At 38.4% G+C, this 57,671-nt stretch carries 57 protein-coding genes (1 of these 57 running past the window's edge); 51 read left to right on the top strand and 6 right to left on the bottom strand.

From position 1 onward, the window contains the following. Nucleotides 1–2,579, top strand: partial view of a DNA-directed RNA polymerase subunit beta gene (gene rpoB, locus F5ESL0263_RS06675; protein WP_122035770.1) — the 3' portion only. The gene continues 1,054 nt to the left of window position 1, outside the view; 2,579 of the gene's 3,633 nt are visible here — the last part of the coding sequence; its start codon lies beyond the left edge, outside the window; it ends in the stop codon at nucleotides 2,577–2,579. A 16-nt stretch (nucleotides 2,580–2,595) separates the two neighbouring features. Beyond that, nucleotides 2,596–6,255 carry a DNA-directed RNA polymerase subunit beta' gene (rpoC, locus tag F5ESL0263_RS06670; protein WP_122035768.1) on the top strand — a complete coding sequence of 1,220 codons (3,660 nt, stop codon included), beginning with the start codon at nucleotides 2,596–2,598 and terminating at the stop codon, nucleotides 6,253–6,255. Between the two features lie 68 nt (nucleotides 6,256–6,323). Here rpoC and F5ESL0263_RS06665 read toward each other — a convergent pair whose 3' ends face one another. Both F5ESL0263_RS06665 and F5ESL0263_RS06660 read right to left on the bottom strand, forming a co-directional pair. Next, on the bottom strand, nucleotides 6,324–6,695 hold the full coding sequence (locus F5ESL0263_RS06665; protein ID WP_233558464.1) for a DUF3021 family protein: 372 nt from the start codon (nucleotides 6,693–6,695) through the stop codon (nucleotides 6,324–6,326). Nucleotides 6,696–6,836: 141 nt separating this feature from the next. Further along, entirely contained in the window at nucleotides 6,837–7,526 is a 690-nt protein-coding gene (locus tag F5ESL0263_RS06660; protein WP_122035764.1) for an A24 family peptidase, read from the bottom strand. A 180-nt stretch (nucleotides 7,527–7,706) separates the two neighbouring features. Here F5ESL0263_RS06660 and rpsL point away from each other — a divergent pair, with 180 nt between their 5' ends. The 40 genes from rpsL to F5ESL0263_RS06460 all read left to right on the top strand — a co-directional run bounded on the left by rpsL (nucleotide 7,707) and on the right by F5ESL0263_RS06460 (nucleotide 35,555). Beyond that, the gene (gene rpsL, locus F5ESL0263_RS06655) at nucleotides 7,707–8,114 is read left to right on the top strand and encodes a 30S ribosomal protein S12 (protein ID WP_046307589.1); all 408 of its coding nucleotides are present in this window, start codon (nucleotides 7,707–7,709) and stop codon (nucleotides 8,112–8,114) included. 15 nt (nucleotides 8,115–8,129) lie between these two features. Continuing rightward, nucleotides 8,130–8,600 (top strand): 30S ribosomal protein S7, encoded by a 471-nt coding sequence (rpsG, locus tag F5ESL0263_RS06650; RefSeq protein ID WP_046307588.1) that lies wholly within the window; start codon nucleotides 8,130–8,132, stop codon nucleotides 8,598–8,600. A gap of 23 nt (nucleotides 8,601–8,623) precedes the next feature. After that, entirely contained in the window at nucleotides 8,624–10,726 is a 2,103-nt protein-coding gene (gene fusA / locus F5ESL0263_RS06645; RefSeq protein ID WP_074425752.1) for an elongation factor G, read from the top strand. A gap of 389 nt (nucleotides 10,727–11,115) precedes the next feature. Then, a complete protein-coding gene (gene rpsJ, locus F5ESL0263_RS06640) occupies nucleotides 11,116–11,424 on the top strand; it encodes a 30S ribosomal protein S10 (RefSeq protein WP_046307586.1) in 309 nt (102 codons plus the stop codon). 25 nt (nucleotides 11,425–11,449) lie between these two features. After that, nucleotides 11,450–12,079 (top strand): 50S ribosomal protein L3, encoded by a 630-nt coding sequence (gene rplC / locus F5ESL0263_RS06635; RefSeq protein WP_046307583.1) that lies wholly within the window; start codon nucleotides 11,450–11,452, stop codon nucleotides 12,077–12,079. Nucleotides 12,080–12,093: 14 nt separating this feature from the next. Beyond that, nucleotides 12,094–12,726: a 50S ribosomal protein L4 gene (gene rplD, locus F5ESL0263_RS06630; protein WP_046307581.1), complete on the top strand. Its 633-nt coding sequence runs from the start codon at nucleotides 12,094–12,096 to the stop codon at nucleotides 12,724–12,726. Further along, nucleotides 12,723–13,028: a 50S ribosomal protein L23 gene (gene rplW / locus F5ESL0263_RS06625; protein ID WP_046307577.1), complete on the top strand. Its 306-nt coding sequence runs from the start codon at nucleotides 12,723–12,725 to the stop codon at nucleotides 13,026–13,028. Before rplD ends, rplW begins: the two co-directional genes overlap by 4 nt. Nucleotides 13,029–13,043: 15 nt before the next feature. Next, entirely contained in the window at nucleotides 13,044–13,880 is an 837-nt protein-coding gene (gene rplB, locus F5ESL0263_RS06620; protein WP_122035762.1) for a 50S ribosomal protein L2, read from the top strand. A gap of 18 nt (nucleotides 13,881–13,898) precedes the next feature. Next, nucleotides 13,899–14,180 (top strand): 30S ribosomal protein S19, encoded by a 282-nt coding sequence (gene rpsS / locus F5ESL0263_RS06615; RefSeq protein ID WP_046307575.1) that lies wholly within the window; start codon nucleotides 13,899–13,901, stop codon nucleotides 14,178–14,180. Nucleotides 14,181–14,199: 19 nt separating this feature from the next. Further along, entirely contained in the window at nucleotides 14,200–14,553 is a 354-nt protein-coding gene (gene rplV, locus F5ESL0263_RS06610) for a 50S ribosomal protein L22 (protein WP_046307574.1), read from the top strand. 13 nt (nucleotides 14,554–14,566) lie between these two features. Continuing rightward, nucleotides 14,567–15,238, top strand: a complete 672-nt coding sequence (rpsC, locus tag F5ESL0263_RS06605; protein ID WP_046307570.1) for a 30S ribosomal protein S3 — start codon at nucleotides 14,567–14,569, stop codon at nucleotides 15,236–15,238. After that, entirely contained in the window at nucleotides 15,238–15,678 is a 441-nt protein-coding gene (rplP, locus tag F5ESL0263_RS06600; RefSeq protein WP_046307568.1) for a 50S ribosomal protein L16, read from the top strand. Before rpsC ends, rplP begins: the two co-directional genes overlap by 1 nt. Next, the gene (gene rpmC, locus F5ESL0263_RS06595; RefSeq protein WP_046307567.1) at nucleotides 15,668–15,865 is read left to right on the top strand and encodes a 50S ribosomal protein L29; all 198 of its coding nucleotides are present in this window, start codon (nucleotides 15,668–15,670) and stop codon (nucleotides 15,863–15,865) included. The genes rplP and rpmC overlap by 11 nt, the downstream gene beginning before the upstream one ends. Nucleotides 15,866–15,883: 18 nt before the next feature. Further along, the gene (gene rpsQ / locus F5ESL0263_RS06590; RefSeq protein ID WP_046307565.1) at nucleotides 15,884–16,150 is read left to right on the top strand and encodes a 30S ribosomal protein S17; all 267 of its coding nucleotides are present in this window, start codon (nucleotides 15,884–15,886) and stop codon (nucleotides 16,148–16,150) included. A 32-nt stretch (nucleotides 16,151–16,182) separates the two neighbouring features. Further along, on the top strand, nucleotides 16,183–16,551 hold the full coding sequence (gene rplN, locus F5ESL0263_RS06585; RefSeq protein ID WP_034980437.1) for a 50S ribosomal protein L14: 369 nt from the start codon (nucleotides 16,183–16,185) through the stop codon (nucleotides 16,549–16,551). 17 nt (nucleotides 16,552–16,568) lie between these two features. Next, a complete protein-coding gene (gene rplX, locus F5ESL0263_RS06580) occupies nucleotides 16,569–16,820 on the top strand; it encodes a 50S ribosomal protein L24 (protein ID WP_046307564.1) in 252 nt (83 codons plus the stop codon). A 14-nt stretch (nucleotides 16,821–16,834) separates the two neighbouring features. Then, a complete protein-coding gene (rplE, locus tag F5ESL0263_RS06575) occupies nucleotides 16,835–17,377 on the top strand; it encodes a 50S ribosomal protein L5 (RefSeq protein ID WP_046307563.1) in 543 nt (180 codons plus the stop codon). A 12-nt stretch (nucleotides 17,378–17,389) separates the two neighbouring features. Further along, entirely contained in the window at nucleotides 17,390–17,575 is a 186-nt protein-coding gene (locus tag F5ESL0263_RS06570) for a type Z 30S ribosomal protein S14 (protein WP_046307561.1), read from the top strand. A gap of 22 nt (nucleotides 17,576–17,597) precedes the next feature. After that, nucleotides 17,598–17,996 (top strand): 30S ribosomal protein S8, encoded by a 399-nt coding sequence (gene rpsH, locus F5ESL0263_RS06565; protein ID WP_046307559.1) that lies wholly within the window; start codon nucleotides 17,598–17,600, stop codon nucleotides 17,994–17,996. Nucleotides 17,997–18,020: 24 nt separating this feature from the next. Next, nucleotides 18,021–18,551 carry a 50S ribosomal protein L6 gene (rplF, locus tag F5ESL0263_RS06560; protein WP_046307557.1) on the top strand — a complete coding sequence of 177 codons (531 nt, stop codon included), beginning with the start codon at nucleotides 18,021–18,023 and terminating at the stop codon, nucleotides 18,549–18,551. A gap of 24 nt (nucleotides 18,552–18,575) precedes the next feature. Further along, entirely contained in the window at nucleotides 18,576–18,935 is a 360-nt protein-coding gene (rplR, locus tag F5ESL0263_RS06555) for a 50S ribosomal protein L18 (RefSeq protein WP_074425750.1), read from the top strand. A gap of 16 nt (nucleotides 18,936–18,951) precedes the next feature. Beyond that, nucleotides 18,952–19,458 (top strand): 30S ribosomal protein S5, encoded by a 507-nt coding sequence (rpsE, locus tag F5ESL0263_RS06550; protein ID WP_046307555.1) that lies wholly within the window; start codon nucleotides 18,952–18,954, stop codon nucleotides 19,456–19,458. A 13-nt stretch (nucleotides 19,459–19,471) separates the two neighbouring features. Beyond that, nucleotides 19,472–19,657: a 50S ribosomal protein L30 gene (gene rpmD, locus F5ESL0263_RS06545; RefSeq protein ID WP_046307554.1), complete on the top strand. Its 186-nt coding sequence runs from the start codon at nucleotides 19,472–19,474 to the stop codon at nucleotides 19,655–19,657. Nucleotides 19,658–19,680: 23 nt separating this feature from the next. Continuing rightward, on the top strand, nucleotides 19,681–20,121 hold the full coding sequence (gene rplO, locus F5ESL0263_RS06540) for a 50S ribosomal protein L15 (RefSeq protein WP_046307553.1): 441 nt from the start codon (nucleotides 19,681–19,683) through the stop codon (nucleotides 20,119–20,121). Further along, nucleotides 20,121–21,416, top strand: a complete 1,296-nt coding sequence (gene secY, locus F5ESL0263_RS06535) for a preprotein translocase subunit SecY (RefSeq protein ID WP_046307552.1) — start codon at nucleotides 20,121–20,123, stop codon at nucleotides 21,414–21,416. The genes rplO and secY overlap by 1 nt, the downstream gene beginning before the upstream one ends. 10 nt (nucleotides 21,417–21,426) lie before the next feature. Further along, nucleotides 21,427–22,077, top strand: a complete 651-nt coding sequence (locus tag F5ESL0263_RS06530) for an adenylate kinase (protein ID WP_122035760.1) — start codon at nucleotides 21,427–21,429, stop codon at nucleotides 22,075–22,077. A 71-nt stretch (nucleotides 22,078–22,148) separates the two neighbouring features. Further along, entirely contained in the window at nucleotides 22,149–22,370 is a 222-nt protein-coding gene (gene infA / locus F5ESL0263_RS06525) for a translation initiation factor IF-1 (RefSeq protein ID WP_046307550.1), read from the top strand. Nucleotides 22,371–22,384: 14 nt separating this feature from the next. After that, entirely contained in the window at nucleotides 22,385–22,501 is a 117-nt protein-coding gene (gene rpmJ, locus F5ESL0263_RS06520) for a 50S ribosomal protein L36 (protein ID WP_046307548.1), read from the top strand. A 23-nt stretch (nucleotides 22,502–22,524) separates the two neighbouring features. Further along, entirely contained in the window at nucleotides 22,525–22,872 is a 348-nt protein-coding gene (gene rpsM, locus F5ESL0263_RS06515) for a 30S ribosomal protein S13 (protein ID WP_046307546.1), read from the top strand. A gap of 24 nt (nucleotides 22,873–22,896) precedes the next feature. Further along, nucleotides 22,897–23,280 carry a 30S ribosomal protein S11 gene (rpsK, locus tag F5ESL0263_RS06510; protein WP_046307544.1) on the top strand — a complete coding sequence of 128 codons (384 nt, stop codon included), beginning with the start codon at nucleotides 22,897–22,899 and terminating at the stop codon, nucleotides 23,278–23,280. Nucleotides 23,281–23,325: 45 nt separating this feature from the next. Further along, nucleotides 23,326–24,264: a DNA-directed RNA polymerase subunit alpha gene (locus F5ESL0263_RS06505; RefSeq protein WP_046307542.1), complete on the top strand. Its 939-nt coding sequence runs from the start codon at nucleotides 23,326–23,328 to the stop codon at nucleotides 24,262–24,264. A 26-nt stretch (nucleotides 24,265–24,290) separates the two neighbouring features. Further along, the gene (gene rplQ, locus F5ESL0263_RS06500; RefSeq protein ID WP_122035758.1) at nucleotides 24,291–24,674 is read left to right on the top strand and encodes a 50S ribosomal protein L17; all 384 of its coding nucleotides are present in this window, start codon (nucleotides 24,291–24,293) and stop codon (nucleotides 24,672–24,674) included. Between the two features lie 462 nt (nucleotides 24,675–25,136). After that, nucleotides 25,137–25,988 carry an energy-coupling factor ABC transporter ATP-binding protein gene (locus tag F5ESL0263_RS06495; protein ID WP_046307538.1) on the top strand — a complete coding sequence of 284 codons (852 nt, stop codon included), beginning with the start codon at nucleotides 25,137–25,139 and terminating at the stop codon, nucleotides 25,986–25,988. Then, entirely contained in the window at nucleotides 25,964–26,809 is an 846-nt protein-coding gene (locus tag F5ESL0263_RS06490; RefSeq protein ID WP_122035756.1) for an energy-coupling factor transporter ATPase, read from the top strand. The genes F5ESL0263_RS06495 and F5ESL0263_RS06490 overlap by 25 nt, the downstream gene beginning before the upstream one ends. A 6-nt stretch (nucleotides 26,810–26,815) precedes the next feature. Next, nucleotides 26,816–27,613 carry an energy-coupling factor transporter transmembrane protein EcfT gene (locus F5ESL0263_RS06485; protein ID WP_122035754.1) on the top strand — a complete coding sequence of 266 codons (798 nt, stop codon included), beginning with the start codon at nucleotides 26,816–26,818 and terminating at the stop codon, nucleotides 27,611–27,613. Beyond that, nucleotides 27,613–28,398, top strand: coding sequence for a tRNA pseudouridine(38-40) synthase TruA (truA, locus tag F5ESL0263_RS06480; protein ID WP_122035752.1), 786 nt, complete (start codon nucleotides 27,613–27,615; stop codon nucleotides 28,396–28,398). The genes F5ESL0263_RS06485 and truA overlap by 1 nt, the downstream gene beginning before the upstream one ends. Before the next feature lie 106 nt (nucleotides 28,399–28,504). Continuing rightward, nucleotides 28,505–28,948, top strand: coding sequence for a 50S ribosomal protein L13 (gene rplM, locus F5ESL0263_RS06475; protein WP_103752399.1), 444 nt, complete (start codon nucleotides 28,505–28,507; stop codon nucleotides 28,946–28,948). Nucleotides 28,949–28,961: 13 nt separating this feature from the next. Next, nucleotides 28,962–29,357, top strand: coding sequence for a 30S ribosomal protein S9 (gene rpsI / locus F5ESL0263_RS06470; RefSeq protein ID WP_074425745.1), 396 nt, complete (start codon nucleotides 28,962–28,964; stop codon nucleotides 29,355–29,357). A 113-nt stretch (nucleotides 29,358–29,470) separates the two neighbouring features. Further along, nucleotides 29,471–29,818: a DUF6176 family protein gene (locus F5ESL0263_RS06465; protein WP_122035750.1), complete on the top strand. Its 348-nt coding sequence runs from the start codon at nucleotides 29,471–29,473 to the stop codon at nucleotides 29,816–29,818. Between the two features lie 472 nt (nucleotides 29,819–30,290). Then, nucleotides 30,291–35,555 carry a SpaA isopeptide-forming pilin-related protein gene (locus F5ESL0263_RS06460; protein WP_122035748.1) on the top strand — a complete coding sequence of 1,755 codons (5,265 nt, stop codon included), beginning with the start codon at nucleotides 30,291–30,293 and terminating at the stop codon, nucleotides 35,553–35,555. Nucleotides 35,556–35,695: 140 nt separating this feature from the next. Here the strand turns inward: F5ESL0263_RS06460 and F5ESL0263_RS06455 are convergent, their stop codons facing one another. Beyond that, a complete protein-coding gene (locus F5ESL0263_RS06455) occupies nucleotides 35,696–36,961 on the bottom strand; it encodes an ABC transporter permease (protein WP_122035746.1) in 1,266 nt (421 codons plus the stop codon). Continuing rightward, nucleotides 36,961–37,641 (bottom strand): ABC transporter ATP-binding protein, encoded by a 681-nt coding sequence (locus tag F5ESL0263_RS06450; protein ID WP_122035744.1) that lies wholly within the window; start codon nucleotides 37,639–37,641, stop codon nucleotides 36,961–36,963. The genes F5ESL0263_RS06455 and F5ESL0263_RS06450 overlap by 1 nt, the downstream gene beginning before the upstream one ends. 468 nt (nucleotides 37,642–38,109) lie before the next feature. Here F5ESL0263_RS06450 and F5ESL0263_RS06445 point away from each other — a divergent pair, with 468 nt between their 5' ends. Next, nucleotides 38,110–39,180, top strand: a complete 1,071-nt coding sequence (locus F5ESL0263_RS06445) for a S66 peptidase family protein (protein ID WP_370448859.1) — start codon at nucleotides 38,110–38,112, stop codon at nucleotides 39,178–39,180. Between the two features lie 63 nt (nucleotides 39,181–39,243). Here the strand turns inward: F5ESL0263_RS06445 and F5ESL0263_RS06440 are convergent, their stop codons facing one another. Continuing rightward, a complete protein-coding gene (locus F5ESL0263_RS06440) occupies nucleotides 39,244–40,527 on the bottom strand; it encodes a glycosyltransferase family 2 protein (RefSeq protein WP_122035741.1) in 1,284 nt (427 codons plus the stop codon). Next, the gene (locus F5ESL0263_RS06435; RefSeq protein ID WP_122035739.1) at nucleotides 40,524–41,018 is read right to left on the bottom strand and encodes a cell division protein; all 495 of its coding nucleotides are present in this window, start codon (nucleotides 41,016–41,018) and stop codon (nucleotides 40,524–40,526) included. The genes F5ESL0263_RS06440 and F5ESL0263_RS06435 overlap by 4 nt, the downstream gene beginning before the upstream one ends. A gap of 414 nt (nucleotides 41,019–41,432) precedes the next feature. Here F5ESL0263_RS06435 and F5ESL0263_RS06430 point away from each other — a divergent pair, with 414 nt between their 5' ends. From F5ESL0263_RS06430 to F5ESL0263_RS06395, 8 genes are all read left to right on the top strand, one after another. After that, nucleotides 41,433–41,882 carry a PTS sugar transporter subunit IIA gene (locus F5ESL0263_RS06430; RefSeq protein ID WP_046307504.1) on the top strand — a complete coding sequence of 150 codons (450 nt, stop codon included), beginning with the start codon at nucleotides 41,433–41,435 and terminating at the stop codon, nucleotides 41,880–41,882. Between the two features lie 2 nt (nucleotides 41,883–41,884). Next, a complete protein-coding gene (locus F5ESL0263_RS06425) occupies nucleotides 41,885–42,202 on the top strand; it encodes a PTS fructose transporter subunit IIB (RefSeq protein WP_046307502.1) in 318 nt (105 codons plus the stop codon). 2 nt (nucleotides 42,203–42,204) lie between these two features. After that, complete coding sequence (locus F5ESL0263_RS06420) at nucleotides 42,205–43,305, top strand: PTS fructose transporter subunit IIC (RefSeq protein WP_046307501.1); 1,101 nt, start codon at nucleotides 42,205–42,207, stop codon at nucleotides 43,303–43,305. 76 nt (nucleotides 43,306–43,381) lie between these two features. Then, nucleotides 43,382–46,051, top strand: a complete 2,670-nt coding sequence (locus F5ESL0263_RS06415; protein ID WP_122035737.1) for a glycoside hydrolase family 38 C-terminal domain-containing protein — start codon at nucleotides 43,382–43,384, stop codon at nucleotides 46,049–46,051. An 8-nt stretch (nucleotides 46,052–46,059) separates the two neighbouring features. After that, nucleotides 46,060–48,681, top strand: coding sequence for an alpha-mannosidase (locus F5ESL0263_RS06410; protein ID WP_122035735.1), 2,622 nt, complete (start codon nucleotides 46,060–46,062; stop codon nucleotides 48,679–48,681). 41 nt (nucleotides 48,682–48,722) lie between these two features. Beyond that, nucleotides 48,723–50,654: a BglG family transcription antiterminator gene (locus F5ESL0263_RS06405; RefSeq protein ID WP_158593023.1), complete on the top strand. Its 1,932-nt coding sequence runs from the start codon at nucleotides 48,723–48,725 to the stop codon at nucleotides 50,652–50,654. A 230-nt stretch (nucleotides 50,655–50,884) separates the two neighbouring features. Beyond that, on the top strand, nucleotides 50,885–51,145 hold the full coding sequence (locus tag F5ESL0263_RS06400; protein ID WP_074425732.1) for a SemiSWEET family transporter: 261 nt from the start codon (nucleotides 50,885–50,887) through the stop codon (nucleotides 51,143–51,145). A 792-nt stretch (nucleotides 51,146–51,937) separates the two neighbouring features. Next, nucleotides 51,938–57,671 (top strand): DUF1542 domain-containing protein (locus tag F5ESL0263_RS06395; RefSeq protein WP_122035731.1); only part of this gene is annotated, 5,734 nt, incomplete at its 3' end.

Genomic DNA, 57,671 nt, shown 5'->3' with positions numbered 1-57,671 from the left:
TTCAAGAAGTTAAGGTATATTCAAAGGCTAACCCTGAACGTGTTGTTAAGTTGATTTCTAATGGGCACATCGATAAGGACGTTAAATACTTAACTCCAGCAGATATTTTGGCATCAATTAACTACTTCTTCTTATTACAAGATGGTATTGGTGACACTGATGACATCGATCACTTAGGTAACCGTCGTATTCGTCGTGTTGGTGAATTGTTACAAAATCAATTTAGAATTGGTTTGGCAAGAATGGAACGTGTTGTTCGTGAAAGAATGTCAATTCAGGATCCTTCAACTGTTACACCGCAACAATTAATCAACATTAGACCTATTGTTGCCAGCATCAAAGAATTCTTTGGTTCATCACAACTTTCACAGTTCATGGACCAACATAACCCGCTTGGCGAATTAACGCACAAACGTCGTATGTCTGCTTTAGGGCCTGGTGGTTTGACTCGTGACCGTGCTGGATATGAAGTTCGTGACGTTCACTATACCCAATATGGTCGTCTTTGCCCGATTGAAACTCCTGAAGGGCCAAACATCGGATTAATTAACTCTCTTGCATCATACGCAGTTATTAACAAATACGGTTTCATTGAAACACCATATCGTCGCGTTTCATGGAAGACTCATAAAGTTACGGATCGAATTGATTATCTAACAGCTGATGTAGAAGATAACTTCATTATTGCCGGAGCAAACACCAAGTTAAATCCAGATGGTTCTTTCAAGGACGATTTGATTTTAGCTCGTCATAAGGAAGATAACGTCGAAGTTAGTCCTGATAAGATTGACTACATGGATGTTATTCCTAAGCAAGTTGTTTCGGTTGCGTCTGCATGTATTCCTTTCCTTGAAAACGATGACTCTAACCGTGCATTGATGGGGGCTAACCAGCAACGTCAGGCTGCTCCATTGATTGATCCACATAGCTGTCTTGTTGGTACTGGTATGGAATACCGTGCTGCGCATGACTCTGGTGCTGCAATTGTTGCTAAGGCAGCAGGAACTGTTGAATACGTTGATGCTAATACAGTTAGAATTAGACGCGCTGATGGCACTTTAGATAAATATGTGCTTGAAAAATACCGTCGTTCTAACAACTCCAAGTCATATAACCAAACACCAAACGTTAGATTAGGTGATCAGGTTGAAGAAGGCGAAGTAATCGTTAATGGTCCAACAATGGATCATGGTGAACTTGCTTTGGGTCAAAACCCCGTAATTGCCTTCATGACATGGAACATGTACAACTATGAAGATGCCATCATGCTTTCAGAACGTTTAGTTAAGGATGATGTCTACACTTCAATTAGTATTGAAGACTATGAATCAGAAGCTCGTGATACTAAACTTGGTCCCGAGGAAATTACACGCGAATTACCTAATGTTGGTGAGGATGCACTTAAAGACCTCGATGGTCAAGGAATCGTTCGCATTGGTGCTGAGGTTCATGACGGTGACATTTTAGTAGGTAAGGTTACACCAAAGGGTGTGACTGAACTATCCGCTGAAGAACGTTTGCTTCACGCTATCTTTGGTGAAAAAGCACGTGAAGTACGTGATACATCATTACGTGTACCTCACGGTGGTGGCGGAATTGTTCGCGATGTTAAAGTATATACTCGTGAAAACGGCGATGAACTTTCCCCAGGTGTAAATACCTTAGTACGTGTTTACATTGCACAAAAGAGAAAGATTCAAGTCGGAGATAAGATGTCTGGTCGTCACGGTAACAAAGGTACTGTTGCTGCAGTTGTTCCTGAAGAAGATATGCCATACTTACCAGATGGTACTCCAGTTGATATTTGTTTGAACCCAATGGGTGTTCCTTCACGTATGAACATCGGACAGTTACTTGAATTGCACTTGGGCTGGGCTGCTAATAGTCTAGGTATCCATGTTGCAACTCCAGTATTTGATGGTGCGAGTGAAAATGATGTTTGGGATACTGTTCATAAAGCTGGTATCGACAAAGATGGTAAGACTGTTTTATATGATGGTCGTACTGGAGAACCGTTCCATAACCGTGTTTCTGTCGGAATTATGCACTATCTGAAATTAACCCACATGGTTGATGATAAGATTCATGCACGTTCCATTGGGCCTTACTCATTAGTAACCCAACAACCTCTTGGTGGTAAAGCACAATTTGGTGGACAGCGTTTTGGTGAAATGGAAGTTTGGGCACTTGAAGCTTATGGTGCTGCATACACATTACAAGAAATTTTGACTTACAAATCTGATGACGTTGTTGGTCGTGTAAAGGCATACGAAGCAATTGTTAAGGGTGACAGAATTCCTAAACCAGGTGTTCCTGAATCATTCCGTGTTCTTGTTAAAGAATTACAATCTCTAGGATTAGATATTCGTGTTCTTGACATGGATCACAATGAAATCGAACTTCGTGACATGGATGATGATTCAAATGAACATTTGAATATTGATACCTTGTCGAAGATGGCCGAAGAGCAACAAAAGAAGAAGTTAGCCGAAGAAACCGCAAAATCAGAAGATGAAGAATCAGCCGAGATTGAAGCTCCAGTTGATGAGTCTGACGATGATAACAAGATTTCTAAATAAGTAGGGGGTTAAACTTTTGATCGACGTAAATAAATTTGAAAGCATGCAAATTGGCCTTGCTTCTCCAAATAAAATTCGGAGCTGGTCGTATGGTGAAGTAAAAAAGCCTGAAACGATCAACTACCGTACTTTAAAACCGGAAAAAGATGGTCTGTTTGATGAAAGAATCTTTGGACCAACCAAGGATTGGGCATGTGCATGTGGCAAATATAAAGGTGTGAGATACCGCGGCATCGTTTGTGATCGTTGTGGTGTTGAAGTTACCTCTTCTAAAGTTAGAAGGGAACGGATGGGTCACATCGAATTAGCAGCCCCAGTAACCCACATTTGGTACTTCAAGGGAATTCCATCTCGAATGGGATTGATTCTTGATATGTCACCAAGATTATTGGAAGAAGTTATCTATTTTGCGGCATACATTGTCATTGATCCAGGTGACACTGAACTTGAATTCAAGCAGCTTTTAACTGAAGCAGAATACCGTGAAGAAAAAGCTAAGTACGGTAACCGTTTTGAAGCAAAAATGGGTGCCGAAGCAATTCGCGACTTGTTACGTAAGGTTGACCTAGAAAAAGAAGTTACTGATTTAAAGAAAGAATTGGAAACTGCTACTGGTCAAAAACGTACACGTGCAATCAGAAGATTAGATATTCTTGATGCATTCAAAGATTCTGGTAACAAGCCTGAATGGATGGTCATTGATGCGGTACCAGTTATTCCACCGGACTTGCGTCCAATGGTTCAATTAGAAGGTGGTCGTTTCGCTACTTCTGATTTGAATGACTTGTATCGTCGTGTAATTAACCGTAACAACCGGTTAAAGAGACTGCTCGACTTAAATGCACCAAATATCATTGTTCAAAATGAAAAGCGGATGTTACAAGAAGCCGTAGATGCACTAATTGATAATGGTCGTCGTGGTCGTTCTGTTGTTGGACCTGGTAACCGTCCACTTAAGTCACTTTCACACATGCTTAAGGGTAAGCAGGGTCGTTTCCGTCAGAACTTACTTGGTAAGCGTGTTGACTATTCCGGTCGTTCAGTTATCGATGTTTCACCAAAATTGAAATTCTATCAATGTGGTGTTCCTCGTCCAATGGCACTTGAATTATTCAAGCCATTTGTAATGCACGAATTAGTTAAGCGCAAGATTGCTTCTAACATTAAGAGTGCAAAACGTAAGATTGACCGTGAAGACGATGATGTATGGGATGTACTAGAAGATGTTATCAAGGAAAGAACTGTTTTACTAAACCGTGCACCAACTTTGCACCGTTTGAGTATTCAGGCCTTTGAACCAGTTTTGGTACCAGGTAAGTCAATTCGTTTGCATCCACTTGCATGTGAAGCCTACAATGCCGACTTTGATGGTGACCAGATGGCCATTCACGTTCCTTTATCTGACGAAGCTGTTGCAGAATCACGTTTGTTAATGCTTGCAGCTCACCATATTTTGGCACCTAAGGATGGTAAGCCAATTGTTACACCATCTCAGGATATCGTTTTAGGTAACTATTGGTTGACTCAAGCTGAAAAGGGTCGTGAAGGTGAAGGAATGATTTTCAATTCACCTGATGAAGCAACAGTTGCATATAATAATGGTGATATTCACTATCACACTATTATTGGCATGTCCGCTGATTCAATGCCTAAGAAGTCATGGCCTAAAGGCTACGAACATGGTATTTTCATTACCACTTACGGTAGAATCATTTTCAACCAAATTTTCCCAGAAGATTACTTCTACATTAATGAACCAACTGAAGAAAACTTGAACCACCCATTAAGCGCTAAGTACTTCTTAGAGCCTGGTGAGGATATTCATGAAAAGATTGATGATGTTGCTGGTGATTTAATCTCAACTCCATTTAAGAAATCTTTCTTATCCGATTCAATCGCAACTATTTACAAGTACTACAAGGTTCAAAGAACTTCTGAATACCTTGATGACTTAAAGACACTTGGTTACACTAGTTCAACTACTTCAGGTATTACAATCGGTATGACCGACGTTCCTGAAATTGATGATAAGGATGAAAAGGTTGCTAAGGCGCACAAGCAAGTTGATGTCGTATCTAAGCAATTTAGACGAGGTTTAATTACTGAACAAGAGCGTCACGATCGTGTTATCAGCATTTGGAATGATTGTAAGGATCAGGTACAGGACGAAATTGCTCAAATTTATGATCCTCGTAACCCAATTACAATCATGGCCGACTCTGGTGCTCGTGGTAACATTTCCAACTTTACTCAGTTAGCTGGTATGCGTGGATTGATGGCCACTCCTAACGGTGGATTATTCGAAATTCCTGTTACTTCAAACTTTAAGGAAGGTCTATCAGTTCTAGAACTATTCATGTCAACTCACGGTGCTCGTAAGGGAATGACTGATACAGCCTTGAAGACTGCCCAGTCAGGATACTTGACTCGTCGTCTAGTTGATGTTGCTCAAGATGTTATTATCCGTGAAGATGATTGTGGTACTGATCGTGGTATCAATGTTCATGCCATTATGGAAGGTGACGAATTAATTGAGCCATTATACGATCGTCTATTAGGACGCTTTACTGCTGAAACTGTTAAAGATCCTAAGACTGGCGAAGCTATTGTTGGACCAAATGTCATGCTTGATGAAGATTTATCACATAAAATTTGTGATGCTGGTGTGACAGATGTTAAGATTCGTTCTATTCTGACTTGTGATACTTCCCATGGTGTTTGCCGTAAGTGTTACGGCATGAACCTTGCTACTGGTGAAGAAGTTGAAGTTGGTGAAGCAGTTGGTACAGTTGCAGCTCAATCAATTGGTGAACCTGGTACTCAGCTTACTTTACGTACATTCCACAACGGTGGTGTTGCCGGTGCAGAAGATATTACTCAGGGTCTTCCTCGTGTTCAAGAATTGTTTGAAGCACGTAATCCAAAGGGACGTGCTATTATCTCTGAAGTAGATGGTATAATTGATTCAATTCAAGAAAACCCAGCAGAGCATACACGTGAGATTACTGTTAAAGGTAAGATTGATACTAGAAGCTACAGTGTGCCTTACACTGCATCAGTTGCAGTTAGTGAAGGTGATGAGGTTAGTCGTGGCTCCAAGTTAACTCTCGGATCAATCGATCCAAAGGAACTCATCCAAGTTACTGATACCTTAACAACTGAAGAATACATCCTGGTTGAAGTTCAAAAAGCATACCGGATGCAGGGTGTAGACATTTCTGATAAGCATGTCGAAGTTTTGACTAGACAAATGTTACAGAAAGTACGTGTACTTGATCCAGGTGAAACGAACTTACTTCCAGGTGAAATCATGGATATTGGTGAATTCAAGGAACGTAACACTTCAGTTATTATTTCTGGTGGTATTCCTGCCACTGCACAGAGTGTTATTCTTGGTATTACTAAGGCTGCTCTTGAAACTAACAGTTTCTTATCAGCTGCTTCATTCCAGGAAACTACCCGTGTATTAACTGATGCCTCAATCAGAGGTAAGAATGATCCATTACTCGGTTTGAAGGAAAATGTTATCATTGGTAAGATTATTCCTGCCGGAACCGGTCTTCCAATTTACCGTGATATGGAACCTGAAGCTGATGTTCAAAAACCTAAATCTGTTTATTCAATAGCTGATATTGAAAAGAAGATGAAGGAAGCTGACCAAGCTACAGAATCATAAAATAATGTAAATAAAAACTGTTCTGTTAGAAGTTACTAACGGAACAGTTTTTTGTTTGCTCGAAAATATTACTTTAAAATTTTACCAAATAGAATATATGATAGTGTCCATAAAATAATGCCAACAATCAGAAAGAAACCAAATATTTTTACTAAATCTAGTATTGATTTAGTCGGGAACCAGCCACTGAATACTAAACAAGGATATACGGTAACCAGCATGATTAGAAACTGAACGACAGTTTGTCTTGCTAATGTCCAACTTTTGACATCATAAATAACAGAGGTTGCTGCAACTGCAGTTATTATTAGTCCCGTAATAAATGTCGAGTTGACGCTATAATCATCGATATGTTGTAATTTCATAATTCCAGAAAGTGTACTCATAATGATAAATGGTATGGCGCCACGTATTCCTGCAGATAAAATATAGTGCATCATTTTTCCTCAATAAATTCTAAATGTTTTTATATAAAAGATTTTATCATAGGTTGAAACGCAAAAGAAAATAGGTGATAAAACTGGCTAAATAATAGTCTTTTGATTTTCATCTTTAATCGGAGATCCGACTTAAAAGGCTTTTTATTTGTACAAAAGTTGAGTGATTACACCAATATAAATAAATGGAATAAACGCAACAGAAGCTTTTCTATCTAGCTCATCAGTTTTAAAGAGAATAATTAAAATAATTGATGCGACTAAAAAAGCTAAATTAGCAAATTGAGGACTAAAGTATAGGGCTAGAATTAAATAAACAAGTAGATCCCCGAAACCCAATTTATTTTTGAAGATTTCATAGACAAAAAGAGCAAAAATAGGAAAAAAGTGAATGAGATCAACAGAACTGATTTTTTTGAAATTTACTAGTAAGTGTATGGTTGTAATAATGAAAGCCGGAACAATGAATGCAACATCAAATTCTTTACTTTGGTAGTCGCTAATAGCTGCAAGTAGTAGGCTAAATAGTACAAGTGCAGTATTCATGCCACTAATACTACTAAAGTCAATTTTACAAAAGGCAAAGCCACCCAAAAATTCTATTAAGAAATATTCACAGGGGATGTGCACTTTGCAATAGCGACAGCGACCTTTGAGCATTAAATAAGAAACTAAGGGAATTTCATCAAGTAAGCTTAGTTGCTGTTTGCAATTAGTACATTTGGAACGAGTAAAAATAAAGTCCTCTTTGCCAGCTCTTTCAGCAATTACACATGCGTGGGAAGCCAAACAAGTCCCAATTAAAAAATTAGTCAATTGATAAAGTAAATTCATTTTTCCACCTCACATATTTAAATACGCAGAAAACTAAATTTTGCTTTTTCAAAAAAGAAAATTGCATTTTGCTGAAAAGGTAGTACAATAGTCTTTGTGTATTTTGGAGATAACTCAGGTCTAAAAAAGAAACTCCTGGGTGTGTGAACAAGATAATCAAATTTTAGGAGGAAAAAGTTTATGCCAACCATAAACCAATTGGTAAGAAAAGGCCGTCACACTAAGACGACTAAATCAAAGTCACCAGCTTTAAGCTATGGCTACAACAGTATGAAGAAGGAATTAGTAAACAACCCTGCACCACAAATGCGTGGAGTTGCAACTCGTGTTGGTACTATGACACCAAAGAAGCCAAACTCAGCTTTACGTAAGTATGCTCGTGTTCGTCTTTCTAACTTAATCGAAGTTACTGCCTACATTCCAGGTGAAGGCCACAACTTGCAAGAACACTCGGTTGTTTTAATCCGTGGTGGACGTGTAAAGGACCTTCCTGGTGTACGTTACCATATTATCCGTGGTGCCCTTGATACTGCTGGTGTTGATGGCAGAAAACAAAGCCGTTCTAAATACGGTGCTAAGAAAGACTAAAGGAGGAGTTAAATAATGCCTAGAAAAGGACATATAGCTAAAAGAGATGTTTTGGCAGATCCAGTATACAACTCAAAGCTTGTTACTAAATTAATCAACCACTTAATGCTTGATGGTAAGAGAGCTAAGGCATCTTCAATCCTTTACGATGCTTTTGACATTATCAAAGATAAGACTGGTAAAGAACCACTTGAAGTATTTGAAGAAGCAATGAACAACATTATGCCAGTTTTGGAAGTTAAAGCTCGCCGTATCGGTGGTTCTAACTACCAAGTCCCAGTTGAAGTTCGTCCTGAAAGAAGAACAACTTTGGGCTTAAGATGGCTTGTTTCATACGCACGTTTACGTAATGAACACACAATGGATGAACGTCTAGCTAATGAAATCATTGATGCTTCAAACAACACTGGTTCAGCTGTTAAGAAACGTGAAGATGTACACCGTATGGCTGAAGCTAACCGTGCATTTGCACACTATCGTTTCTAATTTTATAAGGAGAGAATGAATTTATGGCTAATAAACGTGAGTTTCCATTAGAAAAAACACGTAATATTGGTATCATGGCCCACATTGATGCGGGTAAGACTACCACTACTGAGCGTATTCTTTATTACACTGGTAAGATTCATAAAATTGGTGAGACCCACGAAGGTGACTCACAAATGGACTGGATGGAAGAAGAAAAAGAACGTGGTATCACTATTACGTCTGCTGCTACTACAGCTCAATGGAATGACTACAGAATTAACATCATTGATACCCCAGGACACGTTGACTTCACTATCGAAGTTGAACGTTCCCTACGTGTTCTTGATGGTGCCGTAACTGTTCTTGATGGTCAAGCAGGTGTAGAACCACAAACCGAAAACGTTTGGCGTCAAGCTGAAACTTACGGTGTTCCTCGTATTGTTTTTGTTAACAAGATGGATAAAATTGGTGCAGATTTTGATAAGTCTGTTACTTCTTTACATGAACGTCTAAATGCTAACGCAATCGCTGTTCAAATGCCTATCGGTTCTGCTGATACTTTTGAAGGTGTCATCGACTTAATCAACATGGTTGCTGATGTTTATGATGAAGACAAACTTGGTTCTAAGTGGGACACTATTCCAGTTCCTGATGAATACAAGGAAGAAGCAGAAAGACGTCGTAACGAGTTAATTGAACAAGTTGCTGACGTTGACGATGCAGTTATGGAGAAATACCTTAACGGTGAAGAAATTTCCGTTGATGAAATAAAGGCTGCTCTTCGTAAAGCAACTTTGGAATTAAAGGCTTTCCCTGTCTTTGCAGGTTCAGCATTTAAGAACAAGGGTGTTCAAATGATGCTTGATGGTGTTGTTGATTACTTACCATCACCATTAGACGTTAAGCCTTATATCGCTCATGATCCTAAGACTGATGAAGAAGTTCAATTGATTGCTGGTGACGATAAGCCATTCTCAGCTTTAGCATTCAAGATTGCTACTGACCCATTTGTTGGTCGTTTAACTTACATTCGTGTTTACACTGGTTCACTTGAATCAGGTTCATACGTTTTAAACGCATCAAAGAACAGTCGTGAACGTGTTGGTCGTTTATTGCAAATGCACGCTAACTCAAGAAGTGAAATTTCTGAAGTCTTCTCAGGTGATATCGCTGGTGCTATCGGTTTGAAGAACACTACTACTGGTGACTCTTTAACTGACCCAGATCATCCATTGATTTTGGAAAGTTTGGAAGTTCCAGACCCAGTTATCCAAGTGTCAATCGAACCTGAATCAAAGGCTGACCGTGATAAACTTGATGTTGCTTTACAAAAGTTAACTGAAGAAGACCCAACTTTCAGAGCTGAAACTAACGCTGAAACTGGTCAAACTTTGATTTCAGGAATGGGTGAATTACACCTACAAATCATGGTTGAACGTATGAAGCGTGAATTCCACGTTGAAGCTAAGATTGGTGAACCACAAGTTGCCTACCGTGAAACCTTCACTAAAGAAGCTAAAGCACAAGGTAAGTTTGTTCGTCAATCTGGTGGTAAGGGTCAATACGGTGACGTTTGGATTGAATTTACTCCAAATGAAAGAGGTAAAGGCTACGAATTTGAAGATGCCATCGTCGGTGGTGTAGTTCCTCGTGAATTTATCCCATCAGTTGATGCTGGTTTGCAAGAATCAATGAAGAACGGTATCCTTGCAGGTTACCCACTGATCGATGTTAAGGCTAAGCTTTACGATGGTAGTTACCACGAAGTCGATTCATCAGAAGCTGCCTTCAAGGTTGCTGCATCTCTTGCTTTAAGAAATGCCGCTCCTAAGGCTGGTGCTGTAATTCTTGAACCAATTATGAAGGTACAAGTTATTACTCCTGAAGAATACTTGGGTGATGTAATGGGTTCAGTTACTGCTCGTCGTGGTACAATGGACAACATGGTAGACCGTGCTGGTGCCAAAGTATTGAATGCAATGGTTCCACTTGCTGAAATGTTTGGTTACGCAACTACTTTACGTTCATCAACTCAAGGTCGTGGTACATTTACTATGGTATTTGACCACTATGCTGCAACTCCTAAGTCAATTCAAGAAGAAATTATTAAGAGTCGTGGCGGTAACAACAATAACGCTGAATAATTTTAACTAAACAATTTGTTTAATCGAGCTATTGGTAAATCCAATAGCTCTTTTTTTGTTTAAAAATAAGCAATTTTCTTGCTATATCGAGCTATAGATAGTAAATTAGGCGCTGTTGAAAATTTTTAATCTTAATTTTTGAAAAAAAGTATATTAATTAATTGGTCAAAATCGAGAAAAATATCCTAAAACCCTTGATATCTAGCCATAAAATCAGTATACTAGTCTTTGTGCGCTTAGGGCATACTATGCTCTAATGCACATATTTGTTGTAAAGCGTTGATGCAAAAGGTTGCGGCACACCAGGCTGCATTGCCACAGAGGTGGTGCTGGGAATTTTTGCGGAAGCTAGTCATCTTTTAAAAAGAAGACGTTGAGGAGGTAATTCAATGGCAAGTCAATCAATTCGTATTAGACTTAAGTCTTACGAACATGGTATTCTCGATGAATCGGCTGCTAAAATTGTAGAAACAGCTAAGAGAACTGGTGCTGAGATCTCAGGTCCAGTTCCACTACCAACAGAAAGGGTTTTGTTTACTGTTCTTCGTTCACCACACAAGAACAAGGACTCACGTGAACAATTTGAAATGCGTACGCACAAGCGTTTAATCGATATTTTAAGTCCTACACCTAAAACTGTTGATTCTTTAATGAAGCTTGATCTACCAAGCGGCGTTGACATCGAAATCAAATTATAATTTTTAAAAAGAAAGAGGTGTAATCATGACCAAAGGAATCTTAGGAAGAAAAGTCGGTATGACTCAAGTCTTCACCAAAGATGGCATCCTTGTTCCTGTAACTGTTGTTGAAGCAACTCCTAACGTTGTTATGCAAGTTAAGACTGTTGAATCAGACGGTTACGAAGCAGTTCAATTGGGATACCAAGACAAGCGTGAAGTTTTGAGCAACAAACCAGAAAAAGGTCATGCTGAAAAAGCAAAGACTTCGCCTAAGCGCTTCATACGTGAAATCCGCGGAGTTGAGCTTAAGGACTACGAAGTCGGCTCAGAAATTACTGTGGACACATTTAAGGAAGGTGACGTCGTAGACGTTACTGGTACTACAAGAGGTCATGGATACCAAGGTAACATTAAGCGTTGGGGCCAATCACGTGGACCTGAAACTCACGGTTCAAGATACCACAGAGTTCCTGGTTCAATGGGTTCCATCATTAACCGTGTACCAAAGGGCAAGCGTTTGCCAGGTCACATGGGTATGAAGAAAGTTACCATTGAAAACTTAGTAATTGAAAAAGTTGTAGCAGATAAGAATGTTTTACTTATTAAAGGTAACGTTCCAGGCGCTAAGAACTCTTTAATTACTGTTAGATCTGCTGTTAAGAATAGTAAATAGGAAGGAGGACTAGAATGGCTAATTTAAAAGTTATCGATCAAAAAGGTAAAGATGCCGGTGAAGTTACTTTAAAAGATGAAGTATTTGGTATCGAACCAAACGAAAGCGTAGTTTTCGACGCAATCATCAGACAAAGAGCTGGCAAGCGTCAAGGTACCTCAAAAGTTAAGAATAGATCTGCTGTTCGCGGTGGTGGTAAAAAGCCATGGAAGCAAAAAGGTACTGGTCGTGCTCGTCAAGGTTCTATCCGTTCACCACAATGGCGTGGCGGTGGTGTAGTCTTCGGACCAACTCCACGTTCTTACGCATATTCAATGCCAAGAAAGCAACGTCGTTTGGCTATCAAGTCAGTTCTTTCCCAAAAGTTGATTGATAAGAATTTGATCGTTTTAGACCAGTTGACAATGTCTGCTCCTAAGACTAAAGAATTCAAGTCAATGTTAGACAGCTTAAATATTGAAGGTAAAGTACTTGTTGTTTCAGAAGACAAGAATGTACAACTTTCAGCTAGAAACTTACCAAAGGTTAAGGTTGTTCCTATCAACGGTTTAAACGTTGAAGACGTTGTCAACTATGACAAATTGATCTTGACTAAGGATGCTATTGAGAAGATTGAAGAGAATGTTGAGGGGGCTTCGAGAAAATGAGTGCACATGATATCATTTTAAGACCTATCATTACTGAAAAGTCAACGAACTTAATGGATGATAAGAAGTACACTTTCAACGTGCTTTTAACTGCAACCAAGACTCAAGTTCGTAATGCTGTCGAAGAAATCTTTGATGTCAAAGTTAAGAAAGTTAATATCATGAATGTTCGTGGTAAAGACAAGCGAGTTGGTCGTTACACTGGTAAGACTGCTCGTACGCGTAAAGCAATTGTCACATTAACTGATGATTCAAACGACATTAAGATTTTCAAAGACGAAAATCAAGAAGAAAATAAGTAATAGGAGGTCAGTCAATTGGCTATTAAAATTTATAAGCCAACCACAAATGGTCGCCGTAATATGACTTCTTCCGACTTTGCTGAGATTACTAAGACTACGCCAGAACGTACCTTACTTGAATCTCAATCACATACTGCAGGTCGTAACTCATATGGTCGTATTACAAGTAGACACCGTGGTGGTGGTCATAAACAAAAGTACCGTATCATCGATTTTAAGCGTAACAAGGACAATGCAAAGGCTGTTGTTAAGTCTATTGAATATGATCCAAACAGAAGTGCTAACATTGCGCTTTTACACTACACTGATGGTATCAAAGCTTACATTTTAGCTCCTAAAGGCTTAAAAGTTGGCGATGTTGTTGAATCTGGTCCAAATTCAGATATTAAACCAGGTAACGCTTTACCATTAGCAAACATTCCAACTGGTACTTCAATTCACAACATTGAATTAAGACCTGGCAAAGGTGGACAATTCGTAAGAAGTGCCGGCACCAGTGCTCAAGTTTTAGGTAATGACGGTAAGTACACTTTAGTTAGATTACAAAGTGGCGAAGTTCGTAAGATTTTGTCAGCTTGTCGTGCAACTATTGGTGTTGTTGGTAATGAACAACACTCATTGATTCAATTAGGTAAGGCTGGCCGTAGTCGCTGGTTAGGCAGACGTCCACAATCTCGTGGTTCTGTAATGAACCCTAACGATCACCCACATGGTGGTGGTGAAGGTAAGGCTCCAGTTGGTCGTCCACAACCTATGACTCCTTGGGGTAAGAAAGCTCGCGGTATTAAGACTAGAGATAGTAAGAAAGCTAGCGAGAAGTTAATTATTCGTCACCGTAAGGGTAGCAAGTAACAGAAGGAGGGTTAATTAATGAGCCGTAGTATTAAAAAAGGGCCTTTTGCTGATGCATCATTGCTGAAGAAAGTCGATGCACAAGCAGACACAGAGAAAAAACAGGTTATTAAAACCTGGTCGCGTCGTTCAACTATTTTCCCTTCCTTCGTTGGTTTGACTATAGCTGTTTACGATGGTAGAAAACATGTTCCAGTTTATATTACTGAAGACATGGTTGGTCACAAGTTAGGTGAATTTGTTCCAACGAGAACTTTCCATGGACACAAGACATCTGACGACAAGGCCACTGGAAAATAGAGGAAGGAGAAACACTTAAATGGCAGAACAAATTAGTTCAGCTAGGGCTGAAGCAAGAACTGTTCGTATTGCTCCAAGAAAAGCACGTTTGGTCGTTGATTTGATTCGCGGCAAAGATGTTGCTGAAGCATTGGCAATCTTGGAATTTACGCCTAGAGCTGCTTCCCCAATCGTTGAAAAAGTTTTACGTTCAGCAATCGCTAACGCAGAACATAACTACGATCTTGAAAGTGCTAACCTTTACGTATCAGAAGCATACGTAAATGAGGGTGCTACTTTAAAGAGATTTAGACCACGTGCCAAGGGTATGGCTTCTCCAATTAACAAGAGAACTAGTCATGTAGTTGTTGTAGTTTCAGAAAAGAACGATTAAGGGAGGTATATTAATGGGTCAGAAAATTAACCCAAATGGTTTTCGTCTCGGCGTAATTCGTGACTGGGAATCTAAATGGTATGCTGACAGAGGATATAAAGAAACCTTAAATGAAGACTTGAAGATTAGAAACTTCATCTCAAAGAAATTAAAGGATGCCTCTGTTTCTACTATTGAAATTGAACGTGCAGCAAATAGAATCAACGTATCAATTAATACCTCAAAGCCTGGTATGGTAATTGGTAAAGGTGGTTCTGAAGTTGAAGCTTTAAGAAAACAATTAAATGCATTAACTAAGAAGCAAGTTCACGTTAATATTGTTGAAATTAAGAAGCCAGATCTTGATGCTAAGTTAGTTGCTGACAGTATTGCAGCTCAACTTGAAGCTCGTGTTGCTTTCAGACGTGCTATGCGCCAAGCAACTCAAAGATCTATGCGTGCTGGTGCCAAAGGAATCAGAGTTCAAACTTCTGGTCGTTTAAACGGTGCTGACATGGCAAGAAGAGAATGGCACACTGAAGGTCGTGTTCCATTACAAACTTTAAGAGCTGACATTGATTACGCTTGGGTAAATGCCTTCACTACATACGGTGAAATTGGTGTTCAAGTATGGATCAACCGCGGAGAAGTTTTACCTTCAAAGAGTAAAAATCCTGCAAAAGCTGTGAAGGGAGGAAACAAATAATGCCTCTAGTACCTAAAAGAGTAAAGCACCGTCGTGAATTCCGTGGAAAGATGCGTGGTGCTGCTAAGGGTGGTAAGACCATCGCTTTCGGCGAATACGGTTTACAAGCTCTTGAATCTCACTGGATTACTAATCAACAAATCGAAGCTGCCCGTGTTGCGATGACTCGTTACATGAAGCGTGGTGGTAAAGTTTGGATTAGAATTTTCCCTCAAAAGTCATACACTGCCAAAGGTGTTGGTGTCCGGATGGGTTCCGGTAAAGGTGCACCAGCTGGTTGGGTAGCTGTAGTTAAGAGAGAAAAGATTATGTTTGAAATTGGCGGAGTTAGTGAAGAAGTTGCTCGTGAAGCTTTAAGACTTGCTTCAACAAAATTGCCAATTAAATGTAAGTTTGTGAAAAGAAGTTCGGAAGTAGGTGGCAATTCTAATGAAGGCTAAGGATATCAGAGCACTAACCACTGATCAGATGTTGGACAAGGAAAAGCAATACAAAGAAGAACTCTTCAACTTGCGTTTCCAACAAGCAACGGGTCAATTAGAAAATACCGCTCGTCTACGCAAAGTCCGTAAAAACATCGCTAGAATTAAAACAATTCTAAGTGAAGATGCATTGAAGAAAGATTAGTGGAAGGGAGTTATTAACTTGAGCGAAACAATCGAAAGAAATCGTCGTCACGTATATCAAGGTCGAGTAGTTTCAGATAAGAATGACAAGACTATTACAGTTGTTGTTGATACTTACAAGAATCACCCTGTTTACAAGAAGCGTATCAAGTACTCCAAGAAGTACTACGCACAAGACGAAAAAAATGAAGCTAAAGTTGGCGATACTGTTCGTATCATGGAAACCCGTCCATTATCTCGTACAAAGCGCTTCCGTTTAGTAAAAATTGTCAAGAAATCTGTATAGTTTTGCGGATTTAGTGAGGGGAGGATTAAATAGTGATTCAAAATGAATCCCGTTTGAAGGTTGCTGATAACTCTGGTGCCAGAGAACTATTAGTTATTAGAGTCTTAGGTGGATCAAGACGTAAGACCGGTAACATTGGTGATATCGTAGTAGCAACTGTTAAACAAGCAACACCAGGTGGCGTTGTCAAAAAAGGTGACGTTGTCAAAGCTGTCATTGTTAGAACAAAATCAGGCGCACGCCGTGAAGATGGTTCATACATCAAATTTGATGAAAATGCCGGCGTTGTAATTAATGCAGATAAGAGCCCACGCGGTACTCGTATCTTTGGGCCTGTTGCACGTGAGTTGCGTGAGCACGACTTTATGAAAATCGTCTCTCTTGCTCCTGAAGTCTTATAATTAAGTGAGGTGCACTGATGTTTGTTAAAACTGGTGACAAAGTAAAAGTTATTGCCGGAAAAGACAAAGGCAAAGAAGGTACTGTTCTTTCTGTTAACGTTAAGAAAAACCGTGTGGTTGTTAAAGGCGTTAATACAATTAAGAAACACCAAAAACCTTCTCAAACCAATGCTAATGGTGGTGTAGTTGAATCTGAAGGTTCAATCCACGCATCAAACGTTAAGGTTATTGCTAAGTCTGAAAGCAAAAAAGAAGAAACTAAGAAATAGGAAGGAGGACACAAATGGCAAATTATTTAGCAGAAGAATATAAAGAAAAAATTGTTCCTGCATTGCAAGAAAAGTTTGAATACAGCTCAGTTATGCAAGTACCTAAAATCGAAAAGATCGTTTTGAACATGGGTGTTGGTGACGCTGTTACTAATGCAAAGAACTTGGATGAAGCTGTCGAAGAATTAGCTTTAATCTCAGGTCAAAAGCCTTTAGTAACTAAGGCTAAGAAGTCAATCGCTAACTTCCGTTTACGTGAAGGTATGTCTATCGGTGCTAAGGTTACCCTTAGAGGAGATAGAATGTATGACTTCTTGTACAAGTTAATTAGTGTTTCACTTCCTCGTGTTCGTGACTTCCGCGGTGTTTCAAGCCGTTCATTCGATGGTCGTGGTAACTACACTTTAGGTATTAAGGAACAACTTATCTTCCCTGAAATTGACTTTGATAAAGTTAATCGTACAAGAGGTTTAGATGTTGTTATCGTTACTACTGCCAACACTGATGAAGAAGCTCGTGAGCTTTTAAGTCAATTTGGTATGCCGTTTGCAAAATAATGGAGGACACTAATGGCTAAAACATCACAAAAAATTAGAAATCATCGTCCTGCTAAGTTTTCTTCACGTGAATACACTCGTTGCGAGAGATGTGGTCGTCCACACTCCGTATATCGTAAATTTGGTTTATGCCGTATTTGCTTGAAGGATTTAGCACACAAAGGTCAAATCCCAGGTCTTAAAAAGGCTAGTTGGTAATACGGTTAGGAGGATAGCATAAATGGTCATGACAGATCCGATCGCAGATTACTTGACTAGAATTAGAAATGCCAACATGGCAAAGCATAGTTCAGTTGAAATTCCTGCATCAAACATTAAAAAATCTATTTCAGAAATTTTGAAACGCGAAGGCTTCATCCGTGATTACGAAGTTACTGATGACAACAAGCAAGGCATGATTAAGATTTTCTTGAAATATGGTCCAGACGGAGAACGTGTCATTTCAGGCTTAAAGCGTATTTCTAAGCCAGGTCTTAGAAACTACGTAAGTGCTGAAAACTTACCTAAAGTTCTTAACGGTTTAGGTATCGCCATCGTTTCAACTTCTGCCGGTGTAATTACCGATAAAGAAGCTAGACAAAAAGACGTTGGTGGCGAAGTTGTTGCTTACGTTTGGTAATTTTGACAGAAAGGAGAACAATCAATGAGCCGTATCGGTTTAAAAACAATTGAAGTCCCAGATAGTGTCACAGTTACCAAAGATGGTGACAACATCACCGTTAAGGGACCTAAGGGTGAATTAACTAGATACTTTGATCCAAAGATTACTTTCAAGCAAGAAGATGGCAAGATCAACTTTTCACGTTCAAGTGAAAGTGATAAGGCACTTCATGGTACTGAAAGAGCTAACTTAGCTTCAATGGTTGAAGGTGTAGTTAATGGTTATAAGAAGACTTTGAAGTTAATCGGTGTTGGTTACCGTGCAACTGCACAAGGCAACAAGTTAACTTTAAATGTTGGTTACTCACACCCAGTAGAAATGACTGCACCAGAAGGTGTTTCCGTAAAAGCTACTTCAGCAACTGAAATTGAAGTAGAAGGAATTTCAAAGCAAAATGTTGGACAATTTGCTGCTGAAATTCGCGATGTACGTCCACCAGAGCCTTACAAGGGTAAAGGTATTCGTTACACTGACGAATACGTACGTCGTAAGGAAGGTAAGACAGGTAAATAGTAAATAAATTTTTGAGGTGAAATTGTGATTTCAAAACCAGATAAAAACAAGTTACGCTTAAAGCGTCACAAACGTATTCGTGGCAAAATTTCTGGTACTGCTGAGCGCCCACGCTTAAGCGTTTTTCGTTCAAATAAAAACATCTACGCTCAATTAATTGATGACGTAGCGGGTGTAACGCTAGCAAGTGCCTCATCTTTAGATGATTCTGTTGCAAAGGATTCAGCTAAAGTAGAACAGGCTCAAGCTGTTGGTAAGGCAATTGCCGAAGCAGCAAAAGCTAAAAACATTTCAAATGTTGTGTTCGATAGAAGTGGTTACTTATACCACGGCCGTATTTCAGCTTTGGCAGATGCCGCTCGTGAAAACGGATTAGATTTCTAGGGAAGGAGATAAATACATGGCAAACCGCAACGATTCTCGTAATAATCGCAGAAATAAAGACGACATCGAAGATCAGTTAGTAGCAATTAATCGTGTCACCAAGGTTGTCAAGGGTGGTCAACGAATGAGATTTGCTGCCTTGGTAATCGTTGGCGACAAAAAAGGTCGTGTAGGCTTTGGTACTGGTAAAGCTCAAGAAGTTCCAGAAGCAATCCGTAAGGCCGTTGAAGCTGGTAAAAAGAACATGATTACTGTTCCTAAGGTTGGTACTACTATTCCTCATGAGGTAATTGGACACTATGGTTCAGGTAGTATTTTAATTAAACCTGCCCCAGCTGGTTCCGGAGTTGCTGCCGGTGGTGCCGTTCGTATCGTTATGGATATGGCTGGTATCGCAGATGTTACTTCTAAGTCACTCGGTTCAAACACTCCAATTAATGTTGTTCGTGCAACTATTGATGGTTTGAAGAAGCTTAGAACTAGTGAAGATGTTGAAAAGCTTCGTCACGCAGATTTAGATTAGGGAGACAATATAAATGACTGAATTAAAAGTTACTTTAATTAGAAGTGCTGCGCACCGTCTACCTAATCAACAAAAAATTGTTAAAGCTTTGGGCTTAGGTAGAATCAATAGTACAGCTACTCTACCAGACAACGCTGCTACTCGTGGTGCATTGATGAAAATTGCACACTTGATCTCAGTTGAAGAGATCAACAAATAAATTATTGAGGAGGTGCCGAATTAATGAAGCTTCATGAATTACATGCTGCTGAGGGTTCACGCAATACTAGAAAACGTGTTGGACGTGGTACTTCAAGTGGTTACGGTAAGACTTCAGGCCGTGGACAAAAGGGACAATTAGCCCGTCAAGGTGGACACACTCGTTTAGGTTTTGAAGGTGGACAAATGCCATTATTCAGAACTATGCCTAAGCGTGGTTTTAAGAATGTTAACCGTAAAGAATATGCAATTATTAATTTAGACGACTTAAACAAGTTTAAAGACAATGACGAAGTAACTATCGCAAGTCTTAAAGAAAACGGTTTGGTAAAGAAAGAATTATCAGGCGTTAAATTACTTGCCAATGGTGAGTTGAAAGTTAAGTTAAACGTAAAGGTTAACAAAGTTTCCGCCGCTGCCAAGAAAGCAGTTGAAGCTGCAGGCGGATCTGTTGAGGTGATCTAATGTTTTCGACTTTGAAGAACGCCTTTAAGGATAAAGAAATTAGAAATAAGATTTATTTTACCCTCTTTATTCTTTTGCTTTATCGCATTGGAGCTAACATTACTGTTCCAGGTGTCAATGCAAAAGCGATTACTCAAGTTGCACAAACTGGTTTGGTCCCAATGCTGGACACTGTGTCCGGTGGTGGACTAGATAACTACTCAATCTTTTCACTGGGTGTTTCCCCGTATATCACTGCTCAAATTGTTATTCAATTATTGCAAATGGATATAGTTCCTACATTAGTAGAATGGGGAAAGCAAGGTGAAGTAGGTCGTCGTAAGACAAACAATGTGACAAGATGGCTTGCATTGGTTGTTGCTTTCATTCAGAGTATCGGAATCACGCTTGGTTTCAACGCTTTGACTGAGATGGGATTAGTCAAATCACAGACTTGGCAATCCTATGTTGAGATTGCAATTGTGATGACTGCCGGAACAATGTTACTAACCTGGTTAGGTGATGAAATCACTGATAAAGGTTTAGGAAACGGAGTTTCAGTTATCATTTTTGCTGGTATTATTGCTCGACTTCCGCGCGGCCTATGGCAGCTTTATAAAGATGAAGTTATTAACAATAGTGCGAGTGACCGTTGGCAAGGAATTGTGTTCTTCATTGCGATTATCATTGCAATACTCATCGTAACTCAAATTGTTACTTGGGTTGAACAGGCAGATCGCCGAATTCCAATCCAATACACTAGACGAGCAACTACCAGTGGCTCAGAAAGTTTCTTACCATTAAAAGTTAATGTTTCAGGTGTTATTCCAGTAATTTTCGCTAGTTCGTTTATCGTAACACCAGCGACAATTTTAATGGCCTTTCAAAGAACCCAAGGCGATCAACAATGGTACAAGGTAATGACTACAATCTTTAGTCTGCAAACTACGCCTGGTGTAGTAATTTACACAGTGTTGATTGTACTGTTTACTTTCTTTTATGCTTTTGTTCAGGTTAATCCTGAGAAGCTTGCTAAGAACTTGCAAAAACAAGGTGCATACATTCCTAGTGTATGGCCAGGCAAGGATACTCAAAAATACGTTTCAAAAGTGTTGATTAGATTATCAACTGTTGGTTCAGTATTTTTAGGTTTGGTAGCATTGCTACCACAACTTGCAACTAATTTGTGGGGCTTACCAAGTTCAATCGGACTAGGTGGAACTAGTTTATTGATCGTAATTGGGGTTGTCTTGGAGTTATCTCGTCAAATTAACGGCTTGTTAATGAAGAGAGAATATGTAGGATTCATCAGATAGGAACGAATAAATGATTAATTTATTTCTTTTAGGTTTGCCAGGTGCTGGTAAAGGAACAGTATCAGAGCAAATTGTTGATAAGTATCATCTAACTCATATTTCAACTGGGGATATGTTTAGAGAAGCAATGGCTAATGAGACCAAGGTTGGTCTTGAAGCTAAGAGTTATATTGACAAAGGTGATTTGGTACCGGATGAGGTTACAGCTAGATTAGTTGAAGAACGTTTGGGCCAACCTGATATTAAGGAAGGCTACATTCTAGATGGTTTTCCAAGAACTTTAGTTCAAGCAGAACTTTTAGAAGAAATCACTAAAAAGCTAAATAAGCCTTTGACTAATGTTATCTCACTTGAAGTTAAAGAAGATACTTTAGTAAATCGTTTGTCAGCACGCTTCATGTGTAAAAAATGTGGTGCAACATATAATAAGATTACAAAGATGCCTAAAGTTGAGGGTACATGTGATCGTTGTGGTAGCCACGAATTTTACCAACGTGAAGATGACAAGCCAGAAGTAGTAAAGAATCGTTTACAAGTTAACGAAAAGATGAATACACCTTTAAAAGACTATTATCAAAAGAATGGAATTCTCAGCGTCGTTGACGGTGAGCAAACTCCAGAAAAAGTCTTTGAAAGTGTTGATGCGGTTTTAAGTAAATAGTAATAATTTGTATATTTACTTTTCCGTGTTATAATTTCAAAGTATGACTGTTTAAATGCGGAGGAACCACTTTGGCAAAAGATGATGTCATTGAAGTAAAGGGTAAAGTTATTGATACTTTACCTAATGCTATGTTTAAAGTTGAATTGGAAAATGGAGCTGAAATTTTAGCACATGTTTCTGGTAAAATCAGAATGCACTATATTCGTATTTTGCCTGGAGACCGTGTTACTGTTGAACTTTCTCCTTACGACTTAACAAAAGGTAGAATTACTTATCGGTATATAAAATAATAACGGAGGGAAACATGAAGGTTAGACCATCTGTTAAACCAATGTGTGAACATTGTAAGATTATTAAAAGACATGGTCGTGTAATGGTTATTTGCCCTGCAAACCCAAAGCACAAGCAGCGTCAAGGTTAAAAACAAAATAGGAGGTGCAATTTATGGCACGTATTGCTGGTGTTGACTTACCAAGAGATAAAAGAATCGTTGTTGCATTAACATATATTTACGGTATTGGTGAACCAACAGCTCAGAAAATTTGTGCGGATGCTGGTGTTTCTGAAGACATACGTTCAAAAGATTTGACTCCAGATGACCAAGAAAAGCTTCGCGCAGAAGTTGATAAATACCGTGTTGAAGGTGACTTACGTAGAGAAGTCAGCATGAATATCAAACGGTTAATTGATATTGGTTCTTACCGTGGTATGCGTCACCGCCGTGGACTTCCAGTTCGTGGACAAAATACCAAGAATAATGCCCGTACACGTAAGGGCAGTAAGAAGAGATAAATAAAATTATAAGGAGGTTTATTGATGCCTAAAACAGCACGTAAACGTCGTGTAAAGAAGCACGTTGAAAAAGGCGTTGCTCACATTCACTCTACGTTTAATAATACTTTAGTCATGATTACTGACGCTCAAGGCAATGCAATTGCCTGGTCTTCAGCTGGTGCATTGGGCTTTAAAGGTAGCCGTAAATCTACACCATTTGCTGCTCAAATGGCAGCAGAAGCTGCAGCTAAGAGTGCAATGGACCAAGGAATGAAACATGTAGAAGTTTCCGTTAAAGGTCCTGGTGCTGGACGTGAATCTGCTATCAGATCACTTCAAGCTACTGGTTTAGAAATCACTGCAATTCGTGATGTTACACCAGTTCCCCACAATGGTTCTAGACCACCAAAACGTCGTCGTGTTTAATTTTGTTCTTAATGAAGGACGTTGCGTTTTGAAAGGGGCCTAGTAATGATTGAATTTGAAAAACCAAATATTACCGTTGTGGACCAAGAGAAGTCTTATGGTAAATTTGTCATTGAACCACTAGAACGAGGCTTCGGTACTACTCTAGGTAACTCATTACGTAGAGTTTTACTTACATCTATTCCAGGTACTGGACTTGTTTATGTTCAAATTGATGATGTTTTACACGAATTCTCAACCGTTCCAGGTGTTAGAGAAGACGTTGCTAAAATAATCTTGAACCTAAAGAAGCTTCAATTGAAATCATTTTCTGATGAGCAAAAGACAATTGAAGTAGACGTTGAAGGTCCGGCTACTGTTACTGCAGATGACTTAAAAGTCGACTCAGATGTGCAGGTTCTTAATCCAGAGCAATATATTTGTACTATTGCTGAAGGTGGACACTTACACATGCAAATTGCAGTTAAAAATGGCCGTGGTTACGTTGCAGCAAGTGAAAATAAGAGTGAAGATATGCCAATTGGTGTTATTCCAGTTGATTCTCTCTTTTCACCAATTGAAAAAGTTAATTATCAAGTTGAATCAACTCGTGTTGGTAAAAGAGATGATTTTGACAAGCTCACTTTAGAGATTTGGACTGATGGTTCAATCAAACCTAATGACGCCCTTAGTTTTGCTGCTAAAATTTTGGTAGCACACTTTAAAGTGTTTGAAACTGCTGATGCAAATACCCAATTCAATGACGTGATGGTTGAAAAAGAGGACGACACTGCAGAGAAGAAGCTTGAAATGACAATTGAAGAGCTTGATTTGTCTGTTCGTTCATACAACTGCCTGAAGCGTGCTGGTATTAATACTCTGCAAGAACTGACTGATAAGACAGAAGCAGATATGATGCGTGTACGTAATTTGGGACGCAAGTCATTAGAAGAAGTTAAAAACAAATTAACTGATTTGGGACTTTCACTTCGTCAAGAAGATTAACCTAACAAATAAAAGGAGGTAAACTGATGGCATACCGTAAATTAGGTCGCGATAGTGCACAAAGAAAAGCAATGCTTAGAGAAATGACCACTCAATTGATCATGAACGAACGTATTGTTACTACTGAAACACGTGCTAAGGAAGTTCGCAAAACTGCCGAAAAGATGATTACTTTAGGCAAGCGTGGTGACTTAGCTGCAAGAAGAAGAGCTGCTCGTTACGTACGTAATGAAGTTGCTGATATTCAAGAAGAAAAAGATGCAGTTGTTGTAAAATCAGCATTGCAAAAGCTTTTCAGCGATATTGCACCTCGTTATAAAGACCGTAATGGTGGTTACACCAGAATTATGAAGTTGGCTAAACCTCGTAGAGGCGATGCAGCTCCAATGGTTATTCTAGAATTAGTTTAATTTAGATAACCAACTTAATAGCTATTAAGAATTACCCGTGAGAGTGAGAATAAGCGTTAAGATGATGACGAAAGTTTAGTCTAGCTTAGATAAGTAAATTATCCCTCCTCATGGGTGATTTTTTTTGCTCTTTTTTATTCTGCTGAGTCAGCTTGCTTAAGCTATCAGCAGGATTTTTATTTTTAGAAATCATCTTTTTGAATGTCTAGTTTTAACCTTAACCATAAGTTATTATAATAGATACAGTAATAGAAAATTTAACTCTTAAAGATAGAGTTATAAATCGAAAAGTTTACCAATAACATTATGCGGTGTGAAGCAGCTGAACTGATAATCATCTAACGAAATATGTGATTAATAGTCTTAAAGAGAAAAAATAAAAAAGTGTAAGAAAGCACGATCATCGAAGAATTTTAGTTATTTTTTGGTACAATTAAATCATACTGTGAGAAAGGTGAAATCATGACAACAGATAATATTATAAAAATCAAAAATATCAGCTTCACGTATCCTGAGTCTGATTCGCCTGCTATTGATCAACTTAGCTTTGAGATTCCGAGAGGATCTTGGACATCAATTATCGGTCATAACGGAAGTGGTAAATCGACAATCGTCCGTTTAATCAATGGCTTATTAGTTCCGAATGAAAATGAAGACTCATTTATCGAAGTTGATGGAACAAAACTAACTGATGATTCTGTCTGGGACATTAGAAATAAAGTTGGGGTAGTTTTTCAGAATCCCGATAATCAATTTGTAGGAGCAACAGTTGCTGATGATGTAGCCTTTGGATTGGAAAATCGAGGAGTACCCCGGTCGGAAATGGTAAAGCTTGTTCCAGAAGCAATTAAAGCTGTGGGAATGACGGATTATACACATACTGAGCCAGCTAACTTATCAGGCGGTCAAAAGCAGCGGGTAGCAATTGCCGGTATTATTGCAATTAGGCCAAAAGTAATTATTTTGGATGAGGCAACTTCAATGCTTGATCCTGAAGGCAGAGATCGGATTTTAAAGACAGTTCATCAGATGCAGGATGATTACAATTTAACGGTTATTGCAATTACACATGATATCGATGAAGCAAGTTTGGCAGATAATGTGATTGTGATGGACGACGGTCATTTAATTACCCAGGGCACTCCTAAAGATGTATTCGCACAAGCCAAGTTGTTAAAAGAAATTGGTTTAGATATTCCTTTTTATATGCAAGTAAAACAGGCATTACTCGAGGATGAATTTCCAATACCAGAACAAGTTAATTCAGAAAAAGAGTTGATTAAGTACTTATGTCAATTAAATTCGAAAAAGTAGGATATACATATTCACCAGGCTCACCATTAGAGAAAAAAGGGCTTGATAATATTAGTTTTGAGTTAAAAGAGGGCTCTTTTACTGCAATTATAGGACATACTGGAAGTGGTAAGTCTACGCTGATGCAACATTTTAATGCGTTGCTTAAGCCTACCGAAGGACAAATTGAAATTGCAGGAACAACGATAACACCTGAAACTTCCAACAAGAACCTAAAACAACTTCGTAAACATGTTAGTTTAGTATTCCAATTTCCAGAGTCGCAGTTGTTTGAAAATACTGTACTTGATGATATAGCATTTGGACCAAAAAATTTTGGTTTTAGTGAAGAGGAAGCTAAAGAAAGTGCACGTTCGTGGCTAAATAAGGTTGGTTTACCTGATGAAATTGGTGAACGCTCTCCTTTTGAACTTTCTGGCGGACAGATGCGTCGTGTGGCAATTGCAGGTGTAATGGCTTATGAACCAGATATTTTATGCCTTGATGAACCCGCAGCTGGTCTTGATCCACGTGCACGTAAGCAGATGATGAATTTGTTTTCTGAATATCAAAAAGCTGGTCATACTATTATTTTGGTTACACATAATATGGATGATGTAGCTAATTATGCTGACGACGTTCTTGTCTTGGAGCATGGTAAGCTATTGATGCATGATTGCCCTGACCAAGTATTTAAAAACCGTGCGTGGCTTGAAGAACATCATTTAGAAGAACCCAAGGCTTCACTTTTCGCTGCACAGCTGGAAAATTTCACTTTTGCTAAGCCACCGTTAACAAAACGCGATTTGGTAAAAGAAATAGAAAAGAATTTAAAGGGGTGAGTGTGCGTGAGTAAAATTTTAATTGGGCGCTATATTTCTGGTAACTCGCTGGTTTATAAAATGGATCCACGCGGTAAATTACTAGCCACTATCTTTTTTATTCTGATTGTTTTTATGGCGAATAACCCTCTTTCTTATTTAATTGTTACAGTATTTAGCTTAGTTGCTGTTGCTGCTACTAAGTTAAAGCCAAAGATTTTTTGGGATGGTGTCAAACCGTTAATATGGTTGATACTATTTACTTCCTTTTTGCAGCTCTTTTTTACTGTGGGAGGAAAAGTATATTGGCGATGGACAATATTTGCAGTTTCAAGCTATGGTATTGAGAATGCGATATTCATTTTTATTCGCTTTACGGTAATTATTTTGATTTCGACCGTTATGACGGTTACAACTATGCCACTTGAAATTGCTGATGCAATTGAATGGATCTTGACACCGCTGAAGCTAATAAAGGTTCCTGTTGATAAAATTGCTTTGGTTATGTCGATTGCGTTGCGTTTTGTTCCAACATTATTTGATGAAACATTTAAAATCATGAATGCGCAGAGATCGCGGGGAGCGGACTTTAATAATGGTGGATTAATTACCAGGGCTAAAGCTGTAACACCGCTTTTAGTACCACTGTTCATTAGTTCGCTTGAAACTGCGATTGATCTGTCGACGGCAATGGAGTCGCGTGGTTATCGCGGAGACGAAGGTAGAACCAAGTTTCGCGTTTTAAAGTGGTCAAAATATGACTTAGTGAATTTGGGCTATTTTGCTATTTTAATTGTATTGTTATTAGTTTTTAGGACACATTAATGACTACTAGATATAAGATGACTTTGGCCTATGACGGTCACTTGTTTCATGGCTTTCAATCTCAACCCAATCAGAGAACGGTGCAGGGGACAATTGAAGCAGCTTTGAAAAAAATGACTAAGGGACAAGATGTTCCAATTGAAGGCTCAGGCAGAACAGATTCTGGGGTTCATGCATTAGGGCAGGTTATTCATTTCGATTATCCGGGAACAAAAATTCCGCCAGAAAGAATGATTCGGGCTCTTAATTCAATTATGCCTCTCGATATTGTTTTTAAAGAATGTGAAATAGTTGATGAAAGTTTTCATGTTCGCTATAGTGCAAAAGGTAAATGGTATCGTTATCACGTTAGCTTAGATCGCTTTGTTGATCCATTCAAACGTTTTTATACAGGACATTATCCGTATCCAGTTAATTTGGAAAAGATGCAGCAGGCTGCGACTGACCTAATTGGTACTCATGATTTTACTAGTTTTGCTGCAAGTGGTGGACAAATAAAGAATAAAGTACGGACAATGTATTATGTTAATATTCAAAAAGATGAGCAAGAAAACGAAATTGTTTTTGATTTTATTTGCTCCGGCTTTTTGTACAATATGGTGCGAATTCTTGTTGCAACTTTATTAGAGATTGGCAATGGGAAAAGACCGGTGGATGATCTTCCTAGAGTAATTGAGGCAAAAGATCGGGAACAGGTCAGAGAAACTGCACAAGCAAATGGTCTATTTTTATACCATGTTTTTTATGAAGATATCCCCAAAAAATATCGACTGGATAAGGATTAATATTGACAAACTGCTTAAATAGACGTATTCTATTTAAGTATGTTTGTCCACGATAGGCCCCGGAATCTTATTGTTTTCAAACAACGTATTAACGGAGGAAATTAAATTGCGTACTACACAATTAGCAAAACCTAATGAAATTGAACGTAAGTGGTATGTTATTGACGCAACAGACGTATCTTTAGGTCGTCTGTCTACTGCAGTAGCAACTATTTTAAGAGGTAAAAACAAGCCTCAATATACACCAAATGTTGACACAGGTGACAACGTTATTATTATTAACGCTGCTAAGCTTAAGTTAACTGGTAAAAAGGCTACTGACAAGATTTACTACCACCACTCTTCTTACCGTGGCGGCTTAAAAGCTACCCCAGCAGGTGACTTACTTGCCAACAACCCAGTTAGATTAGTTGAATTGTCAGTTAAGGGAATGCTTCCAAAGAATACTCTTGGTCACCAAGAATTCATGAAGATGCATGTTTATGCTGGTGAAGACCACAAGCATGAAGCACAAAAGCCTGAAAAATTAGACATTAACAAATTAATCTAGGAGGTTAAATTAAATGGCACAACAAGTTGCATATGCAGGTACTGGCCGTCGCAAGAATTCAGTTGCGCGTGTACGTTTAGTACCAGGCAGTGGTAAAATTACTGTTAACAACAAAGACATTGATGAATACATTCCATTCCCTAACTTAGTTAAGGACTTGAAGCAACCATTGACTTTGACAGAAACTGACAACCAATATGACGTTAAAGTTAACGTAAATGGTGGTGGATTCTCAGGTCAAGCTGGTGCAATCCGTTTAGGTATTGCTCGTGCTCTTCTTGAAGTAGACCCAGATTTCCGTGGTCCATTGAAGAAGGCAGGTTTCTTAACTCGTGATCCAAGAATGGTTGAACGTAAGAAACCAGGTCTTAAGAAAGCTCGTAAAGCTTCACAATTCAGTAAGCGTTAATTTTATTTCATATTTATTAACGTTTTGCCGTAAGATTGCAGAGCTTAAAATAAAAAAAGCACTTACTGTAGTTTAGTAAGTGCTTTTTTGTTGTAATTTTTTGGAGATAGATAATGGTACAAATAGAATTAACTCGCTTTAGAATTAAAAAAGGTAAAGAACAAAGGGCTGAAAAGTGGATGGAATTTCTAAATGATCATCATGCTGATACAGTTGCAACGATGGCTGGTGAAAAAATGTATGTTGAAACTGTTTTTAAAGAAGAAAATGCCGATGGCTATATGTACTTTTACTGGTACTCAATTCAAGGTGAAAATGGTAATGCAGTTGAAGACTCGGAGAGCTATATTGATAAAAAACACCTAGAGTATTGGGAAGAGTGCATTGATAGTACGTACCGCCCTGTTGATATGACCTTGATGCAAAGTTTGCTTGCACCTAAAATTGAAGAAAATATGTAGTAATGCATAGATAAATATTCAAAGCTGGAACCAATTATAGTTCCAGCTTTTTTCTTTTCTCAAGTTTTGAAAAAAGAAGTATACGGGTAGAATATACATGAATTCTATGTGTCATTAATAAAAAAATATAATTGGATTATAGATGAGCAAAATTGTATTTAACTGTTATTTATGAAAAGTCGGTTCACATATAGATATCAAAGAAAGAAGCGATAGTTCTTACTGTAATACTATGTTATTTTATTTTTCCAGTTTGTTATTTAGCTTATAAATGCTATGTTGACGCAAAAGTTACCATAATATATAATCATAAAACGTGATGATTAAATAAATAATTCTATGATATGTGTTATTTAATTTGGTGTAGTTGTTACTATACCTACTGCTTGTAAGACATTTTATAGAAATTTTCATTTAATAGTATGGTCATTATTTTTTTGAAATATAAAAATATGGAGAAGTGTAATTTAATATGGAAAAAATTAAAAAGGCACTATTTTGCTTTATGAGTTTAATGGTTCTCTTACAGTATATGATGCCGACAGTTGTCTTTGCTGTAGAAAATCAAGGCGACTTTCAGTTAACTTCTTTATCTGTCGATAAAGAAGAGAAAGACACGATTGAAGCGAAAATAAGCCTTTCTTTTAAAGCTCAGACAGAAGAAAGCCAAACGTTGATCTTTAACGAAGACGCAACCGTTAAAGATGTAAAAATAGAAAATAAAACTGAGTCAACTAAAGTTGATTACGTTATCAACAAAAATAAAATAGAGATGAAGATTGCTCCTAGAACAGAGGGAACAATTATCCTTTCTGTTTTACTCGACTCTTCAGATTTAAAAGATGATAATCTGATGCTTACAAATGGTGTTCAAACACTAAAGGCACCGCTAAAAACGCATGAGTCAGAATCAGAAGAAGATGCAGCTAAAGAAACAGAAGAGTCTGAAAAGGAATCTGAATCTGCTGATAAAGCTAAAGAAGTAAAAATAAAACGTGATGGCGGCAAGCAAAACATCCGTGATTTATTATCTAAAGTGGGAATTAGTCCTGCAACCATTATTGACGATGTAAAAGTTGTATATATTGATAGCAATGGTCACATATGTACGGACTTAGATAGCATACCAGCTAATGCAAGTGTTGAAGTAAATTACTCTTGGAGTCTTCCTGAAGAATTATTCGGAGTGATTAAGGAAGGTGATTATTTCGAATTTAGCTTACCAGATGCCATTCGAGTTTTTCCGGGAACTGGACCACTTATAGGAAATCTAGGTCAATATGGTTCATATGAAGTTTTCACTGATGGTAGAGTACGGTTTGAATTCAACAAGAATGTAGAAACTGATCATGATATAATGGGTAGCTTCAGTTATTCAACAAAGTTTAAGCGGACTGAACCTGGAGTAGTTGTCATTCAAACACCAAATGAAGATAATGCTGGACCAAGCAAAATTCGTATTCGTCCAAATTATGATCAAGCTATAGATAAAAGCGGTCACGTTAATAAAGTACCTAATCCAACTGGAATAGTTTGGGAAGTCAATATTAATCGTCCCTTAAGTAATATGAAGGATGCCGAGCTTGTTGATATTGTACCTGCTGGTACAAGTCTGAAGAGTGTTGAGATTTATCCAGAAACTGTAGATGGCACTGGTGCTATTGTAAATATTGACAGGGATCACCCATTAACCGAAGGCGTAGATTATAAAAGAATCTCATCTGGTTCGACTGAAACCATTAAGTTTATTGGAAAGTACGCAGAGACTCATCAAGCCTTTCATGTTGTTTATACAACAATGATTGATGAGGATAGAAAACCTGAGAAGGGTGGAAACGTAGAATTCAAAAACCGTGCTACTCTTGATGATGGTACTTCCAGCACATCTGCTGAAGCGAGCGTCACTGCCCATTATGAGCGACCAATTACAAAAAATGGTCCGTTTGCCACAGGTAATGATCAAATATATAAATGGATTGTTAGATACAACTACAACGAAAGGAAGCATCCCGCTGGCTCAACGATTACGGATACAATGTGTGATAGGCTTTCTTTAGTCAAAGATTCCGTTAAGTTATTTAGGATTTCATTTACTGGTGCTGGTGATGATGAAATAATTGGCGATTCCTTGGTAGAAGGTAGCGATTACGTAATAGAAGAAAGTTCATCTAATGCGCACCGATTTATCATTAGGTTTTTAAAGGAAATCGATTATCCAGTTAGAATTGACTACCAAACAAAAGTGAACGGTTATGTTGACGAAACTACTCCAATTTCTAATTCTGTCATAACAGATATCGGAGATAGTGACGAGAGTGAAGGTACTGGACATAAAGATGAGATTAAAGGGGATGCAAACCAGCAGAGTATTGCTAAGAGTATTGACGGTGATATTGACTACGTAACTCATGAAATCCCATGGCAAATTCAAATTAATAAGTCTGGCTATTTGCTGAAAAATTGGTATTTGGAGGATACATTCAGTAAAGGACAAAAATTAGTAGATGGTAGTTTCAGAATCATCGATCTAACCGAAGGGAAAGCGTTAAGTTCAGATCAATATACATTTACTAAAACCGACAATGGCTTTAAGGTAGAATTTGAAGGCGAACTGAAAAACGGCACTGATCATAAATATGCCATAACCTATAAAACTAATTTTGATATTGCTGCAATAGAAGGCACTGGAAGTGAAGATTCATTTATATTTAAAAATACGGCTACTGCAAACTGGATGGATAAATCTGGTGGCAGTCATTCAAGCACAGATTGGGTAGAATTTGATCCACTGCAAAGATTTAAATACAATGGAAACAAAATTGGTGTGTATAATGCGATTAACAAGAAGATTACTTGGACAGTAGCAGTAAACTATCGTCATCAAGAGTTGAAAAATGCAACGATTACGGATGTAATAGAAGCGCCACAAGATTATGTTGCAGGTAGCGCGAAACTATATGAAGCAACGGTCAATAGTAATGGTACTTACACTTTAGGTGATCAAGTTGGGGCAGACCTAGTTGAGCCTACGACTGCTCTGCCAACATTACAGGTTAACTTGCCAGAGAACAGTAACAAAATGTACGTACTTGTCTTCGAAACAAGTCTGGCAGGAAAAGTAATCAATCAACAGTATTATAATAATAGGGCGGTCTTTACCACTGAAGGTGTATCACATAATTTAAACTCGAGTATTTCACCAGCCCATTTCGGCGAATTACTTGATAAGGATGGTGCACAGGATCCTGATGATAGTGGTTATGTAAAATGGAACTTAACAGTTAATGCTTCACAATCTACTTTAAACAACGTAAAAATTGTGGATACTCCATCAGCTAACCAATTTATTTCTAAAGATGGGATCGTAATATATGGAACTATTGTTGACAGTGCAGGGAATATCGAAAAAGATAGTTCAACTGTTTTAGCTGAAGGTACAGATTACAAAGTAGATATTGAAACTAACAATGCAACAGGTGCTCAGGTAGTTACAATTGAGTTTCTAAAGCAAATTACCACATCATATATAGTGGAGTATCGTTCATTAGTTCTTTTAGATAAATTAGTTGACACAGTTGCAAACTCTGCCAGTATATCCGGGATGAATGAGCAAACTATAACTCAGGGTCAAGCTAAGGAGATTGTTGTAACTAGCACGTCTGGAAATGCTACAGGGTCAAAGGGATCGATTAAACTTATTAAAGAGGATTTAAGCGGAAAGAAGAGATTATCAGGTGTTCACTTACAATTGTGGACAATCAATGAAAAGCTGGAGAAAAATAAGCTTGTTCGTGAAGGTGTTACAGATTCAAACGGTGAATTAGAGCTTGGTAATTTGCGAGTTCAAGAATATCTCGTTGTTGAAACTGAAGCTCCTGCTGGCTATACAGTCAGCGATGAGTTGGCAAAAGGTAAGAGAATCAAGGTTGTAAAAGATAAAGCAGGCAGTACTACTAAAGTGGTTCATATTTATAATGAACCAACAAAGGTGACTTTTAGAAAAGTGAGTGAGCCTGACGAAAAAGGTTCAAAACTTCCACTAAAAGGAGCGGAATTTAAAGTTCTTGATTCTAATGGAAAAGTTGTAGAAGGATATGAAAACGTCGTTTCAGACGATGAAGGAATCGTCACGATTGAAGGTTTGGTTCCAGACAAGTACCAAATTGTAGAAACAAAGGCACCTACTGGATATAAATTAGACGATAAGCCAAGAGAGTTTACGGTAGAAAAGAAAGCTGACGGAATAATTCCTCCAATTAACTTAGGTGATTGGGAAAATAAGCGTCTAAATTATAAAGGATCTGCTAAACTACTCAAGACTGATAGTAAAGGCAATCCACTAGCTGGAGCAGAATTTAAAGTAGTCGATAGGGATGACAATATTGTTAAATCAGGTTTGACTTCAGATGCCAATGGAGTTGTTTTAGCTACATCGTTGGCACCAGGTAAATATGAATTTGTCGAAACCAAAGCTCCTGAAGGATATGTTATTAACTCAGCACCAGTTAGTTTTACAATAAATGAAGAAGCTAAGGAAGATCCAGCTGCGGTAGTTACAGAGTGTGAGTTAATTAACTATAAGGGATCAGCTCAATTAGTAAAAACTGACAGCAAAGGCAATCCTTTAGCTGGAGCAGAGTTTAAACTGGTTGACAAAGATGGTAAAACAGTTCGCGAAAACTTGGTATCATCAGAAAGTGGTATCGTCTTTGTCTCAGACTTGGCACCAGGCAAATATGAATTTGTCGAAACTAAAGCACCAGCAGGCTATTTGCTGAATGCTGCACCTGCTAGTTTTACAATAAGTGAATCAGCCCAAGGTGAGCCCGCAGTTGTTGAGGCAAAATTAGTTAACTATAAGGGTACAGCTCAATTAGTCAAAACCGACAGTAAAGGTAATCCTTTAGCAGGAGCAGAATTTAAAGTAGTTAATAAAGATGGTGAGATAGTTCAGGAAAGCTTAGTATCGTCTGATAAAGGTATAGTCTTTGTCACCGACTTAACACCAGGCAAATATCAATTTATCGAAACTAAGGCACCAACTGGCTATGTTATTAATTCGACACCGACTGATTTCACCATAAGTGAGTCAGCTGAAGGTGAGCCTACTGTTGTTGAAGCAAAATTAATTAACTACAAAGGTTCAGCTCAATTAGTTAAAACCGACAGTAATGGTAAACCTTTAGTTGGAGCAGAATTTAAAGTAGTTGATGCAGATGGTAAGACAGTATTGGATAAACTGGTCTCGTCTGACAAGGGTATTGTTTCAGTAACTGATTTAGCACCAGGTAAATACCAATTTATCGAAACCAAAGCGCCTAAAGGTTATTACTTAAATAGTAAGCCAGTTGATTTTACAATTGATAAAGAGGCAGCAGGTGAGCCAGGTTTAGTGAAAGCTGGAAACTTAGTCAACATGGAAATTAAGAATGATACACCAGAATGGCCAAGTAATCCTGAAACTCCAAGTGCACCTGACGAACCAGATAGTCCGGATAATCCTGAAAAGCCAAGCATTCCAACAGATCCTGGAAAACCAAGTATTCCGGATAATCCGACTACGGCAAAAACTGTGTATGATAAGAGATATAATAAAAAGCCTCGGCACGATACAGGTCAAAAATTGCCGAAGACGAATTATCAAAATACATTATGGCTAACAATTTTAGGCTTGGTTATCCTTATGCTTGTAGCTGTGATCATTTATCGAAATAAGAAAGCAGACCAAGCTGAATAGTTATCTAGTTCATATCATGAATTAATAAAACTAAGTTTTTAAAACAACAAAATAGGTACAGAGTAATATAAAACTCTGTACCTATTTTTTATTAATTACGATTTAAAAAGAAGTTAGACTACTCAAGTGATCCTATCTTTTTATTCATAGCGCAAGGCCGTAATTGGATCTAATTTTGCAGCTCGTCTTGCTGGCAACGTTCCTGCTAAAAATGTAATTAGGCAAATGATACCGACGATTAACAAGCTACTGGACCAATTAAACTGGACTAAAACAAAACCATCTATTCCTTTAAGGAAACTACTTGTTGCTGCTTTATTCAATAATTGGCCTAAGCCCATTGCAGAAATTAATCCTAACAATGACCCGATTAATCCAATTAAAATAGCTTCACAGCTAAAAATTGAGAATACTTTCCCGCGGCCTAAGCCAAGGGCTTTCATCAAACCAATTTCACGTGTTCGATCACGAACTGACATGTAAAGCGTATTGATAACACCGAAACTAGCAGCAATCAATGCAATTGCCCCAAAGATAATTAACACACCTGTTGCTGCATTGAAAGTTTGAAATAGTTGTTTGACGGCTTCCTTTAGAGTTTGTGCGTCATAGCCCTTTTTGTTAAGAGCATTTTCAGCCTTTGCAACTGCTGCGTCGCTTTTTCCAACTGGAGTTGCCACAACTTCGGTATAACGATCTTTAAGTGCTTTCGGCAGACCATCTTGATTGGCGGCAACAATTTTTTCACTTAAGCCATGACTATATACTGATTGACCGCTGTTTACCATACTCTCATTTCTAATACCAACAACTTTTGCAGTGATAGTTGATTTTTTCTTGGTAACAGGTGAAATGACAACCAAGTTTATCTTTTTGCCGAGAATTTTACGAACATTTTTATAGCCAAAAGCCTTAGCCATTTCTTTTGTCAATAAAATCTCTGATTTATTTCCAGAAGTAGCCACTTGTTTACCAGCAAATAAATCATATTTGATACCAAGGGTAGTTTGCGCATTGATCACATATTTAGTCTTACTTTTACCTTGAGCATATTCAACGTTATCATCTTTCATTGCTTTAACGTTTTTAATTCCTTTAGTGCGCTTGATTTTTTCGACATCTTTTTTAGTCATCATGCCGTCAGCGTTTTGACTACTTTTCTTAGTGCTATATTTCTGCGGTCCTGTACCATCTCCAGCCGAGTATTGCGGTGAAATAATCATTTGCTCAGTGTTACCAACGTTACCAATTTGTTTATGTAAATAGTCATTAACACCCGTATTGATTCCTAGCGTAATACTAATTGTTAAAGAACCAATTAAAACGGCAATAATAGTTAATAGAGTTCTTCCTTTGTTATGCCATAAGTTGGATCCAGCAGAGTTTAAAATATCACGGAATTTCATTAGAAATCTCCTTTCACTACTTGACCATCTTTAATTTGGATTTGACGATCACATTTTTGGGCTAAGTCTGGATCGTGGGTAACGATAATCAAGGTAATACCTTTTTCACGATTCAGTTTGAAAAGAATATCTTCAACTTTTGCACCGGTATTAGAGTCTAAATTACCTGTTGGCTCGTCGGCAAAGATAATTTCTGGATTGTTAACAAGTGCTCGGGCGATACAAACGCGTTGCTTTTGACCACCTGATAGAGCACTAGCTTTATTATTCATTTTTGCTTCTAAACCAACCGCTTCAAGTGCAGAAGTTGCTAATTCACGTCGTTTTTTGCCAGTTACACCGGCTATTTTCATTGGCAACATAACGTTCTCAAGAACACTATCTTGTGCATTGAGGAAAAACTGTTGAAAAACAAAGCCAAAAGTCTGGTTTCGCAACTTGTTTAATGACTTTGCCTTAATTTTTGCTGTTGGTTGGTCATTTAGTAAAATGCTGCCTGAAGAGGGATGATCTAGTAAAGCCATAATATGCATTAAGGTTGATTTGCCAGAGCCACTTTTACCAATGATAGCAACTGATTCTCCTTTTTCAATCTTCAAACTAACGCCGCGTAATGCCTGAAAGCTAGTTGTTCCATTCCCATAAGTACGTGTAATATCCCGCGCCTCAATTAAACTCATTTTATTCACTCCTTTTGTACTGCTGTCATATATAAATAATACACTAGATGATTTAAAATTCAATACATTATGGAACTAAAATTAAAAAAAGATGTAAATGAGAGTGATGTAGTAGCGTAAAATTCATTAGTTACTTAACTAATTGAAGTTTAATTGACACTTAGGTTGCAATCTGATGGCTTGCATAACATGTTTTTAAGTTCTACAGTATTATATAAAATATAGTATAGAGGAGATGGAAACATGCATTTTCAAATTCAGTCACGCTTGCTTGACGGTGCAATTTTATCCTTTATTGATGAAGAAAGTCTTTAAAGGACTAATTACAGTGGAATAGGACTAAAGTAACTGAACTCATTTTCAAAACCATCTTTAATTCAAATTGACTTCTTGTCTTTAAACCAGCATAATCAGCAATAACAATTTTTTACTAAGTGCAAACGGCACAAGAAGGAGTGGATTATAATGTTGAAAAAACCATCTAAATTAGCTCAAGGTGACAAAATTGCTGTTGTGAGCCTTTCGCAGGGAACACTAGGTGAGGACTTTGCAGCTCATCAACTTAAGCTGGGTAAAAAAAGAATTGAAGAACTTGGGTTAACCCCTGTTTTTATGCCCAATGCGCTTAAAGGAATTGATTTCGTCAAAAATCATCCCGAAAAAAGGGCGGCCGATCTAAAACAAGCTTTTCTTGATTCAGAAATAAAAGGAATAGTTGCGGCTATTGGCGGCGATGACACATTCAAAATTTTGCCATTTTTAATGGAAGACGAAGAGTTTAAACAGGCGGTGGTTAAGCAGCCAAAACTGTTCACCGGTTTTTCGGACACAACAATTGACCATCTGATGTTTTACCGGCTAGGGATGCAGAGTTTTTATGGTCCAAGCTTTTTAAACGATTTTGCAGAACTTGATACAAAAATGCTGCCGTATACGAAGAAGACCATCGAGCACTTTTTCACCAATCCTGCCACTACTGAAATTCCGGCGAGTGAAACTTGGTATGAGGAAAGAACAGATTTTTCTGCTGCCCAAGTTGGCCAACCACGTGTCAGTCACCAAGATTCTGGATATCAAGTCTTGCGTGGACACGGGCAAGTTCAAGGTCATTTGTGGGGTGGCTGTATCGATAGCATTTATGATGCATTAGATGGAGAACGCTATAGAGATGAACCAGCAGTGATTGCACGTTATCAATTGCTTTTAAAGCCAGAAGAAACTAAGGACAAAATCATCTTTCTTGAAACTTCTGAAGAACAGCCGCAACCAGCTTTGTATCGGAAAAAGTTGACGCGCCTTGCTGAAGCCGGAATTCTTGAAAATGCGCAAGCAATTTTAGTTGGCAAACCTCAAAACAAAAAGTACTTTGCTGAATATCAAAAAGAACTGCTTGAAGTAACACAAGAATACAATACACCTATTTTGTATAACGCCAATTTTGGTCACGCTTATCCACATACGGCATTGCCATATGGTGCGTTAGCGAAAATCGACTTTGATCAGCCAAGTCTGACAATTATGGAACCATGGTTTGCATAATTAGAAAAAAAGAAGCCATCTAGCATAGAGCTAGGTGGCTTTTTTGTGTGGATAAAATAAAAATTAGCGTGAAGGACTGACCCAAGTTCCAGAGCCATGACCCAAGATAGTTTTAATTGCAGGAATAAAAGTTGTCACAATAGTAAGTGTGTTGATAATCCACAAACATAATAGGTAAATTGGTGCAAATAGTAAATACTCAATCTTATTGCCTTTGCGGTCAATCATTAGTGCGATAACTAATTGCATTGTACCCGCAATCATCTCAAAGCAAATCAAGATTAAAGCGGAAAATAACAAGTAAACTAACTGAGACCAATTTTGTGTAAATGCAAAATTACCTATTAAATAAGTAAAAACAAATGTGGCTAACCAGAAGAAGAAAGACCAGCAAATGCTTAGTGTTTGATCTAGTAACATTAATGACTCACCTAAATTTTTGAGTGGATGGCGTAAAACCTTTCTTAAGTTAGTCAACCAAACTTCGGTGCCACCCTTTGCCCAGCGCTTACGTTGGTGGTAGAGTTCTTTGAGCGTTTCTGGAACAAGTGTGTAAGAAATGATTTCAGGGGCAAAAACTGCCAACCAGTTGTTCAGTTGGTGGTCCCAAGCAACACTAATGTCCTCGGTTGCCCGGTCCTGCCGAAACATCCCCACATCAATTAAGGCACTCTTGCGGTACATCGTGTTCGCACCGCTATAGGCAAAAATACTGCCGAACACACCCATTTCGGCCCTTTTAATAATGCCAACGATACTTGAGAATTCAACTGTGGTAGATTTGGTAATCAACTTGGTTCTATTTCTAACTTCCACATTAGAAGTCACGGCAGCGATATTTTGCCCTTCGGGACTATTAAAATAATTAACGTAGCGCATCAGAGCATCTGCTTCTGGAAGTGTATCCGCATCGTTGCTAAGCACTAAATCACCTTTAGCAAAAGCGAGGCTAATATTAAAAGCATGAGCCTTACCCTTATTTTCAGCTAAGCGAATTACACGCAATCGTTTAGATTGTTGCTGCAATTTATGCAGAATTTTGGGCGTATTGTCGGTTGAGCAATCATCGATCACTAGTACTTCATAATTAGTATAGTTTAACTCATTAAGTAAATAGCTAATCGTTTCATCAATTGCAACCTCTTCATTATGAGCGGGAACCATAATGGTAATAAAGGGCTGTTCACGTGAGTCCAAAATCGTGAAGTCCCTCTTTTTGTTTTTAAAAACATATTTATAACAAAGTCCACCGACAAACCAGGCCAAACCGCCTAAGATTGGGTAGGAAACTAAAATCAAAAATAATACTTTAAAAACTGTTTTAGCTAAGAGCCAGATTGATGTCATAACTTCCTTTCTCCTTTGGCAAATAGTGTCTGGGCAAAGTCAGTTTCAAGGTTTTTTTGCGGCTCAACACAGTAAAAATTGCAGTTGTGCCGTTCGTCAGAGCTACCAAATTTCTCCTGCCAGGCCTGTTCGACTAGTTGCGAGCGTTCTTGTTGCCGGTCTTGGTCAATTACAAGATGGTCGCGCCAGCTAGTAGCAAAACGGTAATTGTTTAAAAAAGTTAATGTTAGGTAGGAGATGCTGATAAAAACAAAGTAATCGTCAAAGAATTTTGCTAAAAATTCCAGTGGACGCAAAATAGCAGTATTGTAGTTAAAGGGGAGTAGGGATGCAAAGTGAGGCTGCCAAAGTGGTAGGACTAATCCAAAAAAGGGCAAAAAAACAAATAGCCAGCCGAGCAAAGCTATGCTTGTTTGCTCGATTTTTAGGTGCCAATCTCCACCAGTAAAATAGTCATCTTCAATTAAGTCAATTGTTCTTTTCTGCTTCAAAGCAATTTCCCTCCTTGCTAGGTAAACTGTGCATTAACAAAGTGCGTTTTATACTTTATTATGGTTTGAACTTATGTGCAATTTTGAATACCTAGCTTTAGAAATTTTCAAGAAAGATTATCATTTGCTTAACTACTTTAACCTTACTTAATAAATGCCGAATTAGATTAAAGAACAATTTTAGGCGCGCTAACAGAGTCATTTCCAAAAAAATGACTCTGTTTTTGTGCCAAAAATCATCGCAGAAGTCTGCGACATATTTGCATAAAGTGCTTTAGCACCTTGTTTATTAGCTGTGAATAAAAATATGCTTTTTCCACTTAATATGGAAAAAGCTTGTAATTACAAAATATTGATAACAGTCTAGTATAAATAAATGTAAAGGGTTTCAAAATAAGGAAGTGAGAACAGGTAATGAAATTTTCAGCTAATGACGTTTATTTGGACGTCAATGAGCAAAGTGTTGATTCCTTTTTAAAGTATGCTTCGCAAGTTGCTTGTAATGCAGGTTTTGCTGCAGATGCAAGTGAACTAGAGCAAAGCTTTTTGGCAAGAGAACAAGAATATCCAACTGGGTTAGAAGACGGTTTTGCAATCCCACATGCAAAAACGGAGACAGTCAAGCGGCCAGGTTTTATCTACTTCAGATTGACCACACCACTTGATTGGCAAACATACGATGACAAGCCAGTGACGGATGTATTTGCGTTGATGGTGCCACCAGAAAATGCTGGGGATGAGCACTTGAAAATGTTAGCAAGTTTGTCTACTGCCTTACTTGAGGATGATTTCAAACAACAGTTACGTCAGTTGACTTCTAAAGAAGAGATAGCCAACTTTATTAATCAAAAGATTGGAGAATAACCATGAATGTAGTAGGAGTTTCAGCATGTCCAGCTGGATTAGCCCATACCCCAATGGCAGCGAAAGCCTTGGAAAAAGCGGGTAAGGAATTAGATTGGAATGTCAGAATTGAGCAACAAGGGATGATGGGTCCAGTTAATCCAATTACCCAAGCAGAAGCAGATGCGGCTGACTTTGTCTTGATTGCATCTGATCAAAAAATCACTAGTATGGAACGTTTTGAAGGTAAACCAATTATTCGAGTAGATATCAACACTTGTATCAAGGCACCTAAAGCTGTCTTGAAGAAGTGTGCTGCTGCGGTTAAGAAGGAGAACTAAAAATGAAGAGAATTTTGAAGGAATGGGAAGGAGCCATTATGAGTGGGATCTCTTACATGATCCCGACAGTTATTGGTGGTGCGCTAGTTGTTGGTGTTCCGCAATTAATTGGTATGTGTTTTGGTTATGGTGACCTTTCTAAATTTGCCAAAACAGGTGGCTTTTTCCACTTGCTTTATCAAATTAACTCCGTTGGTTGGATTGGTATCGGCCTAGTTAACCTGGTTATTGGTGGCTACATTGCTTATGCGCTTGGTGACAAACCAGCTTTGGGAGCCGGCTTTATCGGTGGACAATTAGCAACCAATAACCAGCTTGGTTTCATCGGTGCGATTGCAGCCGGTTTGATTGCAGGTTATGTTGCGCGTTGGTGCCGTAAAATCAAAGTTCCAGAAAAGTGGAATTCAGCTATTGAATTAATTGTTATGCCACTTTTAACCGTTGGTTCGGTTGCCTTGTTTGTTGGTGTAGTCTTAACGCCGCCACTTGCCTGGCTTAATAATGGTTTAACCTCATGGGTTAAGTTCATGGTAGAACAAAAGACTAACGCTATTTTGTTAGCTGCTATTATGGGCGCCATGATTGGTTCAGACCTTGGTGGTCCTATCAACAAGGCAGCTTGGGGTGTAGGTAACTTCTTCTTTATCGAAGGAATTTACCAACCATGTCTCTATACTAACATCGCCATTTGTGCAATCCCAATGGGTTACGCACTTATGAGTTTCATTTGGCCTAAGAAGCGTTTCTCAGCAGAATTGCTAGAGATGGGTCATAACAACTTAATTATGGGTACATTTGGAATTACTGAAGGAGCTATTCCATTCATGATGAAAGCTCCTCAATTAATCATTGTAAACGTTATCGGTGGTGCACTTGGTTCAGCAGCAGGTGCATGGCTAGGTGTTAAATCACATATCCCACCTCTAGGCGGTTTACCTGGAATTTTAACAGCCGACAATATTTTAGCTTACCTCGGCGGAATTCTAGTTTGTGCTTTGTTCATTGCAATTGTCGCTCCATTAGTTGCTGACTTTACTGACAAAGATTCTACACCTGGTGAAGAATCAATGAGTGATGATGATATTGAATTAAACATCCAATAATATGAAACCGAAAAAACTATAGTTGGGAATCAAATCAATCTTTTCTAGCTATAGTTTTTTATTTTTAGGAGAAAAAATGGTAAAAAAAGTTTTTGTCGTTCCACATACTCACTGGGATAGGGAATGGTTCTTTACCTCAGATCAAGCGAAAGTATATCTACTAAAAGATTTAAAAGATGTTCTTGATCATCTTGAAGCTTCAGGACAATATGGTTCTTTTTTGCTGGACGGTCAGTCTTCACTAATCGAGGATTATTTAAATTGGCGTCCGCAAGAGCGAAACCGGGTTGAGAAGTTAGTTAAAGAAAAGAAACTAATTCTCGGACCATGGTATACCCAAACGGATCAATATCTGGCTTCTGGGGAAAGCATTATTAACAATTTACGTATTGGAATGAAGCAGAGCGATGAATTAGGTGGCCATATGAATATTGCCTATGTTCCTGATTCATTTGGTCAAGAGTCAAGTATGCCCCAAATATATCAACAGCTTGGTATTGATGATGCTGTTTTGTACCGCGGCTTTTCACTTGATGATACTAAGCAATCCGAATTTACTTGGCAAGGTGAGGACGGCTCAGAAATCAGTGTTTTCCGGATGGCCTGTGGTTACTTTATTGGTGGCGTAGTCGATGAAACTAAGCTAGCCCAGTTAATGACTGAAGAACCATTTAAAACGGTTGTTGACCAAGCTTCAACTGATAATGTGCTGTTTCCAAATGGCTCTGATATGGCACCGCTACGTTTTGACCTACCTGAGTTTATCGAGCGGCTTAATCAAGCAAATAAAGGAAAGTTCACTTTTGAAGTTGCTTCACTCGAGGATTACATTACAGCTGTTAAAGAAGCTAAACCTGAATTGCGGCTGATTACGGGAGAGCAGGATTGTGGCAAGGACATGCGTGTTCATAAGTCAATTTCATCTTCACGTGCCGACTTAAAAGCCCTTAACACCAAATTGCAAAATTATCTTGCGAATGTTGTAGAACCAGTTCTTGCACTAGGAAGCTATTTTGGCTTGCCTTATCCAACTAAAACGCTTGAAGACTTGTGGAAAAAAATGGCTAAGAATGCAGCACATGATTCAATGGGAAACTGTGTGTCTGATCGGGTAAACGCTGATATTAAAGCACGCTACCAAAAGGTTGAAGATATAGCGACTGCACTGGTTGAAGTAACTTTGCGGCAGATTTCTACAGGTGTTAAAAATGATGGTCACCCAATTACACTAACTGTTTTCAATACGTTGCCAGTTGAACGTGGCGGTGTGATAGGCAAACGGATATATTCCCCAAGTCGTAACTTCAAAATTCAAGATTATAACGGGCAAAATATCCCCTTTGAAATCACTGCTGTCAAAGATGTAACTGAGTTAATTACGTCCTCAACAATTCAACTTGATCCTGGTCAAGCAATTTATTTACCGGAAAAAGTGTATCAGCTTGATGTGAACTTACGGTTAGCAAACATCCCCGCTTTTGGTTACAAGCAGTTATCTTTGGTTTCAGAGCAGGACCAGGAAATAGACTTACCAACAAGACAAACTGGAACCAAGATTGAAAACGAGTTCTATCAAATTTCAGTAAATGTTGATGGTAGTTTAGACATTTTGGATAAACTGAATAATCACTTATATCAGAAACAAGCAATCTTAGAAGAAAATGGTGATGATGGTGACTCCTACAACTATTCACCTGCCAAACAGGATTTAGTTAGTTACTCAACAGCACAACCGCATTGCTCACAATGCATCCAAAATGCACTAAGTAGCAAATTAATTATTGACTATGATTTTAGTGTACCGAGTGATTTGGCTGCTCGGGCTAAGGGCTTGACTGATGTGAAGATGCCAACGCAAATGATAGTGACACTTGATCAGGCATCAAAGCTGATCAAATTTGAGCTTAATGTCGATAACAGACTGCCAAAGAGTCACCGTTTATGCATCGATTTTGACAGTGAAGTAGTTACTAATACAAGTATTGCCGACATTCAGTTTGGTACGATAAAACGTCCGCTGACGAAGAAGCAAGCTTTAAGGGACTGGCATCAAAATCAAGGTGCGTGGCAAGAAAAGCCAATTTCGATTAACACTGTTCAAAGCTTTGTTGCGATGTCCGATGATGAACGTGGACTTGCACTTATTCCACAAGGAGTTCGTGAATACGAATGTATTGGAAAAGATAACGCCACAATTAGATTAACTGTTTTCCGGACATATGGAATGCTAGGAAAACGCGACTTGCTCTATCGACCTGGAAGAGCATCGGGGGATGAAACTGTGCCAACGCCTGAGGCTGAACTAAATCAGCACTTATCCTTCGAGTTAGCCATGACAACCATGCAAACTGGCTATGATCAGGCTGCTTTGGCTAGCGAGGTTAAAGCGTTTGAGACACCACTACAGGTCTATCAATATGCGGAATTTTTGAATGGTCGATTAACTTTTCCATTCAATCCGGTTAAGCGAACAGTTGATCCTGAACTCAGTCTCTTTAAGACCGATGACCAGTTAGTTATCAGCACGGTTGAACAAACAGAAGAGGGCACAGGCTATCAAATGAGATTGTATAATCCGCTGTTTCATCCTGTAGGTGACAAAATTACGTTTAATAAGCAACCACAAGTGGTACAGCTAGTCGACTTATTAGGAAACAAAATTGCGGATTTGCAGGTAGACAACCGGACAGTTGTTTTGCCAGAAATTAATCACGCTAAGTTCATGACAGTTTATTTTGAATTATAGGAGAAATTATGGTTAAAGCATATTTTGTAAATCACACACACTGGGATCGAGAATGGTATTTCACTACTCAGGATGCTCAGGTTTTAAGTGACCAATTGTTTACACAAGTTTTGGACGAACTTGAGGATCATCCAGAAGCAAACTTTACTTTGGATGGCCAGATGTCAATTGTGGACGAGTATGTCGAAATTCATCCTGAAGCTAAGGAACGAATTCACCGTTTAGTTAACCGAAAGCAGTTATTCATTGGACCATGGTATACCCAAACAGATGCAATGGTACCGAGTGCTGAGTCGTTATTGCGTAACTTGATTATCGGTATTATCGACGCAAGAGAAAATTATGGTGAGCCAATGATGTTAGGTTATTTGCCTGACACTTTTGGCTTTAATGCTAACTTGCCAATGATTTTAAACCAAGTGGGAATCCATGACTTTTTATCTTGGCGTGGGACGAATTTTAAACGACAAACTAATTCTGTATACTTTAAATGGAAAGCAATAGGTGGCAAAGCTGTCTTTGCGGCTAATTTCCCACTGGGGTATTACACCGGTCAAATCGATTTGGAATCAAAGCGCAACTTACAAGATTTTGTCAAAAATCGCTTAGATAAGGGAATTGAATTTGAAGCATTAAATGGCAATAATGATGAGGTTTTGGTTCCTTCTGGAATCGATCAAATGAACATCATTCATGATGTTTCAAAAACAATTGAAAAAGTTAACGAGCTTTCGCAAAATGATGTCGAAATAAGTACATATCCACAGTTTATGAACAAGTTACGTTCTAAGAAACTACCAGAATATCAAGGGGAATTAAGATATCCAACTTATTCTCGAGTTCACAGGACAATTACATCGATTAGATCGCGTAATAAGCGTAGTAATTTTGAACTTGAACAAGATATTACCAGACGTTTGGAACCACTTATGGTAATTGCCAAGTATGCAGATATTCCAATTTCAAATGGAATTGTGGTTAAACTGTGGAAATTATTATTTGAATTGCAACCACATGATACTTTGGGTGGAAGTGTTACTGATAATGTTGCAGTTGACATGGAGCACCGAATTAAGCAAGCAAACGAGATTGCTGATGGTGTGGAAAACTATATTAAGAAGAGAATCGCACAACGACTAAATCTGTCTGATCACGATGTCATTGTCTTTAATACTGATCCGTATGAGTTTAATGGACGCAAAACAGTTGAAGTAGTTAGTCAAAGTAGTCAAGTTAAATTCCCAGCAGAGAATAAGGCTGTGATTGTGGGCAAAGAAGAAGTTAAATCGCGTCCACATATTATGCAGTTAACGCCAAACGGCTATGAATTTAAGGATGAACCAGGCTACTTTAAACTCAAGGTCAGTCTAGAAGTAAAAATGGCTGGTTTAGGTTATCAAGTGCTTCATTTCGAGGATAGTGATCAAGCAGTAGACGAGTTCCAGAGCATAAGTGGAAAATCAATTGGTAATCACCGGGTTCAACTGGCCTTTGAAGATGGGGATTTTTATTTAAGTACTAAATACAAGACATTCAATGATGTTATTAGTATTTATGATCAAGCTAATGATGGTGATACCTATGATTTCTCGCCACTTCGAGGGGATGAAGAGAAGCGACTTGATTGGAATGGAACAATCAAAAAAGAAGTTGCTGATGGAATTGAAAGATTGATTCTAACTGGCACATGGCAATTACCGTTTGATTTGGAAGACCGGGTTGATGGCGAAGCGCCTAAAACAGTTGATGTGAGCTATCAATTAATTTTAACGATAGCAGCCACTTCGGATGTGATTTCAGCCAAATTAACGATTGATAATCAGGCTTTGTCGCACCGCTTACGCTTGCGTCTAAAAACTGGTATTACGACTAAGACGGCACACGCGCAGATTCAAGGTGGTTTTCGTCAAACAGAAAATGAAGCGATTGATGACAATTGGAACGATGAATTTGTTGAAAAACCAGTCAACATTTATATTTTTGATCGTGCAGTCGGCTTACATGATAAGCAAGACGGTCTCTATTTCTTTGGAACTGGTCAAAAGGAATATGAAAAAGTTGACGATTCCCTTTATATCACGCTTATGGCAACTACGGGACAACTGGGTAAATCAGACTTATTGTGGCGTCCTGGACGTGCATCCGGAGACACAACTTCTGTTGGCCATATTATGATGCCAACGCCGTTAGCTCAAGAAACTGGAACTAATGAGTTCTCGTTTGGTTTGTATGCCCCAAGTAATGCTGAGCTTGCAGAAAATAGACTGACAAAAGTAATCAGCGATTGGTATGCACCATCTGTTAGTTACCAGATGCAAAAATATAATCTCTTTGTTAATCGTCTTGATAACAAGTTATGGGATATTGAATTTTCACCAAAATTAACCAAGATTGAACAAACTGAATCTTGGCTAAATATCAAACAAAATGTTGAAGTTTCAGCACTGTATCCTGCATACACAATTAAAAACAACTTGGTTCTCCGTCTTTCAAATCCGACAAAAGAAGCGGTTGATGTTTCTTATCTAAAGGATGCTGGCTTTACTGTAGTGAACGGTTTGGAAGAGATAATTGACCAGGATTACCAAGTTGCCCCTTATGACATGTTGACCTTGATCAAGCAAATATAGCAGTTTGTAACTTATATAACTAAATGAGAAGAAGTGAATGTATGAAACTATCTTATAAACGATTGGGAATAATCCTCGAATTTTTATTAAATAATTCCGCCAACCGCTACGTTTCTGCCTCCTTTTTAGCTCAAAAGTGCAATGTAAGTACGAGAACAATTAGATCCGATATTCAAGCATTAAATCGTGAATTAAGCAGCTTGCAAGTTGAAATAAAAAATAAGCGAGGCGAGGGCTTTTACCTAAGTGATTTTGATAAAAAAACTGAGCAAAAGCTAACGGAATTGGCACGAAGTGATTTGCCGGCTTCAAGTTCAGGTGAGCGAATTGCTGAAGTTGAGCAGTACTTATTGGTTAATAGTCGTGTTAAATTAGATGATCTGACAGAGAAGCTGTTTATCAGTGATAATACCTTCTTCACATACTTGGTAACAATTAAGAAAGAGTTCAGTGATTTTGGACTACGAGTTGTGAAAGATGGAGATGAGTATTATGTTGACGGCTCTGAATCTGCCAAACGCAATTTTATTATTAGTAAACTTATTAATAAGAAGTCGAATAGCTATATCGTTGACTTTACAGAACGCGAGAAGAGTATTTTTGCTAACTTAGATTTGAACTTGTTAAAAGAAACGGTGCATGGTTTTTTACGTCATTATAGTTACCACTTATCGGACATTAATACTAAAAACATTATCTTGCATCTAGCTTTAGCAATTTCGAGAATTAAGATGGGTTACCGTTTAGAGACTGGTAATTCGGTGGAAATTAAGCCCCCAGTTCAGAGCACTGTCCAAAAGCTACTTCAAAAATTGGAAGCAGAATTCCAAGTGGAGTTCAATCAAGTAGAGGCCAATGACCTAATTTATCATTTTGCTTTGAATTATCCTGAATGTGTAAGTGAAAATGATCACGTTAGTATAAAGGACAATATTAATAGTGCCATTACGATTTTTTTGGAAAACATCAAAAAAGAGTTTGCAATCGATTTATTAGATGATCGTGAACTACGGGTTAATTTGACGCAACACTTAACCAATCTAGTGAAAATTAAGACGGTTAATGGTAATCGGAAGAATCCGTTGTTAAACGTCATATTGTCCACTTTTCCCTATGCATATGAGATTACGGCTTATTCAGCACCAATTTTGGAGCACATGCTCAATTTAAAATTGAATGACGATGAGCTCTCCTTCATCACGCTGCATATAGGTGCCTCGATTGAGCGGCAGGGAAATCTTTCGTCTCAAAAAAACGCTGCACTAATTTGCGGGAATGGAATTTCAACAGCTGCACTTGTACGCGCAAAATTGCAAACTCAGTTTGCGTCCTTTTTAAACATTACGGGAACTTATACCTATGATGAGTATCTAGCAGGTAAAGCAAGTGGTAATGACTTTCTCATTTCGATGGTACCTTTGACTGATGCCAAGGTACCAGTGATTCAAATTGATTTAACTAATTTTCACAATGATATCTTGCAACTGTCTGAATATTTGAAGTCACTTAATAATCCATACCGCGCGATTAATAAGCTGTTTGATGAGGAAAATATCTACTTAGTGCAAGAACCGTTATCCAAAGCGCAATTACTCGATATGCTAATTAAAAACTTAGAGCGTAAAAAAATTGTTAACAAAGATTTCAAACAACGGGTAGATGAACGAGAAAAGATGTATTCAACCGCAATTGGTGGAAAAATAGCTATCCCGCATTCCTTAGGCTATGCTACGAAAAAATCAAAGGTATCATTTGCTCGCTTAGATAAACCAATCAAATGGGACGAAAAAAATGAAGTTAAATATGTATTTCTCTTGGCAATTGCCCGTCAAGACTATCTAAGTGCACAGAAATTATTTGACTTCATTGTTGATTTACAAACTAATCTAACTTTTCGCAAAATTATTGATAAGAGCTCAAGTCCCAAAGAAATTAAGCACGCAATTAGTTCATTAATTAAATCAAGCTACTGATAGCACAAAAATTAGTTAATCAGCGAAACGAACTGTTTTAGCAGTTCGTTTTTTGCTAGTTTTAAGTCAAATTGTTCTATACTGAACTTGTAAATAAGCTTGAAGTTAAAGGCTTTTGTCATAGCAATTGGCCTCAACTAAGACTATATTTTTAAAAACTATAGCCAAACTAAATGCTCTTGAGTGAAGAATTACACAATGATAGAATTGTGCGACAAGGAGATGAAGCAATGAAATTAGAAAAAGCAATGACAATTTTAGGATGGGTTGCCTCTGTGACGGCAATTATTATGTATGTGTCCTACATTCCACAAATTATTAGTAATCTGCATGGAGTTAAAGGCAATCCAATCCAGCCACTCGCTACAGCAATTAATACGCTACTATGGGTTATTTACGGACTCTTTAAAGAAGATCGTGATATTCCAATAGCTGCCTGCAATGCCATCGGCTTTGTTTTCGGCTTAATTGCGTTTTTCACTGCTCTATAAGAGTTAAATATTGAAAGGTCATTCCTACTTTTAGGGATGACTTTTTTATTTGCTGCAGTGGTTACTAATCTATTTTACAAATACAAAGATGAAAGATTGTAAAATAAACTTTAGTACTTCGGACAGAATTTCCATTGGACTGAGTAAAAAAGATAACCGCAAAACAAATAAAAATATATAACAGTAAACTTATTAGACAAAAAGCTCTTTTTTAATAAATAAGAGCTTTTTTTGTTTACCGATAATTCTAAAAAACTATACGTAGCCCTTCATCAACAACAATATTATAAGCAGGTTGAAAATGAATAATGAAGACGATTTTACGAGATTTAAATAACACTTCTAAAAGAGTGAGAAGAAAAATTCTTTAACTAGTTTAAAGATGTGAAAATGCCGAAAAAAGGCAAGATTAATTATTTTAATTCTCCAAACAGTAAATGCATCTAATGTAGCACAAAATATATGAGTTATTTTATTCAGCTATTATTACATGTGTTATTTTTTAAAATTCGATGCGATTTTTAAATAAAGTAACAAAAGTTACTTTATTTATATAATTTTATATTATATAAAAAGTAAACATAAAATATAAATATAATAACTTAAAAACGGCTTTTTCAGCTTTGGAATCCAATTGTATATATCGATATAATTGCTTTTATATCAGCGATTATATCGATAAAAATCAAAATAGGATTTGTCCTCAAAAAATCAAAAAACAGCTTTATGTAATTTAATTTATGTGATAGACTTTCTCATTATATAGTAAATAAATGAACAGGAGAGTATAATTTGAAAAAGAACTTAAAGTTAGTCGAAGAGACTAAAAACACAAATTATAAATTACATAAAAGTAAAAAGAGCTGGCTAGTTAGTTATTCTTTAGTAACTTTTATGTTAGGTGGAATTTACCTAGATAGTCATGCTGGTGTTCCAGTTAAAGCCGCTGAGATTGACTCTAAGACGGAGCAAAAGAAGGGAATCAATCAAGACTTGCAGCAGTCGGTGGACTCTAAATCCATAGAAAATGCCAGACAGAATTCTTCTGTTGACCTAGACACTGCTGCAACCACCGTAAAAAGCAAAATTAATTCTGATGCTGGACTTTCAAGTAGTGACAAGTCCAATCAACTCAAACAAGTTGATGCGGTGTTGGAACAGGCAAAAGCTGAAGTAGAAGAAGCCAGTAGTTTAGTTGACATTAACGCAACTTTAACTCAGGCAATTGATGACATTAATTCTTGCTATCATGCTAGTGCTGCTAATACAACAGTAAAAAAGAATAAACAGAATGCAAAAAAGGCGCCGATTGAGAAGGCACCACTTGTTAATAAAAATAAAAAGCCAATCACTAAAAAGGTAAGTGTTTCAACATATGAAGGATTGAACTCATTCTTTAAAAAAGCTGAAACACCAGCCGTTGCGACATCAGAAAAAGCGAAAGCAGCTACTGAATCTCCTAAAGCTCAAGATAGTATTACTGCAGGTGCTCAAGCTGAAGAAACAGAGAAAGCAGGAATATCTTCTAACTCTGCTGAGACCGACACAATTACTAGTGAAACTGAAGCAAATGATTCTGCATACCAAAAAAACACTAATCCAGATGCTTCACAGGCTATCGTAACTCCAAGGGCAGACACGGTAGATGACGATAAAACTGTAGCGTCTCTCATGTCAGAACCTGATGGTTCTGCAGAAGCTCGCAAAAACTTAATTAAGCAAAATGAGGATAAGGAAAAGAAATATACAGAGTTAGGCGAATCTAACGATATTAGCGTTCCTACTCAAATAACAAATCCAAGTGCTTTTCAAAAGAAAATTGCCAATGTCTCTTCCTACTTGGAATTGTATGACGCATGGGCTGATAATACGGTTACTTATATTAACGTTACTGCTGATATTAAGGATATGCCAGACTATCATAGTCTTAAAGTTAGAGCTGGAAATGCAAGTGTGGTAATAAATGGTAATGGTCACACAATTGAATTGGAATATAACAACTTTGCTTTTAGTCAAACTACATTTGCATTACAGTTCACTATAACTAATGCTACCCTTAAGTTTGAAGGACCTAGAATTGGCATACACCGTAGATTAAGTTTAATTGACTTTACTGGAAGAGAATTTCCTCTGATTAAATCTAATGCCACACTTTTCCTCGATAATGTAACGCTTTCTGGTTTTGATGGTACTGGTTGTAAAGACCTATTGAATTCTAGGTCCGCAGCAGTAAGGCTTTCAGGAACTAACTATTTTGAACTTCCTGGTGGTTTCAATAATACCGATTATGGTGGAATGTCGAGACTTGAACTTGCAAATAATGCTTCTGTTAAAATAATAACATCGCATCCGAAGTATTGCGAAACTAGATATTTATTTAGGTTTAATACTGATGATTTACCCTCAACTGGTTTGATCTCTATGGGGAATGGGTCATCGATGACGATTTTCGAAGATCAAAATGGAGGTGGACAATTATTACCTGATAGATCAGTAATGTATGGGCTAGGAGATGGTGCAAGAGGATATTCTTTTAGAGCAGGGAAGAATGTTACGTGGACACAACATGGCTGGGGTCCTTTCATAAATGGCACTGGCTCCGGCGAAATGTTTTATTTTGGTGAAAACTTCACCTTCAACCATGATATATTAGATTCCGAGGCTATGTCTTCAATTAAATTGACAGGGGAGCAACAAGTTGTGTTTGCTAAGGGTGCAACCCTTAACATAAAGTCAAATGTGGTGACGTCTCCAATATTAGATATATCTACAACCAAAACGCCATGGCTAGGTGGTGAAGCGAATGATCAGCAGTACATTACTAGATTTATAATGTACTCACCCAAAAAAATAAATATATCTTATTGTGATGAAGAGGGGAAACCAATAGAAACCTCAACAGGAATAATTTCAGTTCATCGCGATGAAAGATTTCCGACTGCATATTTACCTAAATTTATAATAACGGGTGTAACGAAGCCAATAGATTTTTGGACAGGTTCTAAGGCGAGGGGAGTAGATTCTCCAGATGAAGTTGTTAATGCTACTGATGCTTTAAAAATAGAAGATGATAAAATTTTTCTTTATGATCCTAATGGTAATCGTATTGAAAAATCATTCAGTTCACTACAAACAACTCGGGAGATGTATCTCGACGAAAATACATCTTCTGTTGGATCAATGGCAATTCAATATGTTAACCAAAATGGAAAAGTGGTAAAAACTCTGAATGTGCCACTCTCTGATAAGGATAATTATGTAGGACAGCGAATCAATCTTTTTACCAAAAAATATGCTATAGATGAAATGCCAGAAAACTATGTTTGGACTATGCGCCAATCTGCACTTCCGCCAAACATAAAAAGCGATCCAGACTTTGAGATAACTGATAATGCTGGACAAGCAAAGCAAGCTTTTGTTCCAGGAAAGACTGATACTAGTGCGTTAACTCCAGATAGGATTTTTAATATTTATGTTCAAGGTGTCCCGAAAGAATTTAAATTCAAATTTATAGATATTAATCATAAAGAGCGAGGCGGATTACCTTTACGCATTAGTAATAATGATAATAATATAAACTATACTTCTTCAACTACATCTGCAAATTATGGTAACGTCATAGATTGGAGAAGAGGGCAGTTTGAACAACTTATTGCTCGAGGTTATCACTATTATATTGGAAAAGTTGGTGAGGTTACTCAGTCCGGAACTTACACTATTATTGGAAGCGATCAAGTTATCCCAATATATGTAGAAGGCGATGAAAGAACTATATCTGTGAATTATCAGGATGCGGTCCGGATGAACTATCTTTCTCCTTCAAACCCAGTTAAAATTTCTGGGAGGGTCGGGGATACTGTCACCCTTCCTGATGCGCCAGATATGCCTGGATATGTTTTTGCTAAAGCAACTAATACCAGTGCTAGTGGTGCTAAGCTAACGACTATTGACATAGGTAATGGTAATCCAGCAATTACGTATTGGTATACTAACCTTGCTGATATTATAGGGACGTATGAAACTAGCATCAGAGAGGCGCGAGAGAAAGCTAAAATTGATGTTAATAAGAATGATAATATTACGCAAGATGAGAAAACTTCATATATAAGAGCTATTGATAATATATACACTAAATATATTGATAAATTAAAAACTGCAAAAACGCTCGATCAATGTGATCAAACTGTCAGTGGAGCAAAAAGTGAATTCCAATATATTGTTGACCAAACAGGGTTACCGCTTGAAACCCAAAAGAAAAATGCTAAGGCAAGAATAGATCAGGCACTTGCTGAGATTAAGGAAGTAATAGACGCTGATAAAAACTTAACTTCAACAGAAAAGGCAGATTTATGGAAAAAACTAAGTGGACCGACAGCTGCAAGTGCTAAAAATGCAATAGACGCAGCAACCAATGCGGATAAATTATCTACAGCGTTAGAAAAAGGTGTAAATGATGTCCAAACATATGTACCAGAATTCACATTAGACAAGAGAAAAGCCAACGCTAAGGCAGAGCTATCTGATAAGTTCAAATTGATACAGCCTATTAAAAACACGATTGACACCGATCCTACTTTATCTGATGATGAAAAAGCAGCGCAAAAGGCAGCAATTGATAGGGATGTTCAACAGGGTACTGAAGAAATTGGTAATGCTAAGAATGCTGATGAAGTAGTTAAGCTTCTTGAAGATTGGATAAATACAGTTAAATCAGAATATAAACCTGGAGGAAACGGCTCCGGCTCAAACGGCTCCGGCTCAAATGGTTCAGAATCAAACAGCTCAGGTTCAAATGGATCTGACTCCAACGGATCAGAATCCAACGGCTCCGGCTCAAACGGCTCAGGTTCAAATGGATCTGACTCCAATGGTTCCGGATCTAACGGCTCCGGCTCCAATGGTTCAGAATCAAACGGTTCAGACTCCAATGGTTCCGGCTCCAACGGCTCAGACTCCAACGGTTCAGGCTCCAATGGTTCAGAGTCAAATGGCTCAGGATCTAACGGTTCAGAATCAAACGGTTCTGATTCAAATGGCTCAGGCTCCAACGGTTCAGAATCAAATGGTTCAGACTCAAATGGCTCAGGTTCAAATGGCTCCGGCTCCAATGGTTCAGACTCAAATGGCTCCGGTTCAAATGGCTCAGGCTCAAATGGCTCTGACTCAAGTGGCTCAGAGTCAAATAGCTCCGGCTCAAACGGCTCCGGCTCAAACGGTTCAGAGTCAAATGGCTCAGGATCTAACGGTTCAGAATCAAATGGCTCAGGCTCAAACGGCTCCGGCTCCAACGGATCAGAATCAAACGGTTCAGAATCAAATGGCTCAGGCTCAAACGGCTCCGACTCCAATGGCTCTGGTTCAAATGGTTCAGGATCAAACGGCTCTGGCTCCAATGGTTCAGGATCTAACGGCTCAGACTCCAACGGTTCAGACTCCAATGGCTCAGAGTCAAATGGTTCAGGCTCAAACGGCTCCGACTCAAATGGCTCCGGCTCCAACGGTTCAGGCTCAAACGGTTCTGACTCCAATGGCTCCGGCTCAAACGGCTCAGGATCAAATGGCTCAGACTCAAATGGTTCAGAATCCAACGGTTCAGAGTCAAATGGTTCAGGTTCAAACGGTTCAAGCTCAAACGGTTCAGACTCAAATGGCTCAGATTCAAATGGCTCCGGCTCCAACGGCTCCGACTCAAACGGTTCAGAGTCAAATGGCTCCGGCTCCAACGGCTCCGAATCAAACGGTTCCGACAGCAACGGTTCAGAGTCAAATGGTTCCGGCTCCAACGGTTCAGGTTCAAATGGCTCAGGATCTAACGGCTCAGGCTCAAATGGTTCCGGCTCAAACGGCTCAGAGTCAAATGGCTCCGGCTCAAACGGTTCTGACTCAAACGGCTCAGAGTCAAATGGCTCCGGCTCAAACGGTTCTGACTCAAACGGTTCAGGCTCAAACGGCTCAGAGTCAAATGGCTCCGGCTCCAACGGCTCAGACTCCAACGGTTCAGACTCAAATGGCTCCGGCTCCAACGGCTCAGGCTCAAATGGTTCAGACTCCAACGGCTCAGAGTCAAATGGTTCCGACAGCAACGGTTCTGACTCAAATGGTTTAGACTCAAATGGTTCCGGCTCCAACGGCTCAGACTCAAACGGCTCCGGCAGCAACGGTTCAGACTCAAACGGCTCAGGCTCAAATGGTTCAGACTCCAACGGCTCCGGCTCCAATGGCTCAGGTTCAAATGGTTCTGACTCCAATGGCTCAGGATCTAACGGTTCAGACTCCAACGGCTCCGGCTCAAATGGCTCAGAATCAAATGGTTCAGGTTCCAACGGTTCAAGTTCAAATGGTTCAGACTCAAATGGCTCAGGTTCAAATGGTTCCGGCTCCAACGGCTCAGACTCAAATGGCTCAGGCTCAAATGGTTCCGGCTCCAACGGCTCAGACTCAAATGGCTCAGGCTCAAATGGTTCAGGCTCAAACGGCTCAGGCTCCAACGGCTCAGGCTCAAATGGTTCCGGCTCCAATGGATCAG

It is taken from the genome of Lactobacillus sp. ESL0263 (genome assembly GCF_003692845.1).
Taxonomy (GTDB): Bacteria; Bacillota; Bacilli; order Lactobacillales; family Lactobacillaceae; genus Lactobacillus; species Lactobacillus apis.
The sequence above is the reverse complement of the archived record's forward strand: the minus strand, read 5'-3'. Positions and strand labels throughout refer to the sequence as shown.

Coding starts and splice junctions, on each gene's coding strand:
- F5ESL0263_RS06665 (WP_233558464.1), bottom strand. CDS start 6,695: ATGATGCACTATATTTTATCTGCAGGAATACGTGGCGCCATACCATTT.
- F5ESL0263_RS06660 (WP_122035764.1), bottom strand. CDS start 7,526: ATGAATTTACTTTATCAATTGACTAATTTTTTAATTGGGACTTGTTTG.
- rpsL (WP_046307589.1), top strand. CDS start 7,707: ATGCCAACCATAAACCAATTGGTAAGAAAAGGCCGTCACACTAAGACG.
- rpsG (WP_046307588.1), top strand. CDS start 8,130: ATGCCTAGAAAAGGACATATAGCTAAAAGAGATGTTTTGGCAGATCCA.
- fusA (WP_074425752.1), top strand. CDS start 8,624: ATGGCTAATAAACGTGAGTTTCCATTAGAAAAAACACGTAATATTGGT.
- rpsJ (WP_046307586.1), top strand. CDS start 11,116: ATGGCAAGTCAATCAATTCGTATTAGACTTAAGTCTTACGAACATGGT.
- rplC (WP_046307583.1), top strand. CDS start 11,450: ATGACCAAAGGAATCTTAGGAAGAAAAGTCGGTATGACTCAAGTCTTC.
- rplD (WP_046307581.1), top strand. CDS start 12,094: ATGGCTAATTTAAAAGTTATCGATCAAAAAGGTAAAGATGCCGGTGAA.
- rplW (WP_046307577.1), top strand. CDS start 12,723: ATGAGTGCACATGATATCATTTTAAGACCTATCATTACTGAAAAGTCA.
- rpsS (WP_046307575.1), top strand. CDS start 13,899: ATGAGCCGTAGTATTAAAAAAGGGCCTTTTGCTGATGCATCATTGCTG.
- rplV (WP_046307574.1), top strand. CDS start 14,200: ATGGCAGAACAAATTAGTTCAGCTAGGGCTGAAGCAAGAACTGTTCGT.
- rpsC (WP_046307570.1), top strand. CDS start 14,567: ATGGGTCAGAAAATTAACCCAAATGGTTTTCGTCTCGGCGTAATTCGT.
- rplP (WP_046307568.1), top strand. CDS start 15,238: ATGCCTCTAGTACCTAAAAGAGTAAAGCACCGTCGTGAATTCCGTGGA.
- rpmC (WP_046307567.1), top strand. CDS start 15,668: ATGAAGGCTAAGGATATCAGAGCACTAACCACTGATCAGATGTTGGAC.
- rplX (WP_046307564.1), top strand. CDS start 16,569: ATGTTTGTTAAAACTGGTGACAAAGTAAAAGTTATTGCCGGAAAAGAC.
- rplE (WP_046307563.1), top strand. CDS start 16,835: ATGGCAAATTATTTAGCAGAAGAATATAAAGAAAAAATTGTTCCTGCA.
- F5ESL0263_RS06570 (WP_046307561.1), top strand. CDS start 17,390: ATGGCTAAAACATCACAAAAAATTAGAAATCATCGTCCTGCTAAGTTT.
- rpsH (WP_046307559.1), top strand. CDS start 17,598: ATGGTCATGACAGATCCGATCGCAGATTACTTGACTAGAATTAGAAAT.
- rplF (WP_046307557.1), top strand. CDS start 18,021: ATGAGCCGTATCGGTTTAAAAACAATTGAAGTCCCAGATAGTGTCACA.
- rpsE (WP_046307555.1), top strand. CDS start 18,952: ATGGCAAACCGCAACGATTCTCGTAATAATCGCAGAAATAAAGACGAC.
- rpmD (WP_046307554.1), top strand. CDS start 19,472: ATGACTGAATTAAAAGTTACTTTAATTAGAAGTGCTGCGCACCGTCTA.
- rplO (WP_046307553.1), top strand. CDS start 19,681: ATGAAGCTTCATGAATTACATGCTGCTGAGGGTTCACGCAATACTAGA.
- secY (WP_046307552.1), top strand. CDS start 20,121: ATGTTTTCGACTTTGAAGAACGCCTTTAAGGATAAAGAAATTAGAAAT.
- F5ESL0263_RS06530 (WP_122035760.1), top strand. CDS start 21,427: ATGATTAATTTATTTCTTTTAGGTTTGCCAGGTGCTGGTAAAGGAACA.
- rpmJ (WP_046307548.1), top strand. CDS start 22,385: ATGAAGGTTAGACCATCTGTTAAACCAATGTGTGAACATTGTAAGATT.
- rpsM (WP_046307546.1), top strand. CDS start 22,525: ATGGCACGTATTGCTGGTGTTGACTTACCAAGAGATAAAAGAATCGTT.
- rpsK (WP_046307544.1), top strand. CDS start 22,897: ATGCCTAAAACAGCACGTAAACGTCGTGTAAAGAAGCACGTTGAAAAA.
- F5ESL0263_RS06505 (WP_046307542.1), top strand. CDS start 23,326: ATGATTGAATTTGAAAAACCAAATATTACCGTTGTGGACCAAGAGAAG.
- rplQ (WP_122035758.1), top strand. CDS start 24,291: ATGGCATACCGTAAATTAGGTCGCGATAGTGCACAAAGAAAAGCAATG.
- F5ESL0263_RS06495 (WP_046307538.1), top strand. CDS start 25,137: ATGACAACAGATAATATTATAAAAATCAAAAATATCAGCTTCACGTAT.
- F5ESL0263_RS06490 (WP_122035756.1), top strand. CDS start 25,964: ATGTCAATTAAATTCGAAAAAGTAGGATATACATATTCACCAGGCTCA.
- truA (WP_122035752.1), top strand. CDS start 27,613: ATGACTACTAGATATAAGATGACTTTGGCCTATGACGGTCACTTGTTT.
- rpsI (WP_074425745.1), top strand. CDS start 28,962: ATGGCACAACAAGTTGCATATGCAGGTACTGGCCGTCGCAAGAATTCA.
- F5ESL0263_RS06465 (WP_122035750.1), top strand. CDS start 29,471: ATGGTACAAATAGAATTAACTCGCTTTAGAATTAAAAAAGGTAAAGAA.
- F5ESL0263_RS06460 (WP_122035748.1), top strand. CDS start 30,291: ATGGAAAAAATTAAAAAGGCACTATTTTGCTTTATGAGTTTAATGGTT.
- F5ESL0263_RS06455 (WP_122035746.1), bottom strand. CDS start 36,961: ATGAAATTCCGTGATATTTTAAACTCTGCTGGATCCAACTTATGGCAT.
- F5ESL0263_RS06450 (WP_122035744.1), bottom strand. CDS start 37,641: ATGAGTTTAATTGAGGCGCGGGATATTACACGTACTTATGGGAATGGA.
- F5ESL0263_RS06440 (WP_122035741.1), bottom strand. CDS start 40,527: ATGACATCAATCTGGCTCTTAGCTAAAACAGTTTTTAAAGTATTATTT.
- F5ESL0263_RS06430 (WP_046307504.1), top strand. CDS start 41,433: ATGAAATTTTCAGCTAATGACGTTTATTTGGACGTCAATGAGCAAAGT.
- F5ESL0263_RS06425 (WP_046307502.1), top strand. CDS start 41,885: ATGAATGTAGTAGGAGTTTCAGCATGTCCAGCTGGATTAGCCCATACC.
- F5ESL0263_RS06420 (WP_046307501.1), top strand. CDS start 42,205: ATGAAGAGAATTTTGAAGGAATGGGAAGGAGCCATTATGAGTGGGATC.
- F5ESL0263_RS06415 (WP_122035737.1), top strand. CDS start 43,382: ATGGTAAAAAAAGTTTTTGTCGTTCCACATACTCACTGGGATAGGGAA.
- F5ESL0263_RS06410 (WP_122035735.1), top strand. CDS start 46,060: ATGGTTAAAGCATATTTTGTAAATCACACACACTGGGATCGAGAATGG.
- F5ESL0263_RS06405 (WP_158593023.1), top strand. CDS start 48,723: ATGAAACTATCTTATAAACGATTGGGAATAATCCTCGAATTTTTATTA.
- F5ESL0263_RS06400 (WP_074425732.1), top strand. CDS start 50,885: ATGAAATTAGAAAAAGCAATGACAATTTTAGGATGGGTTGCCTCTGTG.